General features: G+C 69.8%; 54 protein-coding genes (2 of these 54 running past the window's edge). 32 read left to right on the top strand and 22 right to left on the bottom strand.

The features are described from left to right. On the bottom strand, positions 1-269 hold the 5' end (the start) of the coding sequence (locus ABZ412_RS12580; protein WP_357279745.1) for a TetR/AcrR family transcriptional regulator. It extends 289 nt beyond the left edge of the window; only the first 269 of its 558 coding nucleotides appear in the window; its start codon is at positions 267-269; the stop codon falls past the left edge of the window. 84 nt (positions 270-353) lie between these two features. On the opposite strand from ABZ412_RS12580, the gene ABZ412_RS12575 reads away from it, so the two are divergent. The 3 genes from ABZ412_RS12575 (at position 354) to ABZ412_RS12565 (ending at position 1,717) form a co-directional block, all read left to right on the top strand. After that, on the top strand, positions 354-776 hold the full coding sequence (locus tag ABZ412_RS12575) for a nuclear transport factor 2 family protein (protein WP_357279742.1): 423 nt from the start codon (positions 354-356) through the stop codon (positions 774-776). Positions 777-866: 90 nt separating this feature from the next. Next, the gene (locus ABZ412_RS12570) at positions 867-1,352 is read left to right on the top strand and encodes a MarR family winged helix-turn-helix transcriptional regulator (RefSeq protein ID WP_357279740.1); all 486 of its coding nucleotides are present in this window, start codon (positions 867-869) and stop codon (positions 1,350-1,352) included. Continuing rightward, entirely contained in the window at positions 1,349-1,717 is a 369-nt protein-coding gene (locus ABZ412_RS12565) for a DUF5313 family protein (protein WP_357279737.1), read from the top strand. The genes ABZ412_RS12570 and ABZ412_RS12565 overlap by 4 nt, the downstream gene beginning before the upstream one ends. A gap of 38 nt (positions 1,718-1,755) precedes the next feature. On the opposite strand, the gene ABZ412_RS12560 is transcribed toward ABZ412_RS12565, so the two are convergent. The 4 genes from ABZ412_RS12560 to ABZ412_RS12545 all read right to left on the bottom strand — a co-directional run bounded on the left by ABZ412_RS12560 (position 1,756) and on the right by ABZ412_RS12545 (position 5,202). Further along, on the bottom strand, positions 1,756-2,214 hold the full coding sequence (locus ABZ412_RS12560; protein WP_357279735.1) for a DUF4189 domain-containing protein: 459 nt from the start codon (positions 2,212-2,214) through the stop codon (positions 1,756-1,758). Between the two features lie 73 nt (positions 2,215-2,287). After that, positions 2,288-3,241, bottom strand: a complete 954-nt coding sequence (locus ABZ412_RS12555) for an alpha/beta hydrolase (RefSeq protein ID WP_357279733.1) — start codon at positions 3,239-3,241, stop codon at positions 2,288-2,290. A gap of 46 nt (positions 3,242-3,287) precedes the next feature. Next, positions 3,288-4,040 (bottom strand): glucose 1-dehydrogenase, encoded by a 753-nt coding sequence (locus ABZ412_RS12550; RefSeq protein WP_357279730.1) that lies wholly within the window; start codon positions 4,038-4,040, stop codon positions 3,288-3,290. A gap of 34 nt (positions 4,041-4,074) precedes the next feature. Continuing rightward, the gene (locus tag ABZ412_RS12545; protein ID WP_357279728.1) at positions 4,075-5,202 is read right to left on the bottom strand and encodes an LLM class flavin-dependent oxidoreductase; all 1,128 of its coding nucleotides are present in this window, start codon (positions 5,200-5,202) and stop codon (positions 4,075-4,077) included. 174 nt (positions 5,203-5,376) lie between these two features. Here ABZ412_RS12545 and ABZ412_RS12540 point away from each other — a divergent pair, with 174 nt between their 5' ends. From ABZ412_RS12540 to ABZ412_RS12510, 7 genes are all read left to right on the top strand, one after another. Beyond that, on the top strand, positions 5,377-6,132 hold the full coding sequence (locus ABZ412_RS12540; RefSeq protein ID WP_357279726.1) for a glucose 1-dehydrogenase: 756 nt from the start codon (positions 5,377-5,379) through the stop codon (positions 6,130-6,132). Between the two features lie 12 nt (positions 6,133-6,144). Continuing rightward, positions 6,145-7,824: a 3-oxosteroid 1-dehydrogenase gene (kstD, locus tag ABZ412_RS12535; protein ID WP_357279723.1), complete on the top strand. Its 1,680-nt coding sequence runs from the start codon at positions 6,145-6,147 to the stop codon at positions 7,822-7,824. A gap of 1 nt (position 7,825) precedes the next feature. Next, the gene (locus tag ABZ412_RS12530) at positions 7,826-8,557 is read left to right on the top strand and encodes a glucose 1-dehydrogenase (RefSeq protein ID WP_357279721.1); all 732 of its coding nucleotides are present in this window, start codon (positions 7,826-7,828) and stop codon (positions 8,555-8,557) included. 90 nt (positions 8,558-8,647) lie between these two features. Beyond that, on the top strand, positions 8,648-9,463 hold the full coding sequence (locus ABZ412_RS12525; RefSeq protein WP_357279718.1) for an SDR family NAD(P)-dependent oxidoreductase: 816 nt from the start codon (positions 8,648-8,650) through the stop codon (positions 9,461-9,463). A 258-nt stretch (positions 9,464-9,721) separates the two neighbouring features. Beyond that, positions 9,722-10,627, top strand: coding sequence for an LLM class F420-dependent oxidoreductase (locus ABZ412_RS12520; protein ID WP_357279715.1), 906 nt, complete (start codon positions 9,722-9,724; stop codon positions 10,625-10,627). Beyond that, a complete protein-coding gene (locus ABZ412_RS12515) occupies positions 10,624-10,950 on the top strand; it encodes a hypothetical protein (protein ID WP_357279713.1) in 327 nt (108 codons plus the stop codon). The genes ABZ412_RS12520 and ABZ412_RS12515 overlap by 4 nt, the downstream gene beginning before the upstream one ends. Then, positions 10,947-11,546, top strand: coding sequence for a Dabb family protein (locus ABZ412_RS12510; RefSeq protein ID WP_357279710.1), 600 nt, complete (start codon positions 10,947-10,949; stop codon positions 11,544-11,546). Before ABZ412_RS12515 ends, ABZ412_RS12510 begins: the two co-directional genes overlap by 4 nt. On the opposite strand, the gene ABZ412_RS12505 is transcribed toward ABZ412_RS12510, so the two are convergent. Further along, positions 11,547-13,157, bottom strand: coding sequence for a FadD3 family acyl-CoA ligase (locus tag ABZ412_RS12505; RefSeq protein ID WP_357279708.1), 1,611 nt, complete (start codon positions 13,155-13,157; stop codon positions 11,547-11,549). Between the two features lie 311 nt (positions 13,158-13,468). Here ABZ412_RS12505 and ABZ412_RS12500 point away from each other — a divergent pair, with 311 nt between their 5' ends. Continuing rightward, the gene (locus ABZ412_RS12500) at positions 13,469-15,634 is read left to right on the top strand and encodes a pyruvate, phosphate dikinase (RefSeq protein WP_357279705.1); all 2,166 of its coding nucleotides are present in this window, start codon (positions 13,469-13,471) and stop codon (positions 15,632-15,634) included. Positions 15,635-15,656: 22 nt separating this feature from the next. Continuing rightward, the gene (locus ABZ412_RS12495) at positions 15,657-16,418 is read left to right on the top strand and encodes a tyrosine-protein phosphatase (protein WP_357279702.1); all 762 of its coding nucleotides are present in this window, start codon (positions 15,657-15,659) and stop codon (positions 16,416-16,418) included. Here the strand turns inward: ABZ412_RS12495 and ABZ412_RS12490 are convergent. Then, a complete protein-coding gene (locus ABZ412_RS12490) occupies positions 16,415-17,512 on the bottom strand; it encodes a winged helix DNA-binding domain-containing protein (protein ID WP_357279700.1) in 1,098 nt (365 codons plus the stop codon). The genes ABZ412_RS12495 and ABZ412_RS12490 overlap by 4 nt on opposite strands. 55 nt (positions 17,513-17,567) lie before the next feature. Here ABZ412_RS12490 and ABZ412_RS12485 point away from each other — a divergent pair, with 55 nt between their 5' ends. From ABZ412_RS12485 to ABZ412_RS12470, 4 genes are all read left to right on the top strand, one after another. Then, positions 17,568-18,407: a family 43 glycosylhydrolase gene (locus ABZ412_RS12485; RefSeq protein WP_357279698.1), complete on the top strand. Its 840-nt coding sequence runs from the start codon at positions 17,568-17,570 to the stop codon at positions 18,405-18,407. 111 nt (positions 18,408-18,518) lie between these two features. Then, a complete protein-coding gene (locus tag ABZ412_RS12480) occupies positions 18,519-19,937 on the top strand; it encodes an L-fucose/L-arabinose isomerase family protein (protein ID WP_357279695.1) in 1,419 nt (472 codons plus the stop codon). A 1-nt stretch (position 19,938) separates the two neighbouring features. Then, positions 19,939-21,414 (top strand): FGGY-family carbohydrate kinase, encoded by a 1,476-nt coding sequence (locus ABZ412_RS12475; protein WP_357279693.1) that lies wholly within the window; start codon positions 19,939-19,941, stop codon positions 21,412-21,414. Positions 21,415-21,447: 33 nt separating this feature from the next. Then, a complete protein-coding gene (locus ABZ412_RS12470) occupies positions 21,448-22,107 on the top strand; it encodes a TMEM175 family protein (RefSeq protein WP_357279691.1) in 660 nt (219 codons plus the stop codon). Positions 22,108-22,111: 4 nt separating this feature from the next. Here the strand turns inward: ABZ412_RS12470 and ABZ412_RS12465 are convergent, their stop codons facing one another. Continuing rightward, entirely contained in the window at positions 22,112-23,419 is a 1,308-nt protein-coding gene (locus tag ABZ412_RS12465; RefSeq protein WP_357279688.1) for a bifunctional o-acetylhomoserine/o-acetylserine sulfhydrylase, read from the bottom strand. Positions 23,420-23,446: 27 nt separating this feature from the next. Next, positions 23,447-23,962, bottom strand: a complete 516-nt coding sequence (locus tag ABZ412_RS12460; protein ID WP_357279686.1) for an OsmC family protein — start codon at positions 23,960-23,962, stop codon at positions 23,447-23,449. 168 nt (positions 23,963-24,130) lie between these two features. Here ABZ412_RS12460 and ABZ412_RS12455 point away from each other — a divergent pair, with 168 nt between their 5' ends. Further along, on the top strand, positions 24,131-24,301 hold the full coding sequence (locus tag ABZ412_RS12455) for a CopG family transcriptional regulator (protein ID WP_357279684.1): 171 nt from the start codon (positions 24,131-24,133) through the stop codon (positions 24,299-24,301). On the opposite strand, the gene xylB is transcribed toward ABZ412_RS12455, so the two are convergent. The 5 genes from xylB to ABZ412_RS12430 form a co-directional block, all read right to left on the bottom strand. After that, complete coding sequence (gene xylB, locus ABZ412_RS12450) at positions 24,292-25,680, bottom strand: xylulokinase (RefSeq protein ID WP_357279682.1); 1,389 nt, start codon at positions 25,678-25,680, stop codon at positions 24,292-24,294. The genes ABZ412_RS12455 and xylB overlap by 10 nt on opposite strands. Positions 25,681-25,693: 13 nt before the next feature. Continuing rightward, positions 25,694-26,701: a zinc-dependent alcohol dehydrogenase family protein gene (locus tag ABZ412_RS12445; RefSeq protein WP_357279679.1), complete on the bottom strand. Its 1,008-nt coding sequence runs from the start codon at positions 26,699-26,701 to the stop codon at positions 25,694-25,696. A gap of 102 nt (positions 26,702-26,803) precedes the next feature. After that, positions 26,804-27,808 (bottom strand): glycoside hydrolase family 172 protein, encoded by a 1,005-nt coding sequence (locus ABZ412_RS12440; RefSeq protein ID WP_357279677.1) that lies wholly within the window; start codon positions 27,806-27,808, stop codon positions 26,804-26,806. A 105-nt stretch (positions 27,809-27,913) separates the two neighbouring features. Then, the gene (locus ABZ412_RS12435; RefSeq protein ID WP_357279675.1) at positions 27,914-28,819 is read right to left on the bottom strand and encodes a tyrosine-protein phosphatase; all 906 of its coding nucleotides are present in this window, start codon (positions 28,817-28,819) and stop codon (positions 27,914-27,916) included. 154 nt (positions 28,820-28,973) lie between these two features. After that, positions 28,974-31,364, bottom strand: coding sequence for a PEP-utilizing enzyme (locus ABZ412_RS12430; RefSeq protein ID WP_357279673.1), 2,391 nt, complete (start codon positions 31,362-31,364; stop codon positions 28,974-28,976). Between the two features lie 166 nt (positions 31,365-31,530). Between ABZ412_RS12430 and ABZ412_RS12425 the strand changes: the two genes are divergently transcribed. From ABZ412_RS12425 to ABZ412_RS12400, 6 genes are all read left to right on the top strand, one after another. Continuing rightward, positions 31,531-33,039 carry an FAD-dependent oxidoreductase gene (locus tag ABZ412_RS12425; protein ID WP_357279671.1) on the top strand — a complete coding sequence of 503 codons (1,509 nt, stop codon included), beginning with the start codon at positions 31,531-31,533 and terminating at the stop codon, positions 33,037-33,039. Positions 33,040-33,143: 104 nt separating this feature from the next. Further along, positions 33,144-34,094 carry a LysR substrate-binding domain-containing protein gene (locus ABZ412_RS12420; protein ID WP_357279668.1) on the top strand — a complete coding sequence of 317 codons (951 nt, stop codon included), beginning with the start codon at positions 33,144-33,146 and terminating at the stop codon, positions 34,092-34,094. Positions 34,095-34,393: 299 nt separating this feature from the next. Beyond that, positions 34,394-36,214: an alpha/beta-hydrolase family protein gene (locus ABZ412_RS12415; protein WP_357279666.1), complete on the top strand. Its 1,821-nt coding sequence runs from the start codon at positions 34,394-34,396 to the stop codon at positions 36,212-36,214. Between the two features lie 172 nt (positions 36,215-36,386). Further along, a complete protein-coding gene (gene hsaA / locus ABZ412_RS12410; RefSeq protein ID WP_357279664.1) occupies positions 36,387-37,547 on the top strand; it encodes a 3-hydroxy-9,10-secoandrosta-1,3,5(10)-triene-9,17-dione monooxygenase oxygenase subunit in 1,161 nt (386 codons plus the stop codon). Continuing rightward, complete coding sequence (locus ABZ412_RS12405) at positions 37,547-38,401, top strand: alpha/beta fold hydrolase (protein ID WP_357279661.1); 855 nt, start codon at positions 37,547-37,549, stop codon at positions 38,399-38,401. Before hsaA ends, ABZ412_RS12405 begins: the two co-directional genes overlap by 1 nt. A 102-nt stretch (positions 38,402-38,503) precedes the next feature. Continuing rightward, entirely contained in the window at positions 38,504-39,028 is a 525-nt protein-coding gene (locus tag ABZ412_RS12400) for a DinB family protein (RefSeq protein ID WP_357279658.1), read from the top strand. On the opposite strand, the gene ABZ412_RS12395 is transcribed toward ABZ412_RS12400, so the two are convergent. Together ABZ412_RS12395 and ABZ412_RS12390 are read right to left on the bottom strand one after the other, a co-directional pair. Continuing rightward, positions 39,029-39,658 (bottom strand): hypothetical protein, encoded by a 630-nt coding sequence (locus ABZ412_RS12395; protein ID WP_357279656.1) that lies wholly within the window; start codon positions 39,656-39,658, stop codon positions 39,029-39,031. A gap of 29 nt (positions 39,659-39,687) precedes the next feature. Further along, positions 39,688-41,991, bottom strand: a complete 2,304-nt coding sequence (locus ABZ412_RS12390; protein WP_357279653.1) for a LuxR C-terminal-related transcriptional regulator — start codon at positions 41,989-41,991, stop codon at positions 39,688-39,690. 99 nt (positions 41,992-42,090) lie between these two features. Here ABZ412_RS12390 and ABZ412_RS12385 point away from each other — a divergent pair, with 99 nt between their 5' ends. Further along, positions 42,091-42,522 (top strand): hypothetical protein, encoded by a 432-nt coding sequence (locus ABZ412_RS12385; protein ID WP_357279650.1) that lies wholly within the window; start codon positions 42,091-42,093, stop codon positions 42,520-42,522. Here the strand turns inward: ABZ412_RS12385 and ABZ412_RS12380 are convergent. Both ABZ412_RS12380 and ABZ412_RS12375 read right to left on the bottom strand, forming a co-directional pair. Next, complete coding sequence (locus ABZ412_RS12380) at positions 42,513-43,445, bottom strand: alpha/beta hydrolase fold domain-containing protein (RefSeq protein ID WP_357279647.1); 933 nt, start codon at positions 43,443-43,445, stop codon at positions 42,513-42,515. The two genes, ABZ412_RS12385 and ABZ412_RS12380, sit on opposite strands and share 10 nt — an antisense overlap. Before the next feature lie 75 nt (positions 43,446-43,520). Beyond that, positions 43,521-44,369, bottom strand: a complete 849-nt coding sequence (locus ABZ412_RS12375) for an alpha/beta hydrolase (protein ID WP_357279645.1) — start codon at positions 44,367-44,369, stop codon at positions 43,521-43,523. A 54-nt stretch (positions 44,370-44,423) separates the two neighbouring features. Between ABZ412_RS12375 and ABZ412_RS12370 the strand changes: the two genes are divergently transcribed. The 3 genes from ABZ412_RS12370 to ABZ412_RS12360 are packed head-to-tail and all read left to right on the top strand — an operon-like array spanning position 44,424 to position 47,279. Further along, the gene (locus ABZ412_RS12370; RefSeq protein ID WP_357279642.1) at positions 44,424-45,020 is read left to right on the top strand and encodes a TetR/AcrR family transcriptional regulator; all 597 of its coding nucleotides are present in this window, start codon (positions 44,424-44,426) and stop codon (positions 45,018-45,020) included. Positions 45,021-45,037: 17 nt separating this feature from the next. Then, the gene (locus ABZ412_RS12365; RefSeq protein ID WP_357279640.1) at positions 45,038-46,180 is read left to right on the top strand and encodes an erythromycin esterase family protein; all 1,143 of its coding nucleotides are present in this window, start codon (positions 45,038-45,040) and stop codon (positions 46,178-46,180) included. Positions 46,181-46,220: 40 nt separating this feature from the next. Further along, on the top strand, positions 46,221-47,279 hold the full coding sequence (locus ABZ412_RS12360; protein ID WP_357279637.1) for a hypothetical protein: 1,059 nt from the start codon (positions 46,221-46,223) through the stop codon (positions 47,277-47,279). Positions 47,280-47,288: 9 nt separating this feature from the next. Here the strand turns inward: ABZ412_RS12360 and ABZ412_RS12355 are convergent, their stop codons facing one another. The 4 genes from ABZ412_RS12355 to ABZ412_RS12340 form a co-directional block, all read right to left on the bottom strand. Further along, entirely contained in the window at positions 47,289-48,509 is a 1,221-nt protein-coding gene (locus tag ABZ412_RS12355) for a bifunctional 3,4-dihydroxy-2-butanone-4-phosphate synthase/GTP cyclohydrolase II (protein WP_357279635.1), read from the bottom strand. 203 nt (positions 48,510-48,712) lie between these two features. Beyond that, positions 48,713-50,521: an MFS transporter gene (locus ABZ412_RS12350; RefSeq protein ID WP_357279632.1), complete on the bottom strand. Its 1,809-nt coding sequence runs from the start codon at positions 50,519-50,521 to the stop codon at positions 48,713-48,715. Between the two features lie 102 nt (positions 50,522-50,623). Next, positions 50,624-51,241, bottom strand: a complete 618-nt coding sequence (locus tag ABZ412_RS12345) for a PadR family transcriptional regulator (RefSeq protein WP_357279630.1) — start codon at positions 51,239-51,241, stop codon at positions 50,624-50,626. Positions 51,242-51,278: 37 nt separating this feature from the next. Beyond that, complete coding sequence (locus tag ABZ412_RS12340; RefSeq protein ID WP_357090075.1) at positions 51,279-52,112, bottom strand: IclR family transcriptional regulator; 834 nt, start codon at positions 52,110-52,112, stop codon at positions 51,279-51,281. Between the two features lie 247 nt (positions 52,113-52,359). Here ABZ412_RS12340 and ABZ412_RS12335 point away from each other — a divergent pair, with 247 nt between their 5' ends. The 5 genes from ABZ412_RS12335 to ABZ412_RS12315 form a co-directional block, all read left to right on the top strand. After that, the gene (locus tag ABZ412_RS12335) at positions 52,360-52,854 is read left to right on the top strand and encodes a flavin reductase family protein (protein WP_357279627.1); all 495 of its coding nucleotides are present in this window, start codon (positions 52,360-52,362) and stop codon (positions 52,852-52,854) included. Between the two features lie 109 nt (positions 52,855-52,963). Then, a complete protein-coding gene (locus tag ABZ412_RS12330; RefSeq protein WP_357279624.1) occupies positions 52,964-54,130 on the top strand; it encodes a Rieske 2Fe-2S domain-containing protein in 1,167 nt (388 codons plus the stop codon). Between the two features lie 11 nt (positions 54,131-54,141). After that, entirely contained in the window at positions 54,142-54,387 is a 246-nt protein-coding gene (locus tag ABZ412_RS12325; RefSeq protein ID WP_357279622.1) for a hypothetical protein, read from the top strand. Positions 54,388-54,521: 134 nt separating this feature from the next. Next, positions 54,522-55,604, top strand: a complete 1,083-nt coding sequence (locus ABZ412_RS12320) for a ferredoxin--NADP reductase (protein WP_357279619.1) — start codon at positions 54,522-54,524, stop codon at positions 55,602-55,604. Between the two features lie 27 nt (positions 55,605-55,631). Then, a protein-coding gene (locus ABZ412_RS12315; RefSeq protein WP_357279617.1) for a VOC family protein crosses the window boundary here: on the top strand, positions 55,632-56,049 show its start. The gene runs 461 nt beyond the window's last position; 418 of the gene's 879 nt are visible here — the first part of the coding sequence; the start codon lies at positions 55,632-55,634; the stop codon falls past the right edge of the window.

Genomic DNA, 56,049 nt, shown 5'->3' with positions numbered 1-56,049 from the left:
AACTCGAAGAACACCGCGCCGGGATCCTCGGCCGCGGTCAGTGCGCGCGCGTGCGCGGTGATCTTCTCGACCTGATCGAGGATGGCGGCCTCGAAAAGCGCTTCCTTGGTGGGGAAGTGGCGATACACCGTGCCCGCCCCGACGCCCGCCCGCCGCGCGATCTCGTCGAGCGGCACCGAGATGCCCTCGGCGGCAAAGGCTTCCTGGGCCGCGGCCAGGACCCGCTCGCGATTGCGGCGGGCGTCGGCGCGCAGGGGTCTGTCCGTCACGTCCGACAGCCTACCCAGCTGTTGACAAGCGGGGCGCACGCCCCGATTATTAAGCGGGTCCATCGTTCCGCTTAGGAGGCATTCATGACCACTTCCCTCGAAACCCCTCGTGACCTCGTGATTCGACTCTTCGACACGCTGCCCGCGCGCGATGCGGACCGGTTCGCCGCGCTGCTCGCCCCGGATGTCGTGTTCGAGATGCCGTTCCTGCTGCCGGGTGAGCCGTCCCGGATCGAGGGCCGCGAGCAGATCCGCGAATACCTCGCGCAGCGGTGGTCGGGCATGCCCGGCATTCAGATCCACGGCATCCGCCCGGTCATTCACGAGACCGCCGATCCGACGACGTTCATCACCGAGATCGATGTCGACGTCACCCGCCCCGGGACCGGCCGCGCGTGGGCGCGGACCTCGGTCAATGTGATCCGGGTCGAGAACGGCCAGGTCACGCTGTTCCGCGACTACATGGACACCGGCCGGATCGTTGCCATGCGGGCGTCGCGGGAGTGATGTGACGCCAATTACCCACCGGATCGTCGACGAACAGTTAGTGCATTAACTATTCTTGCCCTAACGAAGACGAGCGAGGAGGGCGGAACGGTGGAGGTCGACGACCCGCTGCGGCTGGACCGGCAGGTGTGTTTCGCGCTGGCGGTGGCGAACCGGTCGGTGCTGGCGGTGTATCGCCCGCTGCTGGAGCCGATGGGCCTGACGCATCCGCAGTATCTGGTGATGCTGGCGCTGTGGGGTGAGGCGCCGATGTCGGTCAAGGACATCGGCGAGGCCATTCAGCTCGACTCGCCCACGCTGTCGCCGCTGCTCAAGCGGCTGGAGGCGGCGGGGCTCATCACCCGGCGGCGCGACAGCCACGACGAACGCAACCTGGTCGTGGATCTGACCGGCGCGGGACGCGAACTGCGCACCGAGGCGGAGAAGATCCCCCCGGCCGTGGTGGCGCGGCTCGGGGTGAGCCTGGCGGATCTCGAGGAACTGCGTGATGTGCTGAACCGGGTGAATGCCGCGGCGCGGCAGTCGGTTTCGGCGGAGACCGAGCGCGCCGGATCGACGAAGGGACACCGGAAATGAAGCGCCCCAACCCTGTTCAGTGGCTGGCCTACTCCTTCGGCAGGGTGCTGCCGGACGACCTGCGCGAGTGGGTGCGCAACGACCTCACCGGTTCGTGGGCGGTGCCCCGGCACATCGTGCGCCAGCTGGTGCCGCTGCTGCCGGTGTTCGCGCTGGCGTTCCTGCTGCCGGGCGAGCTGTGGCTACAGCTTTTGGTGATCCTGCTCGGCCTGCTGCTGGCGCTGTTCTACATCGTGGCCTACATGCCGATGAACCGTGCCCACCGATTGGTGAAGCACGGCTTCCCGGAGGATCTGGAGAGCCCGGCGCGGGCCGCACGGCGTGCCGCCGAGCGCGCGGCCTACGAGGCCCAGTACCCACACTGAGCCTCGCCACGCACGGTGTGCCGCCGCGAAAGCTGTTGTTACCGAACGTTGGCGGTACAGGCGCTGGTGGCGACGCGGGCGGCGCGCGGCTGGGCGCTGCCCAGGTCGGGGAACGGGGGAGCGCTCTGGCCCAGCCCGGCGACCGCGTTCTGTTCGGCTTCGGCGAGGCTGGGTCCGACGGCCCAGCCCCAGGTGCCGTCCGCGCCCTGGGCGACCGCGCCGCAGCCGTCGGCGAAGCGCAGCACGATCTCGCAGTCGTAGCTGGCGCAGACGCGGATGGCGGCGGCGTCGGCGACGACCCGGTTCGCGTCGGTCCCGGTGACCGCGGTGTTCTTCAGCCGGGACAGCGCGAGGGTGCCGTAGTACTGGGGTGCGGCGTCGGCGCTGCCCGCCAGGGCCAGGCCCGACGTGGCTAGCGCCAGGGTTGATGTGGCCAAGGCCAGGGCCGCGCTGAGCGTGGCCGCTCCGGTGACCGGGGTGAGGCGTGCAACCGGCAAGTGAGTTCCTGACGTTTCAAACGGACGAACGCAGGTGATGCTAACCGGTCGGGCCGGGAACGAGCGGTGAAATTCAGACGACGGGCGTGCGCGCCAGTGCCCGGCGCAGAGCGGTGAACGCGGTCGCGTTGGCGCTCTGGGTTTCTCGCAGATGGAAGGCCATCGACATGAACCCGTGCACGGTGCCGTTCCAGCGGAGGATCTCGGTCTCCACCCCGGCCTCGCGCAGCCGCTGCCCGTAGGCCTCGCCCTCGTCGCGCAGCGGATCGAATTCCGCGGTGGCGATGTGCGCGGGCGGCAGCCCGGTGAGGTCGGCGATGGTGGGATTGGCGTAGGGATCGGACTTCTCGGCATCGGAGAACAGGTACTGCTCCCAGTACCACCGGATGTGCGCCGCGGTGGTGAAGTAGCCCTCCGCGTTCTCGGTGTGCGACGGCCGATCACAGGCCGGATCCAGCATCGGGTACATGAGCAGCTGGAACGCGAGGTCGGGTCCGCCATTGTCGCGCGCGGCGATGGCGGCGACGGTGGCCAGATTGCCGCCCGCGCTGTCCCCGGCCACCGCGATCCGGCCGGGGTCCCCGCCCAGGGCCTCGGCGTGCTCCGCGACCCAGCGCAGCACCGTGTAGGCGTCGTCGGCCGCCGCCGGGAAGCGGGCGTCCGGAGCACGGCGGTAGTCCACCGACACCACGATCACCCCGGCCTCGTTGGCCATGGTGCGGCAGAAGCGGTCGTGGGAGTCCAAGCCGCACAGTACGAATCCGCCGCCGTGGTAGAAGACCACGATGGCCGGAGCGGGTTCGGCGTCCAGCGGCCGGTACACCCGCACCGGCACCTCGGGCGCGCCGGGCGGGCCGGGCACCGCGCGATCCTCCACTCCCGCAACGGGAATGGGTTCGACCGGGGCGGGACGGCGGGCGGCCAGGAAGGCCCGTGCTTCGGTGGCGTCGAACACCTCGGTGCCCAACGCCGGGAACGCCGCGGTGGCGGCGTCGACGAAGGTCTGCCATTCGGGGGACAGGGTCATTACGGGCCTTCCTGAATCGCGCTGTGTCACTGCGGGGTTCGCGGAATTACATGCCGCGCGGGATGAACTTGCCCGCGGCCAGACCGCCGTCCACGGACACCTCCGCACCCGTGATGTAGGCCGAGGCGTCGGAGGCGAGGAAGGCGACCAGTTCGGCGACCTCCTCGGGCAGGCCGGTGCGCTCGAGCGGCAGGGTCGGGAAGCTGCCGGGGCCGGTGGTCAGGTAGGGGACCATGGGAGTGGCGATGGGGCCGGGGTACACCGAGTTGACCCGGATCTGGGACAGGCCCAGCTCCAGGGCGGCGACCTTGGACAGGCCGCGCAGACCCCACTTGGAGGAGCCGTAGGCGGAGTGGTTCATCAGGCCCTCGAGCCCGGACTGCGAGGAGATGTTCACGATGGAGCCGCCGCCGTTGGCGGTCATGGCCGGCAGCACCGCCTTGATGCCGCGGAAGGCGCCGACCAGGTTGACCGTCAGGATCCGTTCCAGCTCTTCGGGAGTGGTCTCGGCGATCGGCTTCATGGTGTAGATGGCGGCATTGTTCACCAGCACGTCCAGCTTGCCGAAGGTGTCGACGGCCACCGCGACGGCGGCGTCCCAGCTCTCGGAGTCGGTGACGTCGTGGCGCACGAAACGGGCGTTCTCGCCGAGGGATTCGGCGAGTTCCTTGCCCTCGGTCTCGAGCACATCGGTGATGACCACCTTCGCGCCGCGCTCGACGAACAGCTTGGCCTCGGCCGCGCCCTGGCCGCGCGCGGCTCCGGTGATCAGGGCGACTTTGCCTGTCAGATCAGCCATTTCGGTTTCCTTCTCTGTCTGAGTTGCGACGGTGCTACTTGTTGCGGAAGTGGGGGATGACCTTCTCCCCCCACTGGCGGATGGTTTCCAGGCACGCCTCCTGGGGCACGGTGCCCATCTGGATGAGGCACAGGATCTCGTCGGCCCCGGCGTCGCGCAGCCGCTCGACGTAGGCGATGGCGTCCTCGGCGGTGCCGTAGGCGTGCTCGGTATTGAAGATGGCCGTGGCCCCGGTCTTCACCGGGATCTTGGCTTCGTGCAGGTAGGCGACGTGCTCGTCGGCGACCTCGCGCATCTTGGCGAGTTCGTCCACGCCCGGGTTCACGGCTTCGTCGGGTACCGGGCCCGCGCCGTAGTAGTACTTGATGGACTGGGCGAAGAACCGTTGCCCGCGCGCGCCGATCTGGCGGGCCCGCTCGCGGTCGTCGAGCACGATGGTCGGGCACAGCGCCGCGAAGTGGTCGTTGACGACGGTGGACACGAGGCGTTCGCCGGTGCGGGCCGCGATGGCGTCGTCGTAGATGCGGCGCAGTTCGGCGATCTCCTCGATGCCCGCGAAACCCAGGACCAGCGCGCCGATCCCGTACTCGGCCGCCAGTTTCAGCGTGTCCTTCTTGGTGCAGGCCATGAACAGCGGGGGATGGGGACGTTGCACTGGCCGCGGCAGCAGGTGGTGCGGGCCGATGTCGAGCAGTTCGCCGTGGTATTCGAATTCGCCCTCGGGGTCCTGCCAGGCGGCGGCGATCATCCGCAGCGATTCCTCGACCTCCTGGTAGGTGCGGTCGGGATCGACTCCGCACATGGAGGTTTCGACGGCGGTCGCGCCGCGGCCCGCGCCCAGGTTCAGGCGGCCGCCCGACAGCACGTCGAGCATGGCGGCGCGTTCGGCCGCGCGGACGGGGTGATTGAAGTTGAACGGCATGCAGACCACGCCGTGCCCGATCCGGATCCGCCGCGTCTGCGCGGCCACCCAGGTCAGGAAGATCTCCGGCGCGCTCATGTGCGCGTACCACTTGAGTCCGTGGTGTTCGACGGCCCAGACGGTGTCGAAGCCGACCTCGTCGGCCAGCACGGCCTGCTCGACGCAGTCGCGCAGCACCTGGGCTTCGTGGGCGGCGGTGGGATCGGTCATCTGCGCTTCGAAGATCATCGAGAACTTCATCCGGGGCTCCTTGCGCGCGCTGACTCACCCGTCCGGGCGTTTATGCCTAAACGAAATACAACTGCACCCATAGCCTCAGGTCATGAGGTTGTCTCAGTGGCCGGGACCACACCGTGCCGGTGTTCCGCATCCGGACTTAGCGTCGGTTGAACAGCAGCGGAAGGACGGGATCAGGTGGGACAGCTGGACGGCAAGGTAGCGCTGGTGACCGGCGGCGCCCGGGGCATGGGAGCGGAGCATGTGCGCCGTTTCGTGGCCGAGGGTGCCAAGGTCGTATTCGGCGACGTACTCGACGACGAGGGCAAGGCCCTGGCCGCCGAGCTGGGTGCCGCCGTCCATTACGTGCATCACGATGTCACCAGTGAAAGCGACTGGCAGGCAGCGGTTTCCGCGGCCGTCGCCACGTTCGGCAAGCTGGACGTGCTGGTCAACAATGCCGGGATCCTGCGGTTCAAGCGCATCCTGGAGATGAGCCTGGACGAGTTCAACGTCATCATGAACATCAACGTCACGGGCGCTTTCCTCGGCATCAAGACCGCCGCGCCCGCCCTGATCGAGGCCGGTGGCGGGTCCATCGTGAACGTGTCCTCGGTCGAGGGCTTCGTCGGTGCGGCCGGTCTGTCGGCCTACAGCGCGAGCAAGTTCGCGCTGCGCGGTCTCACCAAGTCCGCCGCCCGGGAACTGGGGCACTCGGGTATCCGGGTGAACTCGATCCATCCCGGCGGCATCGCCACCCCCATGACCGCGTCCGTGGCGGGCGCGTCCGGGGTGGACGGCAACTCCTTCTTCTCCGAATTGCCCATTCCGCGCTGGGGTCAGCCGGTCGAGGTCTCCGAGGTGGCGTTGTTCCTGGCCTCGGACGCCTCGAGCTATTGCACCGGAGGCGAATTCGTCGTCGACGGCGGCATGCTGACCAGCTGCGGCTACTAAGGAACGAGATTCATGGAATTCGAATTCGACGTCGTTGTGGTGGGTTCCGGCGCGGCCGGCATGACCGCCGCGCTGACCGCCGCCTACCGGGGCCTGTCGGTCACCCTGATCGAGAAGAGCAGCCTGTTCGGCGGCTCCACCGCGCGCTCGGGCGGCGGCATCTGGGTGCCGAACAACCCGGTGCTGCAGGCCGCGGGTGTGCCCGACAGCCCGGAGATGGCCCGTACCTACCTGAAAGCCGTTGTCGGCGATCGGGTTCCGGAAGCCAAGCAGCGCGCGTTCCTGGAGCAGGGCCCGGAGATGTTCCGCTACATCGGCGCCCGCTCCAAGCACTGGGCGTTCGCCTACGACCGCGGTTACTCCGACTACCACCCCGAGTTCCCGGGCGGTCTGGCGCAGGGTCGCAGCATCGAGCCCAAGATCATCGACGGCCGTCTGCTCGGCGCGGATCTGGACAAGATCAACCGACCGACCATGTCCGCCCCCAAGGGCATCGCGATCACGGTCAAGGACTTCCACGACCTGAACATGATCGCCCGCACCTGGGCCGGCAAGAAGACCGCCATGAAGGTCGGCGCGCAGACCGCGCTCAATATGATCAAGGGCGCCAAGCCGCTCAGCCTGGGCAAGGCGCTCGCCGCCCGGCTGTGGCTGTCGCTGCGCGACGCGGGCGTGCCGGTGTGGCTGAACACCCCGCTCACCGACCTGGTCATCGAGGGCGGCACGGTGGTCGGCGTGCGCGCCGAGCACGAGGGCCGCACCGTCACCATCAAGGCCCGCCGCGGCGTGGTGCTGGCCGCGGGCGGCTTCGAGCACAACCTCGAGATGCGTGAGCAGTACATCGACGGTCCGCAGAACACCGGCTGGACCGTGGGCGCGACCGAGAACGTCGGTGAGGGCATCGTCGCGGGCCAGAAGGCCGGCGCGGCGGTCGATCTGATGGACGACGCCTGGTGGGGTCCCTCGGTGCGGAACCCCGACGGCCCGCCGTTCTTCATGCTGGCCGAGCGTTCGCAGCCGGGCGCGATCGTGGTCAACGCCAAGGGCGACCGCTTCGTCAACGAGTCCGCGCCGTACGTGAATGTCGTGCACACCATGTACGAGGAGGAGAAGAAGGTGCCGGGCAGCATCCCCGCGCACTTCATCTTCGACCAGAACTTTCGCGACCGGTACCTGTTCCTGGGCAACTTCCCCAAGCGGCCGCTGCCCCAGAAGTACTTCGACGCGGGCATCATCAAGCAGGCCGACACCCTGGCCGAGCTGGCCGACAAGCTGGGCATCCCGGCGAACAAGCTGGCCGCCACCGTGGAGCGCTTCAACGTCTTCGCCCGCAACGGCCGGGACGAGGACTACCAGCGTGGCGACTCGGCCTACGACCGCTACTACGGCGACCCGACCGTCAAGCCCAACCCGACCCTGGCCCCGCTCGAGCGCGGCCCGTTCTACGCGGTCGAGATGGTGCCGGGCGACCTGGGCACCAAGGGCGGCCTGGTCACCGACGAGCACGCCCGCGTCCTGAACGACCAGGGCGACATCATCCCGGGCCTGTACGCGGCGGGCAACAACTCCGCCGCCGTCATGGGCAACGACTACGCCGGCGCGGGCGCCACCATCGGCCCCGCCATGGTGTTCGGCTACATCGCGGCCAACCACCTGGCCGACGCGGAAACCGCAGCAGCGCAGGAGAACTGACATGGGACGCGTTGATTCCAAGGTCGTCATCGTCACCGGCGGCGCGCGCGGCATGGGGGCGGCCTTCGCCCGCAAGCTCGCGGCCGAGGGCGCGCGGGTGGTGATCACCGACGTGCTCGTCGAGGCCGGGGAGGTCGTCGCCGCCGAGATCGGTGACGCCGCCCGGTTCTTCCCGCTCGACGTCACCGACGAGGCGGCCTGGAACGATGTGGTCGCGCGGACCGAGGCGGCCTTCGGACCGGTCTCGGGTCTGGTCAACAACGCCGGCATCGTGCACGTCGACCCCATCGAGAAGCTCTCGGAGGCCGACTACCGCAAGGTGATCGACGTCAACCAGGTCGGCGTGTTCCTGGGCATGAAGGCCGTCATCGGCTCCATGCGCCGCGCCGGGGTGGGTTCCATCGTGAACATCTCCTCGACCGGCGGCCTGATCGGCTACTCGAACATCCTCGGCTACGTGGCCTCCAAGTGGGCCGTGCGTGGCATGAGCAAAACGGCCGCACAGGAATTCGCGGCCGACAATGTCCGCGTCAACTCCGTGCACCCGGGCATCGTGGCCACCGAGATGGTGGCCGCCTCCGAGCGGTCGGCGAGCATCGCGGCCAATCAGCCCATCGCCCGCCCGGCCACCCCGGAGGAACTCGCCAATATGGTGCTGTTCCTCATCTCCGACGACTCCTCCTACAGCACCGGCGCCGAGTTCATCGCCGACGGCGGCTTCACCACCCAGTAAGGCTCCGGTCCCCCGGATTCGTGGGGTTCTCAGGGGATGCCCCTGAGGACCCCGTCGAGAGTATTCGCGAAGCGAGACAAGGAAACACCCATGAAGGACTTCCACGGCAAAGTCGCTGTGATCACCGGTGCGGGCGCGGGCATCGGCCGGGCCCTGGCCCTCGAGCTCGCTCGCAACGGGGCGCAGCTGGCGCTGTCCGGCCGCAATTACGACAATGTCGCCGAGACCGTGGCGCTGTGCGAGAAGGCCGGCGCCAAGGCGCGGGCCTACAAGCTGGACGTGGCCGACCGCGCCGCGGTCTACGCGCACGCCGACGAGGTCGTCGCCGACTTCGGCAAGGTCAACATCGTCATCAACAACGCCGGTGTCTCGCTGACCGCCAATATCGAGGAAGTCTCCTGGGAAGACCTGGAGTGGATCTTCGGCATCAACTACTGGGGCACCCTGCACGGCGTGAAGGCGTTCCTGCCGCACGTGATCGCCTCCGGGGACGGTCATTTCGCCAATGTCTCCAGCATGTTCGGCCTGGTGGCCTGCCCGAGCCAGGGCGGCTACAGCTCGTCGAAGTACGCCATGCACGCGATCAGCGACGCGCTGCGCCAGGAAATGATCATCGCCGGTCACAACGTGGGTGTCTCGAGCGTCCACCCGGGCATGATCAAGACCGAGATCGCGTGGAAGGCACGGGCTGCCGCCAACCGCTCCCGCGACGACCTGGCCGCCAACTTCGACCGCCTGGCCCAGACCAGCCCGGAGGATTGCGCCAAGACCATCGTCAACGGCATCCGGAAGAACAAGCCGCTCATCCTGATCGGCAAGGACGCCAAGGCGATGAACGTCATGCGCCGACTGCTCGGCTCCGGCTACATGAAGCCGCTGACGGCCCAGATGCGCAAGGAAATCTGACCCAGCTCTCGGGAGCTCCCGTGCCCCGCTGCGTTCCGCACCGGGGCACGGATCGAGGGGACGAGGGTTGGTCAGTCCTGCCCGCCAGCCCCGCACCAGTCGGTGCGGGGCTAGCGCTCGTCGTCACCCAAATATGCTCTGACCTGCGGATATATCCGGTCCCGGTGAACGGGACCTCTCCGGATTGTGACGCCCGCAACAGCCACGATCGACGGGTGGCCCGAGGACGGGCCGGACCCGGAAGGACGGAGGCGTCCGATGCGCATCGGCATGCTCATGCCATATCTCGACGGACTGGTGACCTCGGGCGGATTCCTGCGGGAGTTCGCGGCGGCGGCCGAGGAATGCGGGCTGGAATCGATCTGGACCGTGGAACACGTTGTGGTGGCCCAGGATTACGAGCCGCTGTACCCGTACTCGCCCGACGGCCGGATGCCGGGCGGCGGCGGTATCGGGGTGCCGATGACCGATCCGCTGGAGACTCTGGCGTTCGTGGCGGCGGCGTCGAGCACCGTGCAGCTGGGCACCGCCATGGTGGTGGCCCCGCTGCACAGTCCGGTGGTACTGGCCAAGCGGGCGGCCACTCTGGACCGGATCTCGGACGGACGGCTGCTGCTCGGACTCGGAATCGGCTGGCAGAAGGAGGAATACGCGGCGATCGGCGTGCCGTTCGAGGAACGCGGCACCCGGCTCGACGACTGCATCGGCGCCATGCGGGAACTGTGGACGCAGGCTCCGGCCACCTATCACGGCAAGCACGTGTCGTTCGACGATCAGTTCTGCCAGCCGCAGCCCGAGCGGTCGATCCCGATCGTGCTGGGCGGCAACAGCGCCCCGGCCGTGCGCCGGGCGGCGCGGGTCGGCGACGGCTGGTTCCCGTACACGATCTCCTCGCAGGATTTCGCGCGCGGCGCGGACACGATCCGCGAACTGTCCGCGGCGGCAGGACGTTCCGAGGATGCCGTCGAGATGACGATCTGGCCGGGCTCGTTCGACTTCGTGCGCGAGTTCGACGCCGAGTACGTGCGCCCCTACGTCGCCGCCGGTGCGAGCCGGATCGTGCTGACCCCGCCCATGTTCGGCCCGGAATCCCTGCTCAACGGCGTGGAAAACCTTGCGGCGTACGTGGATCGGTACCGCAACGACGTGGAGTCGAAGCTGTGAACCCCGCGACCCCCGTCCGCGTGTTCGACCGCGTCGTCCTGCCCGCCGATCGGGCCGAGGACTGGCTCACCCGATGGCGCGGCGACTATCTGCCCGGCGCCACCGCCCGCGGCCTGCGCGCCCCGCAGGTGCTGCGTGAGCACACCGGCGTGGATTCGGTGGCCGTGCAGATCATCTGGGAGCTGGCGGGCATCTACGACTTCTACGGCATGCGTGCGGCGGCAGCGGCCGATCCGGGTGTGGCGGCCTTCTGGTCCGACACCGACGCCGTCGCCCTGACCAGGGAGCGGCATGTCATGGCGGTGCAGGAGGGGCAGGCATGACCCGCTGGGTGATTCTCACCGCCCCGCCCGCCGAGGACGCCGACGGCCGGCTGGCCGCTTTCGCCTCGGCGGCGTCCGCGAATCCCGGTGTGGCGCACTGCTCGGCCGGGGTCGATCTGCCGGGCAGCGCGGGCGGCCTGGGCGCGCTGTGGGACCTGACCACCGAGTCGACGCCCAGCGCGGTCCTGCCGGGCCTGCCCGGTGACGCCGATCTGGTGCCGCTGGCCCCGGTGCACGCCCGCGTGGTCCGCCTCGACGCGCCCCGCCGGGTCAAGCGCACCCTGCTGCTCACCGTTCGGGAAGGCACGTCCCCGGACACGGTGTCGCGCTTCGAGTCCGACCTGATGGCCATGCCCGCCCACATCCCGGCCATCCGGTCCTGGTCGCTGAGCCGGGTCCCCGGCCATGCCCGCTGGACGCACGTCTGGGAACAGGAGTTCGCCGACCCCGACGGCCTCAATGGCGACTACCTGCTGCACCCGTATCACTGGACGCACGTCGACCGCTGGTTCGATGCCGAGATCCCGGGCTCCATCGTGGACCCGGCGATCGCCCACCTGTACCGCTGGGCCGACGGCCCGGTGCTGGGGAACTGATCAGTCCGGGTCGCGCAGGCGCTGTTTGAGCACCTTGCCGCCGGCATTGCGCGGGAGGTCGTCGGCGAAGACGATCTCCCGCGGCACCTTGTAGCTCGCCAGCCGCGCGCGGGACCACGCGATGAGGGAGGCGGGATCGGTGGCGGCCCCGGCGACGGGGACCACGTAGGCGCGACCCACCTCGCCGAGCCGCTCGTCGGGGATGCCGATCACGGCGACATCGCGGATATCGGGGTGCTGCAGCAGGACTCGTTCGATCTCGGCCGGGTAGGCGTTGAAGCCGCCGACGATGAACATGTCCTTGAGCCGGTCGGTGATGCGCAGGTAGCCGTCGGGGTCGAGGGTGCCGATGTCACCGGTGTGCAGGAAGCCGTCCGGGTCGACGGCGGCGGCGGTGGCCTCCGGATCGTCCAGGTAGCCGTGCATGACATTGGGGCCGCGGACGGTGACCTCGCCGGGTTCACCGGTTTCGAGGGGTTTGCCTTCCCGGTCCACGATGCGGATCTCACTGCCGGGCAGGGGTTTTCCGACGGTGTCGGCGGCCAGTTCGGCGGGGGAGTCGGGTGGGCAGATGGACACCACGCCGATCGATTCGGTGAGGCCGTAGGCGGTGAAGACGGCGGGAACGCGCAGGTCCTCGCGAATGCGGCGGACCAGTTCGGCGGGGATGGTGGAGCCGCCGGTGCCCGCCAGGCGTAGCGAGCCGAGCAGGTAGTCGTCGGGGCCGGCGGCGAGCAGGTCGGTGAAAAGCGTTGGCGGCCCGGCCAGGACGGTGATGCGTTCGCTCTCGATCAGATGGAGGGCGGCGGCCGCGTCGAAGCGCTCCATCGGCACCATGGTGGCGGTGCGTAGCAGACAGGCCAGGATGCCCGCCTTGTAGCCGAAGGTGTGCGAGAACGGGTTCGCCAGCAAATATCGGTCACGCGGGCGCAGGGTGACGACCTCGGACCACTGGGCGAAGACCTCGAGGGTCTGGCGGTGGGTGGCCAGCACGCCGCGGGGGGTGCCGGTGGTGCCGGAGGTGAACAGGATGTCGGAGATGGACTCCGGGTCGACGGCCGCGGTGCGTTCGATCGCGGACCGCGGCTCGATCACCGCGCCTGGGGCCAGGAACCCGGCCCAGGAGCTGATGTCCCAGTCCGCCGCGCTCTCGCCGCGGGCGTCGTCGAGCAGGATGAGGTGCTCCAGATCCGGTAGCTCCAGACCGGATTCGGCGAGCATGGCCGGATAGTCCGCGCCCAGGAACTCCTGCACGGTGCACACGGCTCTGGCGTGGCTGCGGGCCAGCACCTCGGCGGTTTCCGGGCCGCGCAGCCGGGTGCTGATCGGCACCAGGGTGGCGCCCGCGCCGAGCATGCCGAGGGCGGTCACGATCCAGCGGACGCTGTTGGGAGCCCAGAGCCCGACCCGATCTCCCGCCTCCAACCCGGAGGCGATGGCGGCCCGGGTGACCGCCGCGGCCTCCTCGGCCAGCTCGGCGAAAGTGAGCCGTCCGGCCGGTCCGGCAATGGCCACCGCCTCGGGATACCGCCGCGCCCGATCGGCCACCAGCGCCGGAATGGTCGCCACACTTCCGACCGCGGAGATGCCGCCCGAGTGCCGCCGATCCATCCGCCCATCCTGCCCCAGCCCCCTCGCCCGATCGCCTCATTTCGCCGTGCCATCCCGGTGACCGGGCGTGCCGTGTCGGATGGCCCTCCGCGTCGCTCCGGGCGGGTTCGGGTGATCCTCTGCGCGAGTGGCGTGTGAGGCGCTGTGGCGTACCCATTCCGGTCATCGGGATGGGACTTGGGGGTGCGGGGCGTCACACGGCACCCTCGTTGTAGTGGAACCGTCGGGGGGACGGGATATTGCCCGGCAGGCCGCTCGAGCAGCGGCGGAGCGCTGGAGTGCGAATGAATCCAGAATCTCGAAGGAGTGACATGACGGCCGGAACGGAGCTTGCGCAGCGCCAGGACCTCGCGGCGGGCGCGACCACCGTTGTCGAACTCGACGGCGCGTGCGGCTTGTCGCGGGACAAGATCGGCGGCAAGGCGTGGAGCATCGATCACATGCGGGCGCTCGGGCTGCCGGTGCCGCCCGCGTTCGTGATCACCACCGACGGCTGGGCCGACTACACCACCCGCGGCGCCATCGCCGAGGAGATCTGGGCGCAGGTGCTCGAGGGCATCGCCATGATCGAGCGCGGCACCGGCCGCCGCTTCGGGTCGGCGGACCGCCCGCTGCTGGTGTCGGTGCGTTCGGGCGCGGCGATCTCCATGCCCGGCATGATGGACACCGTCCTCAACCTGGGCATGACCGACGCGGTGCAGCAGGCGCTGGCCGCCGAGACCCGCAACCCCGGCTACGCGGACGACACTCGCTCCCGCTTCGTGCACCAGTACCGCGAGACCGTGCTCGGTGACGCGAACGGCGTCGTCCCCGCCGACCCGTGGGATCAGCTGCGCGGCGCCATCGAGGCCGTGTTCCGGTCCTGGGATTCCCCGCGCGCCAAGACCTATCGCGCCCACCGCGGCCTGTCCGACACCATGGGCACCGCGGTCACCGTGCAGGCCATGGTGTTCGGCAACCTCGACGAATCGTCCGGCACCGGCGTGCTTTTCAGCCGCAACCCCAATACCGGCGACACCCCCGTCTACGGCGAGTGGCTGGTCGGCGGGCAGGGCGAGGACGTGGTGTCCGGCCGCCTGACCCCGCGCCCGCTCGACGATCTGGCCGTCTCGCAGCCCGCGGTGCACGAGCGGCTCATCGCCGCCGCCCAGCTGCTCGAGCGCGACGGCCGCGACCTGCAGGACATCGAGTTCACCGTCGAGTCGGGCGCCCTGTGGCTGCTGCAGTCGCGTCCGGCCAAGCGGTCGGCCCGCGCCGCGGTGCGCACCGCCGTCGCCATGGTCGAAGAGGGCCTGATCAGCGCCGACGAGGCCCTGGACCGGGTGACCCCCGATCAGGTGCGCGAGGTGCTGCGCCCCGCCTCCGGTGACACCGGCGGCCAGGAGCCCCTGGCCCGCGGCGAATCCGCCTGCCCCGGACTGGCTTCCGGCGTGGTCGTGACCGATCCCGACGAGGCCGAGGCCCGCGCCGAGGCCGGCGAGGACGTCATCCTGGTCCGTCCCACCACCAGCCCCGACGACCTGCACGGCATGATCGCCGCGCGCGCCATCGTCACCGAACTGGGCGGCACCACCTCGCATGCCGCGCTGGTGAGCCGCGAACTGGGCCGCCCGTGCGTGGTCGGCTGCGGCCCGGGTGTGGTGGCCGCGCTGACCGGCAAGACGGTCACCGTCGACGGCGGCGCCGGTCTGGTGCTGCCCGGCGAGGTCGTCGCCAAGCCGGTCGAGCAGTCCGTGCTCGACGACGTGCGCCAGCTCGCCCAGTGGGCGGGCGTGGACGGCGAGCAGCTGGCCGAGCGCCTGGAAAACCGTTCCGCCTCGAGCGAGAACGCCGAGCAGGAGGAAGTGACCGCCGTGAACACTCCCGTCACCGAACTGGCCGTGCTGCGGCTGGTCGGCATCAAGGGCCGGGTGAACGCCGACAACCTGGCGCTGAGCCTGTTCGCCGACACCGCCGAGATCGCCTCCCGCTGTGCGGATCTGGTGACCGCGGGCTACTGCGCCACCACGCCGGCCGGTTTCCGCATCACCCCGGAGGGCCGCCCGCGCCTGGAGCAGCTGCTCGCCGAGGAGCGCGGCACCGTCGACGCGGCCGCCATGACCGCCGCCTACGACGAGTTCTGCGTCTTCAACGCCGATTTGAAGGTCATCATCACCGACTGGCAGATGAAGGACCCGGCCACGGTCAACGATCACGCCGACGCCGACTACGACGCCTCGGTGCTGGCCCGCCTCGACGGGACCCACCAGACGCTGCGTCCGCTGATCGCCCGCCTGGGTGGCCTGGCCCCGCGCCTGTCCCGCTACCTGGATCGACTGGACCGCGCCGTCGAGCGCATCGGCGAGGGCGACCACACCTACGTGGCGCGTCCGATCATGGACAGCTACCACACCGTGTGGTTCGAGCTGCACGAAGACCTGATCGGTCTGTGCGGCCTGACCCGCGCCGAAGAGGCGGCGGCCGGCCGTGCCCACTGAGCCCGTAGCTACCGACGCGCCCATGACCACCGACGCCGTGACCGGCCGCTGGATCGACTTCGCCCAGATCGACAATGTCCGTGACCTGGGCGGCCTGCCGGTCGCCGGCGGCGGCACCACCCGCTTCGGCATCGTGCTGCGTTCGTCCACCCTGCAGCAGGCCACCTCCGGCGATCTGTCGCAGCTGGTCGACACGCTGGGCCTGCGCACGGTCATCGACCTGCGCCTGCCCGACGAGGTGGAGCGCGAGGGCTACGGCCTGATCGGCGATTCCGCGGTGCACATCGCGAACCTGCCGATTCGCAAGTCGCCCCAGTCCTCCTTGGCCGCACGGGATCTCGTCCCCGACAAGACCCGCGTCGACCTGACCGAGCTCTACGGTCAGCTGCTCGGCGGCAGCGGCGAGCACATCGTCGAGTCGGTGCGCCTCATCATCGACCCGGCCCGCCACTCGGTGCTGTTCCATTGCGCCGCGGGCAAGGACCGCACCGGCGTGCTGGCCGCGGTCCTGCTGGACGCGGTCGGCGTTCCCGCCGAGGCGATCGCCCACGACTACGCCCTCACCAACGAGCGCATCCAGAAGGTCCGCGACCGTCTCGACGCCCTCCCCTCGTATGAGGGCCTGCCGCAGACGAACACCGGCATCCTCGCGGTCTCCCCGGAGGTCATGCTCGGCTTCCTGGCGAACCTGCACGCCGAGTACGGCGGTGCGGCCGCGTGGCTGCTCGCCAACGGCCTCACCGAGTCCGAGCTCGAGCGTCTGCGCGAGGTCCTGGTCGCCTAGGCGGCCCGCTTCTCGAACACCACGTCGCCGCCCTCGCCCGGGGTGATGAACGGCAGCAGCCGTTCCGCCTCGGCGCGCAGGGCGGCTTCGTCGTTCGCGGCCAGCGCGTGCCACGGCGTGATCCGGATGGTCGACCCGGCCACATCCCAACGGCCGTGCACGAATCCGTCGATCAAGTACATCGGCACACCGCCCGACGCGATCTTCGCGATCCGGGTGCGATCCGCGTCGCGGATGATCCGCCGCCGGTCCCGATGCCCGAGGCAGGAATTGTCGAACGCGGGCAGAAACCGTACCGGCGCAGGCGAATCCGCCTCCGCGATCGGAGCGTCCGGCACGTCGAAGAGCTCGCGACCCGCATCATCCCGGAACACCCGGAGCTCGCCCCGCATCCCCTCGACCACCTCCGCGAGCTTCGTCACCCCCGCGAACTCCTGGATATCGCCCACGGTCGCCGGACCATAGGCCGCCAGATAGCGCCGGACCAGAGTCCGCGGCTCCGGCGCCTCCGCCAGCGGCCCGCCCACGACCTGCTCGGCCAGCGACACCGACACCGACCGTCCACGCCACGCGCCCCACGCTCCCGCGCCGGGGTGATGCACCAGGGGCTGGACGACGCCGAGACCGTGGACCAGGTCGCGTGCCCCGCGTCCGGGGAACCGCTCCGACAGCAGCTTCCCCAGATCCCGCCGGGAAACGGCCCTGCCGTCCAGCAATTCCCTTCCGGCCGCGCCGAATTCGGCGATATCGAGACCGTTCATCGCATCGCGCAGGTAGATCGAGCGCAATGTCGGCTCGACAGCCGGCCGCACGGTCGGATACAGCCACCGATAGTCCTGGGCGTCGGTCAGATGCACGGTGCGCCTGATCGAGGTGGCGCGCACCACGGTTCGCTCCTCCAGCAGCGCCGACAGCTCCTCGTGCCGGAATTCGCTGAGCCGCGACCACAACCCCACATACGGCCAGTTCGGCTCCTGCCCCTGCACCGCGAGGAGGTGCCGGATCAGGTCGGCGACGGGCATCGCGGTTCGTTCGTACAACCGCTGACGCAGCAGCAGGGTGCGGTTTAGGGTTCGCAGCGAGAGTTCCGGCATGAATCCAGTGTCGAAGACGACTAGGACAGTTATTGTCCTAGATGGAGGACGGGTCATGGGCGCGGTGCGGGCGGGGGAGTTCCGGCACATCTATGACCCGAGCGAGGCCGGTCAGCGGTGGTACATCAACGATCATTCGCTGATCAGGGATGCGCGGGGGCGGTGGCATCTGTTCGGGATCACGCATCCGGAACCGGCCGATCCCTGCGACGAGACCGAGTTCGCGCACGCCATCGCGGACGATCCGCTCGGGCCGTGGACCAAGCATCCGTCGGTGCTGGAGGTGGACCGGGAGCGGGGAGAGCGGCATCTGTGGGCGCCGTTCGTCATCCACGCCGGGGACCGGTACTGGATGTTCTACGACGGCGGCGGAATCGACCGCACCGCAACGGGTATGGGACTGGCCACCTCCACCGACCTGTTCCGCTGGCGGCGGCATCCGGGGAGCCCGGTGTTCCGGGACGGCTACGACGCGCGGGACCCCATGGTGCTGCGGATCGGCGACGAGTGGGTCATGTACTACTGCGCCACCAGTGCTCCCGCCGGTGGGAATCATGTCGTCGCCTATCGGACCAGCCCGGACCTGGTGCGGTGGAGCGAGCGCCGCATCGCCTACATCGATCCGGCGACCGGGACCGGCGCGGGTAATACGGAGTCGCCGTTCGTGGTGCGGCACGGGGACGCGTGGTACCTGTTGATCGGTCCGCGCCCGGACTACGTCGGCACCGAGATCTTTCGCAGCGACAATCCCTTTCACTTCGACACGTCCGACCGCGTGGGACATATCCGGGCCCACGCCGCCGAGGTGATCACCCATGACGGCGGCCTGTGGGTGACGCATGCCGGGTGGGGACAGGGTGGAGTCGCGCTGGCGCCCTTGATCTTCCCGGGCTGACCCGAAAATCCGATTTCGGGCGTGGCGGGCGGTCTGAACTGGGATTCTGGACGGTGAGTCGAGAGTCCCACCCAGTGCTGACGATCAGAACGTTGCGGGGAGGCAGGCACCATGGCCCGAATCGGCGTGATCAGTCTTTCCGACGGCCGCGATTATGTGCACGGCGGCATCGTCGGATTCATCAAGACGACGGAAGATCGGCTGGTGGCAGAGCTGACCGCGGCCGGACACACCGTGATTCGAGGCCGGGAACCGGTCGCGAGCAATGACCGGGCGGTCGAGGTCGCCCGGCGGGTGGAGGCCGCGGGGGTGGATCTGACCGTGCTGCACTACGCGGTGTGGGCGTTCCCGCACTTCACCATGCTGGCGGCGGGCGCGCTGCGGGGGCCGCTGCTGCTGTTGTCGAACATCGACCCGGTGCAGCCTGGCATGGTGGGGATGCTGGCCGCGGGCGGGGCCCTCGATCAGATCGGGCGCGAGCACGCCCGGCTGTGGGGCGACCCGGCCGATCCGGAGCTGATCGCGGCGATCGGGGTGCGGGCGCGGGCCGCGGCGGCGGTCGCGGGCTTGCGCGGCAGCACCTTCGGGCGGTTCGGCGGGCGGCCCATGGGGATGAACACGGCGGTGGCCAATACCGATCAATGGCAGCGGGTGTTCGGGATCGACGTGGAGGAGATCGACCAGTGGGAGATCGTGCGCCGCGCCGACCAGGCCGACGCCGGCGAGGCGCGGGCGGCGCGAGAATGGCTGGAGCGCAATGCCGCCGGGGTGCACTACGACGGGGTCAAACTGACGCCGGACCTGCTGGAGCGGCAGCTGCGCTCGTACCTGGCGGTGCGGGACCTGATCGCGGAATGGCGGCTGGACTTCTCCGGTATCAAGGGCCAGCCGGAACTGACCCAGTCCTTCGCCACCATGGACATCACCGAGGCCTTCCTCAACGACCCCTATGACTGGAACGGGCCCAAACAGCCGCACGTCTGCGCCACCGAGGCCGATATGGACGGCGCGCTCACCATGCAGCTGCTCAAGCAGATCTCCGGCACCCCGGTGCTCTTCGCCGACGTCCGCCACTATCACGCCGACCGCGACATCTGGGATCTGTGCAATTCCGGCCAGCACGCCACCTGGTACGCGGCCCGCAGTGACGACCCGGCCGAGAACCTGGCCCGGGTGCACCTGTACCCGGAGGTGTTCTTCTTCCCGGCGGGCGGCGCGTCGGTACACCACCTGGCCGCGCCGGGCGAGATGACCTTCGCCCGCCTCACCCGCCGCGACGGCGACTACCGCATGCAACTCATGCTCGGCGCGTTCGAGACCTACGACGACGCCACCAACGAATCATTGATGAAGCAGTCCACCTGGGAGTGGCCGCACGCCTTTGCCCGCCTGGACGCCGACGCCGGGGACTTCCTCTCCCGCTTCGGCGCCAACCACATTCACGCCGTCCCCGGTGATCAGCGCGCCACCGTGCGCGCGGCCTGCGAACTGCTGGGCGTCACCCTCGACGAATTCACCCGGGCGGGCTGACATGCTCCTCGGCATCGATATCGGCACCTCCGGATCCAAGGGCGTCCTCACCGACCGGGACGGCGTGGTCGCCGCGCGCGCCGAACGACCGCACCGGGTGTCGACGCCCCGGCCGGGCTGGGTGGAGCACGACGCGGAGACGGTGTGGTGGGCCGACTTCGTGGGCATCGCCCGCGACCTGGTGGCGGCCGCGGACGGCGAACCCATCGAGGCGCTCGCGGTGAGTGGCATCGGCCCGTGCCTGCTGCCCGCCGATGCGGACGGCCGTCCGCTGCGGCCCGCCATCCTGTACGGGGTCGACACCCGCGCGGGCGTCGAAATCGAGGAGTTGGACGCGGAATTGGGGCCGCTGACCGTGCTGGAGCGGTGCGGGTCGCCGCTCACCAGTCAGGCCGTCGGCCCGAAACTGCGCTGGCTCATCCGGCACGAGCCGCGGGTGTGGTCCGCCACCCGGATGCTGTTGATGGCCGGCTCGTTTCTCGTGTACCGCCTGACCGGCCGCTACGTCCTCGACCACCAGTCCGCCAGCCAGTGCGTCCCCATGTACGACCTGATGGCCCGCGACTGGGCCACCGACTGGGCCGAATCGGTCGCCCCCGGCCTGCGTCTGCCCGAATTGGCCTGGCCCACCGAGATTGTCGGCCGCGTCACCCCCGAGGCGGCGGCCGCGACCGGGCTGCCCGTGGGGCTTCCGGTCACCACCGGCACCATCGACGCCTGGGCCGAGGCGGCCGGGATCGGTGTCCGCGCCCCCGGCGACTGCATGATCATGTACGGCACCACCATGTTCCTCACCCAGGTGCTCGCCGACCCGCGTCCGCAGCCGGGGCTGTGGACCACCTGCGGAACCTGGCCCGGCACCTACACCTCCGCCGCCGGCATGGCGACCTCCGGCGCGGTCACCGACTGGCTGCGGGCCCTCACCGGCAGCGACTTCGCCGAACTGCTCGACGAGGCGGCCCGTGTCCCGCCGGGCTCCCGCGGCCTGCTGGTGCTGCCCTACTTCGCGGGCGAACGCACCCCGCTGTTCGACCCGGACGCCCGCGGCCTGATCGCGGGCCTCACCCTCACCCACCAGCGCGCCGACCTCTACCGCGCCGTCCTGGAGGGCATCGGCTACGGGGTCCGCCACAATCTGGAGGCGATGGCCGCGGCCGGCGCCCCCGCGACTCGCCTGGTCGCGGTCGGCGGCGGCACCAAGGGGGGCCTGTGGACCCGCATCGTCTCCGACATCACCGGTCTGCCGCAACAGCTTCCGGCCGACACCGTCGGCGCGGCCCTCGGCGACGCGCTGCTCGCCGCCGAGGCCCTGGGCCTGGACACCTCGGCCTGGAATCCGATCATCGGCACGATCGAACCGGATCCCGACACCACCGCGCGCTACGGCCCGTACTACCGCCACTACCGATCCCTGTACGAGACAACGAAAGCCACCGCTCACTTCCTCGCCCGGGAGCAACACCGCGCCGCGCCCTGATCTCGGCTAGGGTCCGACACGGAGGTGGGGCGGATGGCCAGATATCACCGCATCGCGGCACAGGACCTGGGTCGGCTGGGCGCGCTCAGCGACGGAATCTTCGCTGTGGCAATGACTTTGCTCGTGCTGGAACTGCACGTCCCCGCGAGCGAGACCTGGCGTCAGCGCGCCCTGTGGACCTCCGGCGCGGCCGCCAACGAGGAGCCGGTCTGGCACGCCCTCACCCACGTCGGCCCCCAATTCCTCATCTGCTTCCTGGGTTTCCTCACCCTGGGCATGTTCTGGATCGGCCAGCAGACCCAGCTCGGCCTGATGGATCGTGCGGACCGCACGCTGACCTGGATCCATCTGATGTTCCTGTTCGGCGTCTGCATGGTGCCCTTCGCGACCGCCCTGCTGGCCGCGTTCCCGCAATCGCGCCTGGCGCTGCTGGTCTACTGGGCCGATCTGCTGTACCTGGGACTCGCGCAGCTCGCCGCCTTGCGCTACGCCCGCCGCGCCGGCCTGCTCACCGCCGCCGCCGCCCCCGAGGACCTGACGGCCATCCGCCGCCGCATCGGAATCGTGCAATTCCTGTACGCGGCGGCGGTGGCTTTGTGCCCGATCAACACCTATCTCAGCATCGGCCTGATCATCGCCCTGCAGGTGAATTCGGCTGTGTCCCCGCGGATCCGGCCGCTCGACCGCTTCTGATCGGCTAGGCGGTCGCGGCGAATCCGGCGCGCAGATCGGCGAGGATGTCGTCGATGCCCTCGATTCCGACGGCCAGGCGGATCAGGCCCGGCGTGACACCCGCCGCCAGCTGCTGCTCCGGGGTCAGCTGCGAATGCGTGGTCGAGGCCGGGTGGATGACCAGCGAGCGCACGTCACCGATATTGGCGACATGGCTGTGCAGGGTGAGGGCGTCCACGAAACGCTTGCCCGCGTCCACGCCGCCCGCCAGCTCGAACCCGATGATCGCGCCGACACCCTTGGGAGCCAGCTGCTTTCCGCGCTCGTACCACGGCGAGGAGGGCAGGCCCGCGTAGGAGACGGCCGTGACTTCGGGACGTCCGGTGAGGAACTCGGCCACCGCGGTCGCATTGGCCACGTGCCGCTCGAGGCGCAGGCTCAGCGTCTCCAGCCCCTGGCTGATGAGGAAGGCGTTGAACGGCGAGATCGCCGAACCCAGATCGCGCAGCAGCTGCACCCGCGCCTTGAGCGCGTAGGCGGGCGCGCCGAGGTCGGCGTAGACGACGCCGTGGTAGCTGGGATCCGGTTCGGTGAAGCCCGCGAATCGTCCACCGCGCCAGTCGAAGGTGCCGCCGTCCACGATCACGCCCGCGACGGCCGCACCGTGCCCGCCCAGATATTTGGTCGCCGAGTGCACGACGATGTCCGCGCCGTGCGCGAACGGCTGGATGAGGTACGGGGTGGCGACGGTGTTGTCGACGATGAGCGGAATCCCCGACCCGTGCGCGACCTCCGCGATCCCGGGGATGTCGAGAAGGTGGTTCTGCGGATTGGACACCGTCTCGCCGAAGAACGCCTTGGTGTTCGGCCGGATCGCCGCCCGCCACTGCTCGAGATCGTCCGGATCCTCGACGAAGCTCACCTCGATGCCCAGCTTCGGCAGGGTGTACCGGAACAGGTTGTAGGTGCCGCCGTACAGCCGCGGGCTCGACACGATGTGATCCCCGGCCCCCGCCAGGTTCAGGATCGCGAAGGTCTCCGCCGCCTGCCCCGAGGCCAGCAGCAGCGCCGCCACGCCACCCTCGAGCGCGGCGATGCGCTGTTCCACCGCGTCCTGGGTGGGGTTCATGATGCGGGTGTAGATATTGCCCGGCTCGGCGAGTCCGAACAGCGCGGCGGCGTGGTCGGTGTCGCGGAACGCGTAGGACGTGGTCTGGTAGATCGGCAGGGCGCGCGCGCCGGTCGCGGCGTCGGGCGCCTGCCCCGCGTGGATCTGCTTGGTCTCGAAACTCCAGGTGGCGGTGGGGTCTTCGGGCAGGGCGGCGTCGGTCATCGGGGGCCTCCGGTGGATGGGTTGTGGTTACTGGGCGATGAGGGTGGTCTCGACCGGGGTGCGGCCGGTGGTGAGGTCCAGGACGGGGCAGTGCTCGTCGACGGCGCGTTGCAGTTCGGCGTAGCGCTCGGCCGATTCCGGGCCGCTGACCCGCACCGTGACGCGCACCGCCTGGAATCCCGGGCGCACCGTGTCGTCGAGTCCGAAGAAGCCGCGCACGTCGAGATCACCCTCGGCTTCGATGGACAGATCGTCGATGGTGACGCCGAGGCGCTGGGCCCAGAATCGGTAGGTCACCACCTGGCAGGAGATCAGCGAGGCCAGATACACCTCCACCGGGTTGGGCGCGGATCCCTCGCCGCCCAGCGCGGGCGGCTCGTCCACCTGAACCGTATACCGGCCCAGCGCGATCGCGCTGCCCACGGTGCCCTCCGGCGTGCCCGCGGCGCGGAAGACCACGGTGGCCTGGGCGGGGTCCGCGGCCACCGCGCGGCCGGTCGCCTCGACGATATCGTTCAAAGGGGTGCTCAGCTCGGTCGTCATACCGCGTGAAGCTACGACTCAGCGACCGGTGCTGACGATGGTTGAACTCGCCGTGAGCGCAATAGCCGGTAGGTATCCCGGGCCTCGGCTACCTGTTCGTCATGTGATGGTTGCCAACTGGACGGTCGTTCGGCAGACACGGTGACACCGGGGTGATATGAATTCGCGGTGGCATGGACTTTGCGGCTCAGCGAGGACGAAGAAGCTGCGCTGGGTGCGCAGGCGGCGATGGAAGGGCGATCCAAACAGGAGATCGCCCGTGACGCCATCCGGAACTACATCACGCGGCACAAGACATGGGATGACTACCTGTCGGACGGACCGGTCGTCTACGGGTAGTACGCGTCTCTGATCTCGGTATAGCGCTGGCGGATGGCGGCGCCGACTCCCGCTGCCAGGGTGTGGAATTCGGTGCCCGGCGGGGTGGGCCAGCGGGGTGGGCGGGGACCGCCGCGCAGCGCCCAGGCGGCTTGGCGGGCCGCGCCCAGGGCGACGTACTCGCTCGGGTTGGGGACCGTGACGGTGCGGCCGAAGATGGTCGCGGCCGCGTGCGCGATGAGGCGGGAGCGGGATGCGCCGCCGATCAACAGGATTCGGTTCGGGACCGTCGGCAGGCGGTCCAGGGCCTCGGCGATATTGCAGAGCATGCCCTCGATGGCGGCGCGGGCCAGGTGGTGCGGCCGCATGGTGTGCGGACGCAGGCCGTGCAGGCTGCCGGTGGCGTGCGGCAGATTCGGGGTGCGCTCGCCCGCGATATAGGGGAGCAGCGTGAGACCGTCCGCGCCCGCGGGGGATTGCGCGGCCAGCACTTCCAGCCCGGACACGTCGGTGCCGAGCAGGACCGCCGTCGCGTCCAGGACCCGGGCGGCATTGAGCGTGCAGACCAGCGGCAGGAACGCGCCGGTGGCGTCGGCGAATCCGTTGACCGCCCCGGAGGGATCGGCGCTGGGCGACGCGGCCCGGGTGAACACGGTCCCGCTGGTGCCCAGCGACACCACCACGTCCCCGTCCGCGATGCCCAATCCGAGCGCCGCGGCCGCGTTGTCGCCGGTGCCCGCGGCCACCAGCCGCCCGCCCGGCGTGTGCCCGGCGATCTCGGCGGGCGCGAGCACCCGGGGCAATGCGGGACTGCGGCCGCGGAAGGCCATGGCCAGCAGGTCGGTCCGGTAGGCGCCGGCGGCCGGGGACCAGTACCCGGTGCCGGAGGCGTCGCCGCGATCGGTGGTGGGCTCGGTCGCCGGATCGCCGCCGCGCAGCCGCCAGGTCAGGTAGTCGTGGGGGAGCAGCACCCGGACCGTCCGGTCGGCCAGTTCGGGTTCGTGGTCGGCGAACCAGCGCAGCTTGGCCACGGTGTGCGCGGCCAGCGGCACACTGCCCACCGCGTCCGCCCACGCCTGCGGCCCGCCCAGCTCGCCCACCAGCTGACTGGCCGCCTCCGCCGAGCGAGTGTCGTTCCACAGCAGCGCGTCCCGTACCGGATGCCCGGCGGCGTCGAGCGCCACCAGCCCGTGCTGCTGCCCGGCCACCGCGATGGCCTCGACATCGCGCATCATGCGGTCACAGGCCGCGCGCAGCGCCTCCCACCACATGGCCGGCGGCACCTCGGTGCCGTCGTGGTGCGGAATCTGGCGCTGCCGCAACACCGTTCCGGTGTCGGCGTCGCACACCACGATCTTGCAGGACTGAGTGGAGGAATCCACTCCGGCAACGACCGCCATTGGCCACCACCCTCTATCGTGCCGCCCGTCCGGGATGCAGCTGGATCTTGCGTCCGGTGCCCGCGCGGAAGGTACGCAGGGCATCGCCGAATTCCTCGAGGGCGAAATCATGGGTGATCACGGTGTCCGCGTCGATCACGCCCTCGCCGAGCAGGTCCACCGCCCGGCCGAAACTGTGCAATACCGCCATGGATCCGACGATGGTGATCTCGTCGTTGTAGATCCGGAACGGCGAGACGCTGGCCCGCGCCGCCGCCGGGGCCACCCCGAACTGCAGATAGGTGCCGCCGCGCCGCACCCGCGCGAGCCCGTCCTCGATCGCGGCCACCGTTCCGCTGCAATCGATCACGATCTCCCAGCCCTCGGGCCGATCCATGTCGTCGGCCGACACGCCGGCCGCGTCCGCGCCCAGGGTGCGGGCGACGGCCAGCCGGTCGGCATTGATGTCCACCATCGACACCGAGGCCGCGCCCGCCGCCGCGGCCAGTTGCTGCATGAGCAGCCCCATGGTGCCCGCTCCGTAGATCAGGTAGTGCGAGCCGAGCCGCCGTGGCAGCCCGTCGAATCCGTGCACCGCGCACGAGAGCGGTTCCACCAGCGCGCCGTGCGCGGGCGACACGTGCCCGGGCAGCCGATAACAGTTGGCGGCGGGCACTTTCACGTACTCGGCCATGGCGCCGTCCACGGTGTCGCCGATGGCGCCCCAGTTCTCGCACAGATTCCCGCGCCCGATCGCGCAATAGTGGCAGCGGCCGCAGAACAACGACGGATCCACCGCCACCCGATCGCCGATCCGCACCCCGGCCGCGTCCGCGCCGAGCGCCACCACTTCCCCGGCGAATTCGTGTCCGGGCACGATGGGATAGGGGGTGGGCGGGAATTCGCCCTCGACGATATGGATATCCGTCCCGCATATCCCGACAGCGTCCACCCGGATCACGACCTCACCGGTGCCGGGTAGCGGATCCGGCACCGATTCGACCGAGAACTGTCCGGGCTTCTCGACGACTAAGGCGCGCATAGCAATACCATGCACCCGCGTGCCACGCGCCCGACGCGTTTTACGCAATAGCAATCGCATTCTTTCTGCTGTCCCACAATCGTTACGGCAGATGCGGGGGGATCAAGGGAGCGATTGATACCAGAAGGCGGTGGATGCCACATGGGCTCGGTCCAGCGGTAGGTAGTGGCCGTCTTCGCGCCAGCCCAGCGCCTGCACGGTGGCGCGCAACCCGGACTCGAAACAGATGGGGTCGGGAATGTGCCAGCGGTACATGCCGAATCGCTGGTGCGGCTCGTAGATTCGATGCGGCGGCAGCACCTGCGGCATGCCCAGATAGGCGGTGGAGTAGGGGCGATATGCGCCGTCCAGGTCGAAATTCCAGGCCCCGCCGAAATAGTCCTCGGTCCCAGTGCCGCAGAGGGTGGGGAATTCGGTGTCGTCGTCGAGATAGAACTTGAGCTCGCCCTCGCCCCACCAGCCGGTCGCGCGCGGCTGCAGAGCCAGATACGTTCCGGCATACCGGCCGGGGCCGCCGTCGATCTCGATGATCGGATGTTCCGCGGGCGTGCCCAGCGGATCGGAGCAGCGCCACCGGGTGTGCAGATACCCGGCGGCGCCCGGTAAGTCCTCTTCCAGATAGGTGATCTGGTAATACACGGGCGTGGCCTGTTCGGACCCGTTGTGCAGGGTGATCAGCGCGCGGGAGTGGAACGGCATGGGCCAGTAGCTGTTCAGACCGCCCGCGGGCGCGACCACGATCATGGCGGAGTCGACGAGTGCCAGCTGATCCCAGCCGTTGCAGAAGAAGTCGCCCAGCGGCACCGCGACGGCCGGTTCCGGTGCGTCGTCCCAGTACATCTGGAGCGTGAAATCGCGCAGCAGCGCGCGATCGGTGGTGAGCCACAGGTGCCGGATCACGCCGGGCCCGGAAAGGTCGGCGAGCGTGGCGGTTTCGCCGGGCCGCAGGTCGATGGACGGCGAGACCTTCCAGCCCCGCCCCAGCCCCGCCGCCGCGAACGCGCCGGTCCCGGAGATGGCTCGCCCGCCCCCACCGGGCTCACCGGTCGGGTTCTCCGCGCTCACCGAGCGGGTGCGCCGCCCGTCCAGCTGCCAGATCTCGTGCACCATGCGTATTTTCGCATGTAGATCGACTGTGGGAAGCGGACATGGGGCGGACATGCGAATGCCGACGCCGTCCCACACCCGGCGTCGGCATTGCGGAGGATACTGCTAGGCCAGCTTCGACTTCAGGGTCGCGACGGTCGCGGCGTCGATGCCCAGGCCCTGCGACAGGAAGTTGTCGAAGGAACCGAAGTTGGCCTGGACCGCGTCGAAGGCGGAGTCGAGGAAGGCGCGGTCGACGCCGAGGACCGGCTCGAACAGCGACGGGTCCGTGACCAGGCCGGCGTGGACCAGGCCGTCGAGGGTGGCCTTGTTGGCGGCGGCCAGGTTGTCGTTGGAGTCCAGGTAGTCGTTGTAGACCTGGCCCTTGTTCGCGCCGAGGGCGGTCAGCAGGATGGCCGACATCCAGCCGGTGCGGTCCTTACCGGCGGTGCAGTGGAACAGCACCGGGCCGTTGGCGTTGGCGATCTCCTTCAGCGCGGCCGAGAACTGACCACGCGAGGTGGCGTCGGTGACCAGCCACTTGTAGTAGTCGATCATGTACTGACGGCCCTTGCCGTCGCCGAGCAGCTGCTGCTGGACCTCGGGGCCGCCCTGCACGGCCTTGGCGAAGAACAGGTAGAAGTCGTTGTTCGGGTCGTAGACCGGCAGCGACTTGGCCGGGATGGAGGCCGGTAGCTTGTCCGGGTTCTGCGAGCGCTCGATCGGGCTGCGGAAGTCGATGATCTCGGCGATGCCCGCCGACACCAGCTGCTGCTGCTCGCCGGCGCTCAGCTTGTTCAGGGCGTCGGAGCGGTAGACCGAGCCCACCTTCGTCTTCGCGCCGCCGCCGAGCGGGATGCCGCTCAGGTCACGGGCGTTCGGCGCGGTCGCCAGGTTCAGTGAGACGCCCTTGGGGGTCTGCAGCACCGGCACCGGCGCGGCCACCGCGGGGGTGACGGCGACCGGGGTGATGGCGATGAGCGCTGCGGCTACGCCGGTCAGGGTGCCGCGTACGGCGCGCGAGATCGTCACTGGGGGTATTCCTTTCGATCACGGACCGGGTCGTGGGGTATGCCCCGGTCCGGGCATAGATGCGCAAGAAGGAGACTGGTTGGTTTGTTTAGTGGACCGACCGGCCTCGGACGCGAGCGCGGCGCGCCCGAGGCGGTTCGGTTGCGGGCCGCGCCTATTCGGCGTCGGCCAGCAACGTGATGGTCCCGGCCGCGCCGTCCACCCGGACGCGCTGGCCGTCCTGCAGGCCGGTGCTGGCGGTCTTGGCGTCCACCACACAGGGGACGCCGAACTCACGGGCCACGATGGCGGCGTGCGAGGCCGCGCCGCCGATATCGGTGACCACCGCGCCCGCGTAGGCGAACATGGCGGTGTGGCCGGTGTCGGTCACCGAGGCGACCAGGATGTCGCCCGGCTCGATGTCGTCGTCGAGGGTCAGCACGCGCTTGACGGTGCCCTCCACCACGCCCGGGCTCACGCCGAGACCGGTGATGGTCTCGCCCACCGCGATCGCGCCGGAGATCTCCTCCGGCTCCCACGGGCCGTTGACCACGTCGGGCATGCGGAGGGCCTGGAAGCGGGTGCGCTCGTCCCGGCGGCGCGCCACCCGCTCCTTCAGATCGGCCGGGGCCCACAGGATCTCGTCCAGGTTCAGGAACACCGAGTCCTCGATCTCGGTGAGCTTGCCCGCCTTCACCAGGCGCGCGGCGCGCTCCTGGGTGGCCAGGCGCAGGCAGTTGGTGACCCGCACGACGGCGTCGCGGGCGCGCTCGCGGTAGACGGTCGCGCCGACGGCCATCTTGGCGGTGCGGCTGGTCGGCTCGGGCACCGGCTCCCGGTGCGGCGCGGGCATTTCCGCGGCCCGCCCGGCGGCGGTGACCAGCAGTTCGGGACGGTCGCCGAAGGTGCTGTTGATGAGCTCGCACTCGCCCGGACCGCGGTGGCCGATCTTGGCCAGCTCCTGGTCCAGGGCATTGGAGAACTCCGGCGACTTCTCGCGGGCCGCGCCCACGTCACCGGTCTTGGCCAGCGCCTGCAGTCCGGCGTCCTTGCGGCACAGGGCCGCCAGCCGCTCCACGGCCAGCATGGTCTTGGCCGACTCCAGGCGGTTCAGGTCGATCTTGACCTCGCCCTTGTGGGCGGCGGTGGCCGCGCCGGTCATCATGACGCCGATGGAGGCCGCCTGCCATGCCTGGTTGAGGCGGTCGCGCCAGAGCAGGGCGCGGGCGTGCAGCTGCTCGTCGGTGAGCTCGGAGATCTGGTCGCGGTTCAGCGCTTCGGCGTGCGAGGCGGCATTGATCAGTTCGGCGGTCTTGCTGTACTGCAGGGCGGTCGAGGCGACCCGGCCCATGGCCTTGAAGGTGCCCGCGCGGGCAGCCATACCGGTCGGCATGGCGGGACGACCCTTGGGGTGCAGCTCGAGGTCGCCGATGGTGCCGTAGACGTCGCGGCGCACGCTCTCCTCGTCCCAGCCGGGCATGTTCTCGGCGGAGAAGACGCCGATGGAGGCGTTGATGTACATGTGGTGGCCGAGCACGCTGGTCACGCGGGACACCCAGTGCTCGAGCGCGATCCCCTCGATGGCGATCATGTGGCCCATCGCCTCGTTGCCCAGGCGGATGGCCCCGGCCTGCAGGTCGATGGTGAGCGGGGTGAGCGGGCCGGGCAGCGCCTCGGAGGTGTTGGTGGCGGTGTAGACCGGGATGCGGTCGTCGACCAGATCGTCGAACTCGCCCTGCAGTCCCTCGGGGGCGGCGGAAGTCAGCTGGTAGCCGTCGGAGGTCGGGGCGTTCTGCGGCACCACGTGGGTCGGCAGCGGGATGGCGCCGCGGCGGCTGCGGAAGCCGGAGCCGCCGCTCTTGCGGCCGTGCAGGCCGCGCGCGGTGTCGGCGATGACCTCGGTGGCGTTCCAGCCGCAGCGGAAGCCACACTCCTCGCGGGCCGCGCTCGCGTCGACCTTGGTCTGGGTCGCCGACGACTTCGGCAGCCACGCACCGTATTTCACGCCCGCCTCGGACAGGATGCGCTTGACCTCGGTGCTGGACACCTCGCCGGGCGCGGCCAGCTCGACCACGCCGCCGCGCTGCGACAGCGCCGCCAGCACCAGGAAGCGCTCCAGGTCGTCGTAGTGCAGCACCTGCACGCTGCCCTTGCCGCCGCTGGTCAGGCTCTCCAGGGTGCGCCAGCCGCCGTGATCGACACGGCGGCCCGCCACCAGCGCGGTGCGCACGATGAGCGCGTCGGCGCCGGAGCCGGCCACGATCTTCTCGACGCTCGAATCAGCGCCCGCCGCAACGGGAACCACGAGGCGCGCGCCGGATTCCTGGGCCGCCTTCGCGATCGCCGCGATCGCCGGGCCCGCCAGGTGCACGATCGCGTCGGCCCCGGCCGCGGCCCGCGCGCACACCTGCGCGTCGGACAGGTCGCCGACGGTCACCTCGACCCGCGGGTCCACGTAGCGGTGCCGCTGCCGGTCCAGACCGGATACCTCGTGGCCGGCGGCCAGCAGCATGCGCGCGACGGCGCGGCCGCTCGGCTCGGTGACTCCGGTGACCAGAATCCGCATTGACTCTCCTCCTCGTGCAGGCGTCCCCAACCACAGTGACGCCGTTCACACACCATCCCTATTGCACGAGGGTGTGACGGGTCGCAGTCCCGTTGAACGGGATCGGTGAATCGGTCAGCAAGATGGACCGCTAAGGAATGGCGGTCGGAGCGGGCACCGTCGAGGCATGACAGTGCGGAATTCGGTCACGCCGCGGGCGGCCGGCGAGGTGGGCCCCTACGACATCGAGACCGATGTGCTGATCGTCGGCTACGGCGCGGCCGGCGCCGCGGCGGCCTTCGAGGCCGCGCACGCGGGCGCGCAGGTGCTGATCGTGGACCGGGCGGGCGGTCCGGGCGGCGCGTCGGCCAATTCCGGCGGCGAGATCTACCTCGGCGGCGGCACCCCGATCCAGGTGGCCTGCGGCTTCGACGACACCCCCGAGGCCATGGCCGCGTTCCTGAAGGCCGCGCTCGGCGCGGGCGCGGACACCGCCAAGATCGACGAGTACTGCGCGGGCAGCGTCGAGCACTTCCACTGGCTGGTCGACCGCGGCGTGCCGTTCAAGCCGACCATGTGGAACGCCCCCACCTGGGTGCCGCCCACCGATGACGGCCTGATGTGGCTGGGTGAGAACAGCTGGCCCTTCACCGAACTGGCTCACCCCGCCCCGCGGGGGCACCGGCCCACCGCCAACGACTTCGGCGGCAAGCTGCTCATGGAATGCCTGGCCGCCGCGGCCGAGGCCGCCGGGGCCACCACTCGATTCGACACCTATGTCAGCACGCTGATCGTCGACGAGGACGGCGTCGTGGTGGGCGCGGTCGCGCGTCGCTACGGCGACGAGATCACCATTCGCGCCCGGCGCGGAATCGTGCTCACCACCGGAGGTTTCGTCGACAACGACGCCATGCTCGCCGCCCACGCGCCGCAGCTGATCGGCCACACCAAGGTCAGCGCGGGCACCGACGACGGCTCCGGCATCCGGATGGCCCAGGCGCTGGGCGCGGCCGTGCGACACATGTCGGCCGGGCAGGTCGGCATGTCGCTGATCCCGGGGCTGGCCGTGCGCGGCATGGTGGTCAACGCGCTGGGTCGCCGCTTCGTCAACGAGGACACCTATCCGGGCCGGATCGGCCAGCACGCGCTCTACCGCCAGAACATGGGCGGCAGCTGGGCGGGCGACGACACCGCGGTGTGGGTCATCGTCGACGAGGAGGGCTTCGAGGACGTCCCCGAACCCCAGCGCTGGGGCGTGCGGCCCACCCACGTCGCCGAGACGCCCGAGGAGCTCGAGGAACTCACGGGTCTGCCCGCGGGGTCGCTGACCACCGCCATCGGCCGCTACAACGAATTCGCCCGGCAGGGCACGGATCTCGATCACCACAAGGACGCGCGCTGGCTGCGGGAACTCACCCCGCCGCTGGCCGCCATCGACGTGAAGGCCGGGGTCCGCCCGCCGTCGGAGGCCGGTGACCGGCGCGGCACCGGCGCCTCGGTGTTCACCCTGGGAGGACTGCACACCGATCTCGACGGGCACGTGCTCGACCACGACGGCAAGCCGATCGCGGGTCTCTACGCCGCGGGCCGGGCCGCCAATGGCCTGCACGGTTTCGGCTACATCTCCGGAACCTCCCTCGGCGACGGCACCTTCTTCGGCCGGCGCGCCGGCACCGCCGCGGCCCGCCGCGCCTGACCCGTCCGCCGCCCGGCGCTTCGGCCCGACGGAAATGGTCGGTGGTCCAGTTGATTGCCGAGAGCCGGGATCGGGCACGCGGATTGGTTCTAGACTCGCTCGCTATGGATGTGCACTCGCGGCAGTTGCGGTATTTCGTCGCGGTGGCGGAGGACCTGAGTTTCACGCGGGCCGCGCAGCGGCTGCACGTGGCGCAGCAGGGGTTGAGTGCGCAGATCAAGCAGTTGGAGCAGGCCCTGGACCTGGTGCTCTTCATCCGGACCACGCGCAGTGTGGAGCTCACCGCGGCGGGCGAGGCGCTGCTCGAGGGGGTCCGCAGCGCGCTGACCACCTTGGGCCTGGCCGTCGAACAGGCGCGGGTGGCGCAGCGGCGCGAGTCCGACCGGCTGGTGCTCGGGTTCCTCGAGGGCGCGGCGCTGACGCTCACCGAGCCGATCCTGGCGGCTTTCCGGGAACGGCATCCGGACGTGACCGTCGATATGCGGCAGTTCACCTACGAGGAGCCCGCCGCCGGACTGGCCGACGGCAGCGTGGACGTGGCCTTCGCGCGACTTCCGTTCCGCGCGGACGGAATTCGCGTCGAACCGCTGTTCTCCGAGCCGCTGGTGGCGCTGGTGCCCGCCGGGCATCCGCTGACCGAACTGCCCGAGGTGCGGGTGCGGGACCTGCTGGACCAGCCGCTGCTCGGCGCGGACAACGACGATCCGGTGTGGAATGCGTTCTGGGAGTTGCACGATCACCGCGGCGGGCATCCCGCGCCGGTGGTGTCGCGGTCGAAATCGCTGCTGGAGGAGCTGCACAAGGTGTCGGCGGGCGTCGGCGTGGTGCTGACCGTCGCGTCGGCGCGCTGGATGCCGTTTCCGCGGGTCCGGTTGCTGCCGATCGTCGATGCCCCGCGCAACGAGGTAACCGTCGCCTGGCCCGCGGAACACGAATCCCCGCTGGTGCGTTCGTTCGTCGAGATCGCACGGGAGGTCCGGGCCGCGCGTCCGGAACTGGTCGAGCTGCTCGAACGGCCCGATTTCGAGGATCGCACCCTGCCCGCTCACCTCTGATTGACAAGTGCTGCTTGTCAATCACCAAGGAATAGCTGTTTCACTTTGCTAACGGAACGCCTTACTGTCGCCAGACGTGGGCGGACAGCGCGGGGGGATGCGTCGTCCACCGCGAACCTCCCTGCGGTTCGTGGCCGCCTCGTTGTTCCCGATGAGGCGCACCCTCATTACCCGATGAGGGAATCTCGGATACCCGGCGCCGCCGGACACCGGCTTGAGCCCCCGGCGTCCGGCGGCGCCGGTTCCGTCCGCGCGTGTCGCTGCCGTCCGGGCGAGTCCGGGCGACCAGACTCGGAGACATGACGGCCCACGGTCAGGACCTCGACAAGCCCGCTGACGACAAGCCCGCTGACGAGAAGCCCGCTGACGACGCGCAGCCGGACACCCGATCGTTCCCGTCCCGCGTGTGGGCGCTCATCGCCCGCGTGGAGCGCGCGATCAACCCGAACTATCCCGGGCTGATCGTGGCGTGGATCTTCTTCCTGTGGGCGGTGTCGCCCTCCCTGCTGCCCCGGACCTGGCTGTTCGAGGGCCTGGTCTGCGGGATCAGCGCGGCCATCGGCTACGGCGTGGGCTGTGTGCTGGCGTGGGCGTTCGCGAAGTGGGTGCAGCCGCGGCTGCCCGACTCCGCCGAGGGCCTGGCCAAACTGTGGAATCCGAGCGAAACCACCCGGGCCGTCGGCAAAGTCGTGATCCTGGTCGGCACCATCGTCGGCGCCGCGCTGGTGCTGGCCCGGTCGGCCCGCTGGCAGCGCGACCTCGAAACGCTGATGGGGATGGAACCGACCACCACGTCGAGCTACCTGCGCGCCGAACTGGTGGCCGCGGCCACCCTCGCCCTGGTGATCGCCGCGTACCGCGTTGTCCGGTGGCTGATCCGGCTGATCGTGCGGTTGCTCAATATCGACTGGCACATTCCGCGCGGCCTCGCCTACCCCGGCGCGGTCGTCGTGGTGGGTGTGCTGGCGGTGCTGCTGTTCCAGGGCGTACTGGCGAAAGCCTTCTTCGCCACGGCCAATTCGGCGTTCAGCCTGCGCAACGGCAAGACCTCGGAGAGCGCCGTCCAGCCGCAGTTGCCCGAAAGGTCCGGCAGCCCACAGTCTCTGGCCGGATGGGACACCCTCGGTTCGGAGGGCCGCTGGTTCGTGGCCACCGCGCCGACCGCCGGGCGGATCGCCCAGGTCACGGGAAAGCCCGCGCGCGAACCGATTCGGGTGTACGCGGGCCTGGACTCGGCGCCGGAGCCCGAGGACATCGCCGCCCTGGTGGTGCGCGAACTCGACCGCACCCACGCCTTCGACCGCAAGGTGCTGGTCGTGGTGACCACCACCGGCACCGGCTGGGTGGACTCCACCACCGCCTCCTCGATCGAGTACATGTACGGCGGCGACAGCGCCATCGCCGCCACCCAGTACTCGTACCTGCCCAGCGTGCTGTCGTTCCTGTCCGACCGCGAGAAGGCCACCGAGTCCGGGCGGCTGGTCATCCACGCCGTCCACGAGCGGTGGGCCCAGCTGCCCCCGGAGCGCCGGCCGAAACTGCTGGTCTACGGCGAGAGCCTGGGCTCGCAGGGCTCCGAGGGCGCGTTCTCCGGACTCGACGACATCCGCAGCCTGGTGGACGGCGTGCTGTGGGTGGGCCCGCCCAACTCGAATCGCATCTGGAGCCAGATCGAGCAGCGCCGCGACGTGGGGACGCCGGAGATCCTGCCGATCTACGCCGACGGCCTCATCGTCCGCTTCGCCGCCACCGCACCGGATCTCGCCCGCCCCGACCGCCAGTGGATCGCCCCGCGCGTGGTCTACCTGCAACACGCCTCCGACCCCATCGTGTGGTGGTCGCCGGATCTGCTGTTCACCCAACCGGATTGGCTGAAGGAACCACGCGGCAAGGATGTCTCCAAATCCATCCGCTGGTGGCCCATCGTCACCTTCTGGCAGATCAGCGCCGACCTCGCCAACGCCCAGGGCGTGCCCTCGGGCCACGGCCACCGCTACGGCGACCTGGTCCTCGACGGCTGGGTCGCCGTCGCCCAGCCGACCGATTGGAACCCCGGCCTCGACGCCGCCATCCGCAAGGCCCTCGACGAGGACATCACCTGGGAGTACGCCCACAAATAGATCCGGTGGGGCTCCTGCCCCGAGTGTCCGCCGGGCCCCTGCTCACGGCGGGGCCCGGCACTACTCTTGTCTCCGGAACCGATGTTCCGATGATCGGGACTATTTCGGTTCGAAACAGTGTGTTGGTCATAACTTCGATGGCAGGAAACTCTGCACGAGGAGGAACGCCCGCATGACTAACAAGGTGCTCGATCGGGTCCGCGATCTGCTGCCCGCGATCCGGGAACGCGCGGTTCAGGCCGAAGAGCAGCGGCGGGTGCCCGACGCCAGCATCGCCGAGCTCACCGAGGCCGGTGTGTTCCGCATGCTGCAGCCGGCCCGCTTCGGCGGCATGGAGGAGTCCCCGGTCGCCTTCTACGAGGTGATCCGCGCGATCGGTACCGTGTGCCCGTCCACCGCGTGGGTGTCCTCGGTGCTGGGCGCGCACCCGTGGCAGCTGGCCCTGTTCGAGGACCAGGCGCAGCAGGACGTGTGGGCCGAGAACCCCGACACCCTGGTGTCCTCCTCCTACGCGCCGACCGGCAAGCTGACCGTCGTCGACGGCGGCTACGAGCTGTCGGGCCGCTGGCAGTTCTCCTCCGGCTGCGACCACGGCCAGTGGGTGTTTCTGGGCGCACTGGTGCCGACCGCGACCGGCATGGACTACTACACGGTCCTGGTGCCGCGCACCGACTACCGCATCGAGGACACCTGGAACGTGTCGGGCCTGGCGGGCACCGGCTCCAACGACATCGTCATCGAGCAGGCCTTCGTCCCGGCCTATCGCGCCTACTCGGCCGCGGATCAGGCCAACCTGATCGGCCCCGGCCAGGCGGTGAACACCAACCCGCTGTACAAGATCTCGTTCGGCGCGCTGTTCTCCAACACCATCACCGCCCCGATCATCGGTGCGGCGCAGGGCGCCTACGACGCGCACATCGAGCGTCAGCGCGAGCGCGTGCGGCTGTCCTACGGCGGCCAGAAGGTCTCCGAGGATCCCTTCGCCCACGTCCGGATCGCCCGCGCCGCTTCGGAAATCGACGCCGCGGTGCTCCAGATGGAGCGCAACATGTCCGAGCAGCTGCGCTACGCGCAGGCCGGTGAGGAGATCCCGTTCGAGCTGCGGCTGGCCACCCGCCGCGACCAGGTGCGCGGCACCGAGCGCGCGCTCGAAGCGATCGACCTGCTGTTCAAGAACTCCGGCGGCCACGCCATCCGCCAGCCCAACATCATCGAGCGCAACTGGCGCGACGCCCACGCGGGCAGCGTGCACGTGATCAACGACGTGGAGCGCGCGCTGGCCATGTACGGCAAGGGCGCCATGGGCCTCGAGGTCGCGGATCGGATGCTCTGATGACCCTCACCGCGGAGAGCACCACCAAGTGGGTGACCGTCGACGGTCACAAGCTCCGCTATCACGAGGCCGGCGAGGGCCCGGCGCTGGTGCTGCTGCACGGCTCCGGCGCGGGTGTGTCCGGCTGGGCCAACTTCGGTGAGAACCTGCCGGTGCTGGCCCAGCACTTCCGCTGCCTGATCCTGGATCAGCCGGGCTTCGGCGAGAGCGGTCGCCCGGAGGTGTACGAGCGCAACTACCTGCGCATCGCCGCCGACGCGGTGATCGGCCTGCTCGACGAGCTGGGCCTGGAGAAGGCGCACGTGCTCGGCAATTCCATGGGCGGCACGGTCGCGACCCTGCTCGCGCTCGAGCATCCGGGCCGCGTGGACCGCGTGGTGCTGATGGCCCCCGGCGGGGTTGGGGTGAACATCCTCGGACCCGAACCGTCCGAGGGCATCAACCGGCTCATGGAGTTCAATATGAACCCCAGCGACGAGAAGGCCATGGGCTTCCTGCGGGCCATGGTCTCGAACCCGGCCACCCTCACCGAGGAACTCGTCGCCAAGCGCCTGAGGGCCGCCGCCGACCCGAAGGGCCAGGCCGCCCTGCGCGACGCCTACGCCACCTTCTACAACCCGAAGCTGGCCGAGCCGGTTCCGCTGTGGGCGCGGCTCAAGGGGATCAAGCAGGAAGTGCTGATCCTGTGGGGCCGTGACGACCGGGTCACCCCGGTGGAGGGCTCGCTCTTCGCGGCCCGGCAGATCCCCAACGCGGACCTGCGCACCTTCGCCCGCTGCGGCCACTGGGTCATGGTGGAGCGCAAGGACGCGTTCGAGCGTTCGGTGATCGACTTCCTGAACAACGGCTTGTAGCAAGCGGTTTCCCGTGATTCGGGGGGTGGGCGGTACCTCATGGGTGCCGCCCACCCCCCGAATTCGTTTTCCCGGATCAGGGCCCGGCGCTAGAGTCCGACCATGACGTGGACTGCTCCCGAGGTCACCCGTTCGCAGCAGCTGCTCGCCGGCGACGAGCGCGCCATGCTGCACTCCCTGCTCACCCGCGGCCGCGAGATCCTGCTGTGGAAATGCCAGGGCCTCACCGGCGCTCAGCTCGCGACCCGCAGCGTGGAGCCGTCCAGCATGTCCCTGCTGGGCCTGATCCGGCACATGACCGAGGTGGAACGCGGCTGGTTCCGCATGCGCGCGGCGGGCGAGGACCTGGCCTACATCTACTCCGACGAGATCAATCGCGACGGCGACTTCGACGACACCGACCCCGAGCGGGCCGAAGCCGACTACGCCCGGTTCGTCGAGGAACTGGCCCTGTGCGACAAGGCCGTTGCCGACCTGGCCCTCGACCACGCCGCCCCGCACCCCCGCACCGGCAAGGACCTGTCCCTGCGCTGGATCTACCTGCACATGATCGAGGAGTACGGCCGTCACGCCGGGCACGCCGACCTGTTGCGCGAACGCATCGACGGGGCCACCGGCTACCAGTGATCACTCCGCGGCGCGGCGGCGGCCCTCGCGGAAGAACTCGGTGAGCGCGTCCAGGTCGCCGAGTTCGGCGATGGTGCGGGACGCGCCGAAGGACTGGTTCCAGAATTCGCCGGTGCGCGGCCGCCACGGGCCCACATAGGCGTAGGGCTCGCCGATCAGGGCGTCGCCGGGCGAGACCCCGTAATTGACTTCGTCGATGTCGATCCCGAGATCGAAATGCTCGGGCCACAGCACCGGCGTGCGGTCGGGGGCCAGGGCGCGCAGGGCGGCATCGCCGAGTCCGTAAGCGCTGGTGAGGATCCGGGACTGCCGGGCGTCGACGAACAGGGGCGCGTTCGGGTCCAACGTCGTGCGGCTCGCGTACACGCCCTCCGGCATCCCCGGTTCGACACCCGCCGCGGCGGCCAGCTCCGCGATGGTCGCGCCGTCCAGCTTCCCGATCGGCAGGTCGTCGAGCAGGAGGACATCGGCGCGCACCGCGAGTCGTGGCTCCTGCACCGTGGCGAATCCGCCGGGCACCGGGGTCAGCCGAATCGTCTTGCTGCGCGTGTATTCCGGTCCGGCCAGCAGTTGTTCGGCCACCGCGTGCAGGCTTTCGCGGGTCCGGCGGTAGTCGTCGATGGTCATCATGCGAGCAAGTCCTCCGGGATGGTCGGGACCTACAGGTCGTGTTCGTGGGCCCAGGCCGCCAGCTGGGTGCGGGAGGTCAGGCCGAGCTTGGTGAGAATGTGTTCGACATGGGTCTCGGCGGTGCGCACCGAGATGACCAGATCGGCGGCGATCTTCTTATTGCTGTGCCCGGCCGCCACCAGCCGGGCCACGTCCTTCTGACGGCGGGTCAGCACATTGGTCTCCGACAGCGTCGCCGTCACGGAGCGGGCGGGGCGCTTGAGCGCGGGCGGCGCGGCGGCCGGTGCCGGCTCCGGCGCGGCGGTGTGGCCGAGCGCGTAGTCGATGGCCTCGCTCAGCGGCAGGCTCGCGCCCGCGCCGAACGCGGTGCGGAAGGCTTCCTCGCCCAGGGCCTCGCGGACCTTGAGCCGCTCCTTCTCGCCGACCGCGACCGTGATGGTGTGCGCCAGCCGGATGGTGCTGCGCTGCAAGGACTCCGCCGCGCCCAGCAGCCGCGCGGCCCGCTCGTGGTCGCCGCCCGCCGAGACCGTCCAGGCCAGGCCCTCGAAGGCCGACGACAGCCAGATGCAGCGTTCGAACAGGGCCAGCTGCTCGATGGCGCGGCCGTGGAATTCGGCGGCCGCCTCCAGTTCGCCGCGCCGCCAGTGGTCGATGCCGACCGTCCACAGCGCCAGCCCGCCCAGCAGATGCGAACCGGAGTCGGTGGTGAGTTCCAGGAAACGCTCGGCCAGTTCGGTGCGGCCGGGCGCCTCCAGGACCATCGCCGCCATGAAAGAGAAGGCGTGCGAGTCCATCTCGATCGCGTTCTGCCCGGTTTCGGCGGCCAGCTCGATGGCGCTGCGGCCCAGTTCCAGGGAACGTTCGCGGTCGCTGGCGAAGGCCAGCAGCGACCGGTCCAGCGCCACCTCGGCGAGGATGTCGTCATCGTCGAGGGTGGCGGCCAGTTCCATGCACTCGGCCACCAGCCGCGCCGCCGACTCCTGATCGCCCAGCAGGGCGGCCAGCGAGGCGGCCGAGGACAGCGCCTTGGCGCGTTCGGCGGTGCGCTCGGGGTTACGGGTGAGCGAGTCGGTGAGCCAGCGATAGCCCTCGGACAGGAACCGGTTGTGCTCCCAGAACGGGCGCAGCACCGTCACCGTGGCCATGGTGCGCAAGGGGTCGTCCTCGAGGCCCGACCGCAGTGCCGCACGCAAATTCGCGTGCTCGCGGCTCAGTTCGCGGAACCACGCCACGTCGGCGGAGGTCCAGTACGCGGTCTGCCCCTGCATGGCCAGCCGCCGGTAGTGCTCGCGGTGCCGGGCCCGAACCTCCTGCGCCGTACCGCGTTCGGCGAGCCGGTCGGCGGCGAACTGGCGGATCGGCTCCAGCATCGAGTACCGGGCCACGTCGCCGTCGAAGCGCAGCATCACCACCGACTTGTCGACCAGCCCGGTGAGCGCCTCGATGAGCGCGCCCGGCGCGAGCTCGCACACCGCCTCCGCGGCGTCGATGTCGAAGCCGCCCGCGAACACCGAAAGCTGTTCCCACAGTGCCTGTTCGGCGGTGGTGCACAGGTCGTAGCTCCAGCGGATCGCACCCTCGATGGTCTGCTGCCGTTGCGGCGCGGTGCGCGGCCCGGCGCTGAGCAGCCCGATGGTGTCGTCGAGGCGGTCGCGGATCTGCTCGGGGGTGAACATGCGCAGTCGCAGCGCGGCGAGTTCCAGCGCCAGCGGCATGCCCTCGAGGCGGCGGCAGATCTCGGCGAGCACCGCCCGATTGGCGGGGGTGGCCTCGAAACCCGGGTTGGCGGCGGTGGCCCGCTCGATGAACAGCTGCAGCGCGTCGCCGTCCTCGCCCAGGGTGTCGGGCACGGTCAGCGGCGGCACCGGCATCACCTGTTCGCCGGGGATGCCGAGCACCTCGCGGCTGGTGGCCAGCACCCGCACATCGGGGGTGGTGGCGATGATCCGGCCGACCAGCGCGGCGCACGCCTCGATCAGATGCTCACAGTTGTCCAGAATCAGCAGCAGCCGCTTGTCGGCCAGGAATTCGGTGAGCCGGGGCAGCGGCGCGGTGGACTCGTCGCGCAGGTTCAGGGCCTCGGCGACGCTCAGCGTGACCAGGGCAGGATCGTGCACGTCGGCCAGCTCCACCAGCCACACGCCGTCCGGGAACGCCCGCGCCACCAGGTGCCCGATCTGCCGCGACAGGCGGGTCTTGCCCATGCCGCCGGGGCCCAGCAGGGTCAGCACCCGGGTGGTCGGCAGCAGACGCTTCGCGGTAGCCAGTTCTTCGCGACGGCCGACGAATGAAGTGACCTCTTCAGGGAGGTTTCCATTGACACGCCGCGCCATGGGGTCCAACCTATGTGATTTGCCGCATTCAGTGCCAGCAGGCACGCATAAACCCAGCTCGCGGGTGCCCTCGGTGTGCGCGGCGATACACTCGGCCGGGTGCCGAGCAGAAGCCGCCGCGCCCGCCTCGCCGACGTCCACGACCTGGCCGGGGCCATGCCGCACGTCACCGTCGAGTACGGGCCCGCGGGCAACCCGGTCTATCAGGTGGGCCGCAAGTCCTTCGTCTACTTCCGCACCCCGCGCCCCGACGCCGCCGACCCGGACACGGGGGAGCGCTACGACGACGTCATCATCATCTGGGTGCCGTCCGAGGACGACAAACTGGCCCTGACCCAGGATCCCGGCTCACCGTTCTTCACCACGCCGCACTTCCGGGGACACCTGTCGGTTCTGGTGCGCGGCAGCCGAATTCCCGAACTGACCCTGGGCGAACTCGCCGAAGTCGTGCAGGACGCCTGGCTTTCGCGGGCCTCGGCCACTCGCGCCCGTCGGTGGCTGGCCGAGAACGGGCCCGCCGCTCAGGGGTGAGCCGACGGCTCCGCGCTGTCCGGCCGGGTCAGCGCCGCGCGCAGGCTCGCGATCAGGACGGCCTGTGCCGCACGGCCTTCCGGGGTCGGCGTCAGCGGATAGACGTGCACCAGATCCGCGGCCTCGTGATAGTCGACCGCCACGCCCGCGGCCCGGGCCTTGCCGACCAGCAGCCGCACATCCGGTGCGAGGATGTCGCGGGTGCCGCAGAACACGGTCAGCGGCCCGAGCCCGGTGAAGTCCGCGAACAGCGGGCTGACCTGCGGGTCGGTGATGGGCAGCGGTCCGCTCCAGTGCTCGCCGAGTACCAGGCCGCCGGGGCGGCCCAGCCACGGGTCGCTCGGCTGCACCTCGGCGATCTCCGGATTGCTCATCGACAGGTCCAGGGCGGGGGAGATCAGCACCGTGCGCGGCAGCGTCACCTCGTGCTCGTCGCGCAGCAGCAGGGCGGTCGACAGCGAGATCTGCCCGCCCGCCGAATCACCGGCCAGGCACACCTCGCCGTATCGGGCCCGGTTGGCCAGCACCAGCTCCGCGAAGGCCGGGATCACCCGATCGGCGGTGCCGAACGGGATCAGCGGGTAGATGGGAAGCGTGACAGTGGTTTCCGCGCGGGCCGCGATCTCCGCGGCCAGCCGCCAGTGCTGCGGCGCGATCTCGTTCACCCAGCCCCCGCCGTGCGCGTAGACGACATTGCCGCGGGCGCGACCGGACCGCGGCGTCAGCGTGTAGACCGGCCGGACCGAATCGTGGAGCACCGAGACCTCGACATCCGAGCGCAGCCGGCGCGGCGGGCCGTAGGGCAGCGGCCGCAGGGTGCGCTCCCGGATGCGTTCCCGCGCGCCTTCCGCGGTGATGAACGGGCGATTGGCGCGCGTGGCCCGCAGATACCAGGGCACTATCCGGCTGAGCAGGCTGGGCATTCGAGCCTCCGGGGTTTCTGGGGTGCCCACACCGCGTCGTGTGGCCGCTCCCGCCGACGATACCGAAACCCCGGCCTATCCGTTCTCGGCGACGGCGCCGGTCAGGAAGGCGGACATGGCCTCGGCCACGGCGTCGGGGCGATCCAGCATCGACAGGACGTAGGCGTCGTCGAGTTCGACCAGGCGGGCCTTGGGGATCAGCTCGGCCAGGCGGCGGCCGTGCTCGCGCGGCATCACCTTGCCCGCCGACGACCACAGGATCAGGGCGTCGCCGGGGAAGTCGCGCAGCGCTTCGGTATTCGCGATGTACTCGGCCTTCGACCGCGGGGAGCGCGCGTAGCCGAGCAGGTCCCGTCGAATCCGCTTGTCCCGCAGGCCCGGTTCGGTCCAGCCGCGGACCAGGTCGTCGTCGATCGGGCGACGCGCCATCCAGCCGAACATGACCGGGGTGGCGCGCAGCCACGACACCCGTAACTGCCTGAGCGCCAGCGTGACTCCGCCGGGCAGCGCGCACGCCACGATGGCGGTCTTGCCGGGCAGTCCGGGCGGGAAGTTGTCGAACGCCTCGCAGGGCAGCACGATCAATCGCCCGACCCGCTCGTCGAGGCCGTACGCGGTGAGGAACAGCCCGCCGCCCCAATCGCTGTGCACCAGGGTGACATCGCGCAGATCCAGCGCGGTGAGGAATTCCGCGAGCAGCCGATTCAGCCCCCGCATGCTCAGGTCGGCGTCCGCGCGCAGCGGTTCGGGGTGTGCGCCCAGCGGCAGATCCGGCAGCACGTACCGGAAGCCCGCGGGCAGCTTGCCGATCACCTCGTTCCACACCGTGTGATTCATCAGCAGACCGTGCAGCAGCACCACCGCCGGTCCCTCGCCCCGCTCGGCGTACTGCACCGGTCCTGCGCTCAGTTCGACTGTCGGCATCGCCTTCTCCCCTCTAGAGCACACGCTCTAGTGCGTTTGCTCTAGTCTGGACGGGTGAGCGAGAAGCTGTCAACCACCACCCGGGATCGCCTGGTCACCGCCGTCGCCGAGCTCATGCGTGTCCAGGGCTACAGCGCGATCACCGTCAAACAGATCACCGCGGCCTCGGGCGCCCCGATGGGCTCGCTCTACCACCACTTCCCGGCCGGGAAGGCGGGCATCGCGGCGGAGGCGCTGCGCACCTCGGGTGCGGCCTACATCCAGTTGCTGCCGCTGCTCATGGACATGCACGAGGATCTGCGCGAGGCCGTGCCCGCCGCGTTCACCGCCGCCGCCGAGACCATCGAGCAGAGCGGATGGATGAACATGTGCCCGGTCGGAACCGTGGCCGGGGAGGTGGCCGACAGCGAACCCGGGATCCGCGAGGTGGCCGCGGACGTCATGCGGTCCTGGATCGACGAGGGGACAAGCTATTTCGTGCGGCGCGGCCTCGGGGAAGCCGATGCCCGGGAGCTGATGGTGGCCGTATTGTGCGCCCTGGAAGGCGCGTTCGTGCTCAGCCGCACCCTGCGATCCACCGAGCCGTTGCTGGCGGCGGGGCAGGCGATGGGAGCGCGCGTGAACCAGCTGCTTGACATCAACATTGGTTGAGGTTGGAGGGTGGGGTCATGTCGACCGAAACCACCCTCGCCGTCACGCCCTTCGATGACACGACCGCCGAGACCCTCGCGCGCTCGCTGTCGCACGCGGTCGTCGTCGGCATCGGCGAGTCCACCCGTTTCGCCCACCAGACCTTCGCCGTGCGCGACGCGATCTTCCGGAACCTGGTCGAGCGCCACGGCTTCCGCACCCTGGCCGTGCAGGACAGCGCCGACGTCGGCGCGACCCTGGACGCGTACGTCCGCACCGGCGCGGGTACCGCCGTCTCCGCCCTCGACCTGTCCTGGCGGCCTTGGCGCACAGCGGAAATGGCGGAGGCCCTGACCTGGATCCGAGAGTTCAACCAGGCCCGCCCCGGCGATCAGGTCGGCATCATCGGCGTCAAGCCGGTGCAGGCCAAGCCTGAGGACTACGACACCGTCCTGGACGCGGTCCGGCGCCACGTACCCGACCGCGCCGCCGAGCTGGCCGCGCACCTGGACCCCATCCGCACCGCGCACACCGTCGACGAACACGTTCAGCGCGCCCGCGGCGTCCACCCCGGCCGCCGCTTCCTCGACCACGCCCGCGACGCGTCGGCGCTGGTGGCGTCGATCCCCGAAATCGGCGAGACCGTCCGCGCCCGAATGGCTTTGATCGAGGAATTCCATCGGAACAGCGTCGCGGGCCGGGGCAGTTTCGCAGGCGACGGCGAGCGGTGGGCGGCCACGATCATCGATCACCTCGGGCGCACCGGATCGCGCACCGTGTACTGGGACGGCATCGCCCACGTCTCCGCCGGGGCCGCCGCGATGGGGCTCGCCGCGGGGCAGGAGGCGACGGCGAGCGTCGGCAGCGTGCTGCGCGCCCACTTCGGCCGCGACTACGCCGCGGTGGCGATCGGATTCCACCACGGCGATGTGGGGGTGGCCCAGATCCCCGCTCCGGCACCGGATTTCCTGGACGCGCGGCTGGGCGCTGCGGGTCCGGCACGGCTGTGGCGGGACCTGCGCGCCGAACCGCTCCCCGGTCCGGCCAAGTTGCGCGTGATCAGCGGCGTCTACGACCCGGTCCGGGATGCCGACGAGCACTTGGCGATTCGTGATCTGCCGGAGGCCTTCGACGTGCTGATCCACCTGCGCGAGGTGACCGCGGTGCGCTGGCTGCCGTGAGCCTGCCCGAACCCGCCCCGGCGTCGCATACGCTGCGCCGGTGAGCGAAGACCTTGGGGAAGACTTCCGGCACCCGACGGAAGAGCAACGGCGGCAACGCGATGCGGAGGCGAACGAGTGGTGGGCGCGCAATTACGGTCGCCGAGTGGAGCTGGGTGGCTTCGGTGAAGCGCTCTCGGCGCTGCTGGCCACCGAGCTCAACGACTGGTCGTGGGCCGAGATCGACGAGGTCTATACGAAATTGGCCTGGGAGTCGACCCGCGACGACGCGGCCGGGCTGGTCTTCGCGGCCGTGGACGGCGCGGAACTCGTCGCCGTCGAGACCCGGCGCGTGGCCACCGCGCCGGGGTTCGGGTACGGGGAGTTCACACAGCTCGTGCTGTCGTATCCCTGCGGGTCCGCCGTCGTCGACCACGTGTTCACCACCGCGCTGGCCGACTGCATCGGCGTCCTGGGCGAACCGGACCTGGTCGGCGGCCCGGGCGCACAGGCGATGTGGTGGCGCGGTGGGGAGATCGTGACGTTGGGCCGGTCGATCCGGCCGATCGAGGTGAGCCTGCGGATCGAACCGCGCGGCCCGCGCGAGACCGAGCGGGAGTTCGACTGGGAATACCATGAGGACCACTGGCCGGGGGAATGCTGGCTGGCGTGGCCGGACGAGTCGCGCGCCTGGGACATCGGGGCGCTGGGCGACAAGGAGCCCGACGCGGCCACCCTCGAGGAGCTCGAGGACCACATCGACCGCCTGTTCCTGTCGCTGACCGTGGACCTGCCGGTCCTGCATCCCCTTGTCCCGCACGTGATCTGGGTGATCACCCCGGCCGATCGCCCGCACTGGATCGCGCAGGGCTTCTTCGCCGCCAACGCCCAGTCCCGGCTCGAGGTGCGCGAGGACGACCACGCGCGCGGGCAGATGTACAACCACGGCGTCGGCGCGGCCCGGCAGATGGCGGCCGAGACCAAGGCCGCGATCCGCCGCTCGGGCGTGAAGTACCCGTCGGACTTGCGTTTTCAGGCCTGGGTGTCCCCGGCGAAACCGGCCTTGCAGGCGTTCCGGCTCGGGCTGCGCTGGGACGAGCACCGCCCGGACGACGACTGAACCCGGTCGCTAGCCGACCGCGGGAATGTCGGTCAGCAGGTGGCTCATCCGATCCCGCTTGGTGGTCAGGTAGTGCACATTGTGCTCGGTCGGCTGGGTCTGCAGCGGGATCCGGGCGTGCACCGCGATGCCGTGGGCCTGCAGCCCGGACTGCTTGGCCGGGTTGTTGCTCAGCAGCCGAACCGAATTCACCCCCAGATCGCGCAGGATGTGGGCGGCCGCCCGGTAGTCGCGGGCGTCGATGGGCAGGCCGAGCCGGACATTGGCGTCCACGGTGTCGGCCCCGCCGTCCTGTAATTCGTAGGCGCGCAGCTTGTTGAGCAGCCCGATGCCCCGGCCTTCCTGACCACGCAGGTAGACCACGACCCCGCGGCCCGCGGCGGCCACCGCTTCCAGGGCGGCGTCGAGCTGTTCGCCGCAGTCGCAGCGCAGCGACCCGAAGGCGTCGCCGGTCAGGCATTCGGAATGCACTCGGGCCAGGGCGTTCTCGCCCGACGGGTCGCCCAGGACCAGGGCCAGGTGTTCGTCGCCGGTGTGGGCGTCGGCGTAGCCGAAGACCCGGAAATCGCCGAAGCGGGTGGGCAGCCGTGTCTCGACCTCGCGGGAGATGCCGTGCTCCAACCGTTTCCGGTACTCGATCAGGTCGGCGATGGAGACCAGCGGGATGTCCCATTCCTTGGCCAGGATCAGCAGATCGGGGAGCCGGGCCATGCCGCCGTCGTCATCGACCACCTCGGCGATGACACCGGCGGGGCGCAGCCCGGCCAGGCGCATCAGGTCCACGGCGGCCTCGGTGTGGCCCGGACGGCCCAGCACGCCACGGTCGTTGGCGCGCAACGGGAACACGTGGCCCGGGCGGGAGAGCTGTTCGGCGGTGGTGCGCGGGTCGGCCAGCAGGCGCATGGTGTGCGCGCGGTCCGCCGCGGAGATGCCCGTGCTCACACCGGTGACGGCGTCCACGGAGACGGTGTACGCGGTGCCCTTGGGGTCCTCGTTGACCGCGGTCATGGGCGGCAGCCCGAGCCGGTCGCAGTCCTCGCCGGTCATGGGCACGCAGAGGACGCCGCTGGTGTGCCGCACCAGGAACGCGATGTTCGCCGCGGTCGCGTGTTCGGCGGCCAGGATCAGATCGCCCTCGTTCTCGCGGTTCTCGTCGTCCACGACCAGCACCATGCCGCCGCGGGCCACCGCCGCCACCGCGCTCTCGATGGAGTCCAGTGCACCGGTCATCGTCGACCAACCTCTCCGGCCGCACGAACGATGGCTTGCAGAACTGTGGGCTTGCGGCCTATTACCAATAGAAATATGACTGGCGGAGAACATCGAGGTCAGGTCTCGCTGAGCGGTCACGGAAAGGGCCCGGAAGCGTATCGCTCCCGGGCCCTTCCCCTTCAATCAGTGCCTCGCGGTCAGTGCCACAGAGTGCCCTGCGGTCAGTGCGCGGCACCACCCGTCGCCGGGGTCCGGCCGTGCTTCATGATGAGCGCTCCGACGAGCGCCACCGCCGCGGAGACAGCCACGAAGTAGAAGCCCAGCTCGTAACCCTTGTCGGCGTACAGCATCGGGATCTCCTTGGTGACCGGCGGCGCGCCCGTCACCGACACCACGGCCTTGACCGGGTTCGCGGTCAGCAGCGCGGTGGCCACCGCGAGACCGATCGCCGCGCCCATGGCCTGCATGACGCCGAGCATGCCCGCGCTGATGCCCTGCTGTTGCGCCGGAACACCTTCCACGATCAGGTTCGGCGTGGACGCGTAGTAGAAGGCGAACGCGACACCGTAGACCGCGCTGATCAGCGCCTGGGTCTGCCAGCCGTGCGACAGCGCCGCGTAGGCCAGACCGCTGCCCACGAAGATGGTCAGCGCCGTCACCAGCGGCCAGCGGGCGCCCGAGCGCCGGATCCACAGACCGCCGAGGAATCCGAAGATCATGGCGATCAAGGACTGTGCGAGCGTCACGTGGGTGGCGAACTTCATCAGCGTGAAGTTGTCGCCGTAGCTGTAGCCCGGTTCCAGATCCACCTTCACCATGTCCGGCGGCAGGTGCTGGTACACCGCCTCCGGCGGCACCTGGGCGTTCACCATCTCCGGGGTCACCTGGGCGTTGACCTTGTCGGTCAGCTGCTGCTTCAGCTCCGCCGGCAGCTCCATGCCCGGGGGCATGGCGGCCTTGGCCTGCGCCTCGGCGGCAGCCAGGCCCTGGGCGCGCGCCTGGGTCAGCGCCTGCGCCTGCGCCTGGGCCAGCGCACCCTGCTTCACCTGTTCCCAGGTGGCGTCCTTGACCTGCGAGACGACCTCCGACGACGGCGGCGACTGGGTCATGTAACCGGTTGCGTAGGACTGGTATCCGATCATGAACGAGGCCAGCAGACCGATGAACAGCACCACGCTGACGCGCGGGTTGAACAGCAGCTTCATGTCCATGATGGGGTTCTTGGCCCGCATCTCCACGATCGGGAACAGCGCCAGCAGCGCCAGGCCGCCGATCAGCCACACCAGCGTGGACGGCTTGCTCCAGCCCCAGTCCTGGCCCTTGTCCAGGTACAGCAGGGTGAGGGTGGCGCCCGCGCCGAGCAGCACCGCGCCGATGATGTCCAGGCGCTGCGGGGTGCGCAGCTTGGACTCCGGGACGAAGGCGATCAGCAGCGGCGTCATCACCAGGGTGAAGATGAACAGGAACCAGAACAGTCCACGCCAGCTGGTGTGATCGGTGATGTAGCCGCCGATCAGCGGACCCGCGAGCGCCGAGACGCCCAGACCCGTGGAGGCGATGCCGAGGCCGATGGGCACCATGCGGCGCGGCATCAGGTCGCGGATCAGGCCGTAGGACACCACGGTCGTCGCGATGGCGGTGGCCTGCAGCGCGCGGCCCACGAGGAAGATCGCCCAGGTGCTGGTGAGCGCGCACATGGCCGTGCCGATGAGGAACAGCCCGCCGCAGATCAGGAACATCCGCTTCTTGCCGTAGATGTCGCTGAGCTTGCCGATGAGCGGGGACACCGCGGCACCGAAGATGCCGAACACGATGATGGCCCAGTTGATGTTCGCGCCCTGGTCGGGGAAGGTCGGCGCGATCTGGCGCAGGGCGGAGGCGACCATGACGTACTGCATCGGGGAGATCTCGGTGAACAGCACGATGATCGCGAGGACCGACCAGATCCTCAGGTTTGACGCGCCATCGAGACGACCCGAGTCGTCAGGCGCAGTTCCGGGCGGCACCGCGGTGTCGACGGAGGTGGACATAGTGCGTCCTCCAGGGTGGGTAGTAACACGATCATGTGAACCGTGTCACGGCCGAGGAGTGCTGCCCATCACAAAGTCCGGTCAGTGGGAATCACCGGAATTCTATTTCTTCGCGGTCTTCCTGCGGCTACGCTGTCTCGCCAGTTTGTCCAAATCTGACAGCAAGTCCTCTGCGAATTCCTTCTCCGCCTCGTAATGCTTGACGCACCACCGCAAGACCGCGCTGGGGTAGGCCCAATCCGGATTCACGTCCGCGCCCTCGGCGTCGGCCTGCGCCCGGCGGCGCATGGTCTCGGTGTATTCGATGTGCTGCTGCAGGATCTCGCGCATCCGGTCCGGCTCGGCCAGATGACCGAGCCAAGCCCGCAGCATCACACTGTGTTTGAGCACCGGGGCCTCGACGGGGGAGTGGTTGACCCACTCCGAGGCGGCCTCGCGCCCGGCCTCGGTGATGGCGTACATGCGCTTGCCGCGCATGCCGTCCTCGGAGACCACGGTCCGCGACACCGCGTACCCGTGTTTCTCCAATCGCTTGAGCTCGGCGTAGATCTGGGAGAACGAGGGGCTCCAGTAGAAGAACTGCAGACTCCAGTCGGCCCACTTCTTGAGGTCGTATCCGGAGAGTTCCTCGGCATGCGAGAGCATTCCGAGCACCGCCCACGCGGTCGTGGGCAGGTCCGGAATCGCCCGCGCCTCCGCGGACGGCACGCCATCGATCATCATCGAACTGTATCGCCCCGGCATGTGCCCGCTCCGATCAACGCCAGTGCGCGCGACGCGGGAACAGGGTGCGGCCGGCCTCGTGGGCGACCTCGAGCACGACGCGGGCCAGCCGGTCGTAGCTCATGCCCTCGGCGCGACCCGACAGCGACAGCGCGGCGGGCGCGGTGCCCCGTCCCCGCAGCGGCGCGGCGACGCAGGCGATGCCGGCGATGGCCTCCTCGCGGTCGATGGCCACACCCTGGCGCAGGCGGATCTGCTGCAGCTCGCGGGTCAGCGCCTCGGGCTCGCAGATGGTGCGCGGGGTCAGGCGCGGCAGTCGGGTGCGCAGCGCGGCCTCGGCGATGTTGGGCTCCAGACAGGCCAGCATGGCCTTGCCGAGAGCGGTTGCGTGCGCGGGCATCCGGCCGCCCAGGCGGGTGGGCAGGCTCGCGGCGAAGCGGCCGCCGGCCTTGTCCAGGTAGACCACGTCGCGGCCGTCGAGCACGGCCAGGTGGCCGACCATGCCGGTGCGCTGGCTCAGCTCGTGCAGCAGCGGGGAGACGGCGTCGCGGATCTCGTTGTGGTCGGCGGTCAGGCCGCCCAGCTCGAGGGCGCGCATGCCCAGCCGGTAGCCGCCCGAGGTGTGGGCCAGCCAGCGCAGCTTGATCATCTGGTCGAGGATCCGGTGCACGGTGGACCGCGGCAGCCCGGTGCGCTCGACCAGACCGAGCAGCGTGAGGGTCGGGGTGGAGGCGTCGAAGGCGTCCAGGATCAGCGTCATGCGCTCGATCATCGAGACGGGGACCTCGGCACTCGCGCGAGATTCCTTGGCGCGCATGGGGTTGTGGGGGTGTCGAGTATCCGCGGGCGGCAGCATGGCGATGGTCATATGTACCTCCGTTGGTTCATATCCGGGCTGGGTGTATCGGATGGGGCTATTCCGATTAGGCATGTACCTAGCTCGGACCTTGTGCTACCCATCACAGTGCCGCACGCCACAACCTGCGGAATCGGGAGAACTACGTAAAACCTACGGATCCGTGTCCCGATCACCGAACCACCGTGTTGACGCCTCCTGCTCACGACCTGCTGTCATGACTGCTAGCTATATTTCGGATCGAAATAAGGAGGAGCCGGTGCTCGATCAGACCCCGGCCATCGACGCGACGGCCTTCAAGACCGTCCTCGGGCGTTTCTGCTCGGGGGTCACCGTGATCACCGCCCTCGACGAGGACGAGCCGCTCGGCTTCGCCTGCCAGTCGTTCGCATCGCTGTCCATCGACCCGCCGCTGGTGAGCTTCTTCCCGGCGCGCAGCTCGAGCACGTGGCCGCGCATCCGCGAGATCGGGCGGTTCTGTGTCAACATTCTGGCCGACGACCAGGCCGAGCTCTGCCGGCAGCTGGGCCGCCCCGGCCCGGACAAGTTCGCGGGCGTCGAGTGGGCCCCCTCGGAGAACGGTTCGCCATTGCTCGCGGGCGCCATGGCGTCGATCGACTGCGAGCTCTACGACGAGGCCGACGGCGGCGACCACACCATCGTCATCGGACGCGTGACCTGCTTGAATGAACATTCCGAAGCCAAGCCGCTGCTGTTCTACCGCGCCGCGTTCGGTCGTCTCGAGCATCCGTAATCGGGCCCGTCTCGACTATCAGTAGTCACCGCCCGGCCAGTGAGACTGCGCTGTCGTCACCGTCACACCGGCCGCAACCATCGAAGCAAGGCAAGGGAGAGGAATTCACATGACCACCACGGACAGTGAGGTGCGAGTCATCGATGCCGGGAAGCCCCCGACTCGATTCGCGCGCGGCTGGCACTGCCTGGGCCTGGCCGACTCCTTCCGCGACGGAAAGCCGCACACCGTCAAGGCTTTCGGCACCGAGATCGTGGTGTTCGCGACCGAGAACGGCGACCTGAACGTGCTCAACGCCTACTGCCCCCACATGGGCGGCAACCTGGCCGACGGCACCGTCAAGGGCGACTCCATCGCGTGCCCGTTCCACGACTGGCGCTGGAACGGTAAGGGCAAGTGCACCGGCATCCCCTACGCGCGCCGGGTGCCCCCGTTGGCCCGCACCAAGGCGTGGCCGACCATGGTCGAGAACAAGCAGCTGTTCGTCTGGCACGACCCGGAGAACAAGCAGCCGCCCGCCGAGCTGGCCATCCCGCGCATCGACGCCGCCTTCGACGACCAGTGGACCGACTGGACCTGGAACTCCATGATCGTCGACGCCAACTGCCGCGAGGTGGTGGACAACGTCGTCGACATGGCGCACTTCTTCTACGTGCACTACGGCTTCCCGACCTTCTTCAAGAACGTCTTCGAGGGCCACACCGCCAGCCAGTACATGACCTCCGTGTCGCGCGAGGACATGATGGGCGAGACCGCCAAGGCGCTGGGCGGCAAGAACGTGCTGCAGTCGGAGGCCTCCTACTACGGGCCGTCCTACATGATCGACTACCTCGAGAGCGAGAGCCCGAACGGTCTCGTGGTCGAGGGCTACCTGATCAACTGCCACTACCCGATCAACGAGAACCAGTTCGTGCTGCAGTACGGCGCCATCGCCAAGAAGCCCGAGGGCGTCCCGGCCGAGCAGGCCGCGGAGATCGCCGCCAAGTTCGTCGGCGGCCTGGGCAAGGGCTTCGAGCAGGACGCGGCCATCTGGAAGCGCAAGTCGCGGATCAACAACCCGCTGCTGTGCGAGGAGGACGGCCCGGTCTATCAGCTGCGTCGCTGGTACGAGCAGTTCTACGTGGACGCGGCCGAGGTCGCGGACGAGATGACCGACCGCTTCGAGTTCGAGGTGGACACCACCCGCGCGGTCACCGCGTGGGAGGCCGAGGTCGCCGACAACCTGGCCAAGCGCGACGCTGCCGTGGCGGGCCACGTATCCAACACCGGCGCCTGAGAGGCATTGCCATGGACGAGGTTTCGTGCCGGTCCTGCGGGACCTGCGTGCTGGTGGAGAAGTTCAGTGACCAGCACACCAGCGTGCAGTGGAACAAGGACGCGCAGGCCGCGTGCACGGAACTCGAGAAGACCGGGTTGCGTTCGCACACCTGCCGTGAGCTGCGGGCCAGCATCGACGAGGCCGTCGCCTCGGGTGCGCTGACGGTCAGCACGCGGGACACGGACGTACAAACCCGCGGGCGAACTCTGACCTGAGTGAGTGCCGGCCCGCCGCGGGCCGGCCTCCTCCGAGTGGGCCTTCCGACATCGTCGGCGGTCGGCCCCGGTTATCTGATACCCGCCTGGGCGGGTTCGAAACGAACAGCACAGGAATGGAACTGGTGGAACGGATGACGGTCACAGACTTCGAGGTAGACGAGGCCGTGGCGACCGCTCAGGTGAGCGGGATCACATCGGCGACGATCGTGCGCGTGGTGCGCGAGACCGCCGACGCGGTGTCGCTCGAGCTCGTTCCCGACGCCGCGCACGCCGAACGGTTCTCCTACCGTCCGGGCCAGTTCCTCACCCTGCGCATCCCCAGCGACCTGACCGGCTCGGTCAGCCGTTGCTACTCGCTGTCGAGCGCCCCGCACGAGGGCGGCCCGCTGAAGGTCACCGTCAAGCGGACCGTCGAGGGCTACGGCTCGAACTGGCTGTGCGACAACGCCGCCGAGGGCCTGGCCCTGGACGTGCTGCCGCCCGCCGGCATCTTCACCCCCGGCTCGCTCGACACCGACCTGCTGCTGTTCGCCGGCGGCAGCGGCATCACCCCGGTGCTGTCCATCCTGAAGTCCGTGCTGGCGCAGGGCAGTGGCCACTGCACGCTGATCTACGCCAACCAGCACGAGAACTCGGTGATCTTCGCCGAGGAACTCGCGGAACTGGCTGCCGCGCACCCGGATCGGCTGCTGGTGCTGCACTGGCTGCAGTCCGTGCAGGGCCTGCCCAGCGTGGCCACCCTGGCCGCGCTGGCCCGGCCGTGGGCGGGCCGGGAGGTCTTCGTCTGTGGTCCCGGCCCGTTCATGGACGCGGTCGCCGCCGCCATGACCGAGCTGGGCGCGGACCGCAAGCGCGTGCACGCCGAGAAGTTCGTGTCGCTGTCCGGCAATCCGTTCGAGGTCGACACCGCCGCGAGCGAGGTCGTGATCGACGACGGCGACGCCGCGACCGTGCAGGTCGAACTCGACGGCGAGAACCACGAAATGCCCTGGCCGCGTCAGCAGACGCTGCTCGACACCATGCTCGCCAAGGGACTGGACGCCCCGTACTCGTGCAAGGAAGGCGCGTGCAGCGCCTGCGTGTGCCGCGTCCTGACCGGCGAGGTCACCATGCGCCGCAACGAGATTCTGGAGGAGGAGGACATCGCCGACGGCTATGTGCTCGCCTGCCAGGCCGTTCCGGTCACCGACGACGTCACCGTCACCTATTCCTGATATCCCGAACCCCCGAGGAGTATCACCATGGCTGCCTTCGCCTCGCTCGGCTACGTGCGCGCCCACATCGCCGATGTGGACGCCTGGCGCGCGTTCGCCTTCGACACCATCGGTTTCGCGGAGGGCACCGGCCCCAATCCGGACTCCATCTACCTGCGCGTCGATGAGCACACCTACCGCCTGGAACTGGTGCCCGGCGACCGGGACGCGGTCATCGCCGTCGGCTGGCAGGTCGCCGACCGCCGCTCGCTGAACCTGGTGCGAGAGATCCTGGAGCAGGCCGAGATCGAGGTCACCGAGCTGTCGGTCGCCGAGGCCGTGAACCGCCATGTCGAGGAGGCCATCTCCTTCGTCGACCCGTCCGGCTTCACCATCGAGGTCTTCCACGGCCCGCTGCTGGACCACAGCCCGGTGGTCGGCAAGTTCGGCAACCGCTTCGTCACCG

Origin of the sequence: Nocardia sp. NPDC005746 (genome assembly GCF_040630785.1) — a bacterium.
Lineage (GTDB): Bacteria > Actinomycetota > Actinomycetes > Mycobacteriales > Mycobacteriaceae > Nocardia.
The sequence above is the reverse complement of the archived record's forward strand: the minus strand, read 5'-3'. Positions and strand labels throughout refer to the sequence as shown.

Excerpts from the sequence above, each read along its gene's own strand:
- ABZ412_RS12430 (WP_357279673.1), bottom strand. The coding sequence starts at position 31,364 with ATGCGGATTCTGGTCACCGGAGTCACCGAGCCGAGCGGCCGCGCCGTC.
- ABZ412_RS12420 (WP_357279668.1), top strand. The coding sequence starts at position 33,144 with ATGGATGTGCACTCGCGGCAGTTGCGGTATTTCGTCGCGGTGGCGGAG.
- ABZ412_RS12495 (WP_357279702.1), top strand. The coding sequence starts at position 15,657 with ATGACCACCGACGCCGTGACCGGCCGCTGGATCGACTTCGCCCAGATC.
- ABZ412_RS12375 (WP_357279645.1), bottom strand. The coding sequence starts at position 44,369 with ATGCCGACAGTCGAACTGAGCGCAGGACCGGTGCAGTACGCCGAGCGG.
- ABZ412_RS12520 (WP_357279715.1), top strand. The coding sequence starts at position 9,722 with ATGCGCATCGGCATGCTCATGCCATATCTCGACGGACTGGTGACCTCG.
- ABZ412_RS12555 (WP_357279733.1), bottom strand. The coding sequence starts at position 3,241 with ATGACCCTGTCCCCCGAATGGCAGACCTTCGTCGACGCCGCCACCGCG.
- ABZ412_RS12445 (WP_357279679.1), bottom strand. The coding sequence starts at position 26,701 with ATGCGCGCCTTAGTCGTCGAGAAGCCCGGACAGTTCTCGGTCGAATCG.
- ABZ412_RS12475 (WP_357279693.1), top strand. The coding sequence starts at position 19,939 with ATGCTCCTCGGCATCGATATCGGCACCTCCGGATCCAAGGGCGTCCTC.
- ABZ412_RS12470 (WP_357279691.1), top strand. The coding sequence starts at position 21,448 with ATGGCCAGATATCACCGCATCGCGGCACAGGACCTGGGTCGGCTGGGC.
- ABZ412_RS12330 (WP_357279624.1), top strand. The coding sequence starts at position 52,964 with ATGACCACCACGGACAGTGAGGTGCGAGTCATCGATGCCGGGAAGCCC.
- ABZ412_RS12565 (WP_357279737.1), top strand. The coding sequence starts at position 1,349 with ATGAAGCGCCCCAACCCTGTTCAGTGGCTGGCCTACTCCTTCGGCAGG.
- hsaA (WP_357279664.1), top strand. The coding sequence starts at position 36,387 with ATGACTAACAAGGTGCTCGATCGGGTCCGCGATCTGCTGCCCGCGATC.
- ABZ412_RS12490 (WP_357279700.1), bottom strand. The coding sequence starts at position 17,512 with ATGCCGGAACTCTCGCTGCGAACCCTAAACCGCACCCTGCTGCTGCGT.
- ABZ412_RS12320 (WP_357279619.1), top strand. The coding sequence starts at position 54,522 with ATGACGGTCACAGACTTCGAGGTAGACGAGGCCGTGGCGACCGCTCAG.
- ABZ412_RS12460 (WP_357279686.1), bottom strand. The coding sequence starts at position 23,962 with ATGACGACCGAGCTGAGCACCCCTTTGAACGATATCGTCGAGGCGACC.
- ABZ412_RS12340 (WP_357090075.1), bottom strand. The coding sequence starts at position 52,112 with ATGACCATCGCCATGCTGCCGCCCGCGGATACTCGACACCCCCACAAC.
- ABZ412_RS12350 (WP_357279632.1), bottom strand. The coding sequence starts at position 50,521 with ATGTCCACCTCCGTCGACACCGCGGTGCCGCCCGGAACTGCGCCTGAC.
- ABZ412_RS12510 (WP_357279710.1), top strand. The coding sequence starts at position 10,947 with ATGACCCGCTGGGTGATTCTCACCGCCCCGCCCGCCGAGGACGCCGAC.
- ABZ412_RS12550 (WP_357279730.1), bottom strand. The coding sequence starts at position 4,040 with ATGGCTGATCTGACAGGCAAAGTCGCCCTGATCACCGGAGCCGCGCGC.
- ABZ412_RS12325 (WP_357279622.1), top strand. The coding sequence starts at position 54,142 with ATGGACGAGGTTTCGTGCCGGTCCTGCGGGACCTGCGTGCTGGTGGAG.
- ABZ412_RS12345 (WP_357279630.1), bottom strand. The coding sequence starts at position 51,241 with ATGATCGATGGCGTGCCGTCCGCGGAGGCGCGGGCGATTCCGGACCTG.
- ABZ412_RS12465 (WP_357279688.1), bottom strand. The coding sequence starts at position 23,419 with ATGACCGACGCCGCCCTGCCCGAAGACCCCACCGCCACCTGGAGTTTC.
- ABZ412_RS12395 (WP_357279656.1), bottom strand. The coding sequence starts at position 39,658 with ATGATGACCATCGACGACTACCGCCGGACCCGCGAAAGCCTGCACGCG.
- ABZ412_RS12400 (WP_357279658.1), top strand. The coding sequence starts at position 38,504 with ATGACGTGGACTGCTCCCGAGGTCACCCGTTCGCAGCAGCTGCTCGCC.
- ABZ412_RS12545 (WP_357279728.1), bottom strand. The coding sequence starts at position 5,202 with ATGAAGTTCTCGATGATCTTCGAAGCGCAGATGACCGATCCCACCGCC.
- ABZ412_RS12365 (WP_357279640.1), top strand. The coding sequence starts at position 45,038 with ATGTCGACCGAAACCACCCTCGCCGTCACGCCCTTCGATGACACGACC.
- ABZ412_RS12525 (WP_357279718.1), top strand. The coding sequence starts at position 8,648 with ATGAAGGACTTCCACGGCAAAGTCGCTGTGATCACCGGTGCGGGCGCG.
- ABZ412_RS12575 (WP_357279742.1), top strand. The coding sequence starts at position 354 with ATGACCACTTCCCTCGAAACCCCTCGTGACCTCGTGATTCGACTCTTC.
- ABZ412_RS12530 (WP_357279721.1), top strand. The coding sequence starts at position 7,826 with ATGGGACGCGTTGATTCCAAGGTCGTCATCGTCACCGGCGGCGCGCGC.
- ABZ412_RS12480 (WP_357279695.1), top strand. The coding sequence starts at position 18,519 with ATGGCCCGAATCGGCGTGATCAGTCTTTCCGACGGCCGCGATTATGTG.
- ABZ412_RS12355 (WP_357279635.1), bottom strand. The coding sequence starts at position 48,509 with ATGACCGGTGCACTGGACTCCATCGAGAGCGCGGTGGCGGCGGTGGCC.
- ABZ412_RS12380 (WP_357279647.1), bottom strand. The coding sequence starts at position 43,445 with ATGCCCAGCCTGCTCAGCCGGATAGTGCCCTGGTATCTGCGGGCCACG.
- xylB (WP_357279682.1), bottom strand. The coding sequence starts at position 25,680 with ATGGCGGTCGTTGCCGGAGTGGATTCCTCCACTCAGTCCTGCAAGATC.
- ABZ412_RS12425 (WP_357279671.1), top strand. The coding sequence starts at position 31,531 with ATGACAGTGCGGAATTCGGTCACGCCGCGGGCGGCCGGCGAGGTGGGC.
- ABZ412_RS12405 (WP_357279661.1), top strand. The coding sequence starts at position 37,547 with ATGACCCTCACCGCGGAGAGCACCACCAAGTGGGTGACCGTCGACGGT.
- ABZ412_RS12500 (WP_357279705.1), top strand. The coding sequence starts at position 13,469 with ATGACGGCCGGAACGGAGCTTGCGCAGCGCCAGGACCTCGCGGCGGGC.
- ABZ412_RS12505 (WP_357279708.1), bottom strand. The coding sequence starts at position 13,157 with ATGGATCGGCGGCACTCGGGCGGCATCTCCGCGGTCGGAAGTGTGGCG.
- ABZ412_RS12485 (WP_357279698.1), top strand. The coding sequence starts at position 17,568 with ATGGGCGCGGTGCGGGCGGGGGAGTTCCGGCACATCTATGACCCGAGC.
- ABZ412_RS12415 (WP_357279666.1), top strand. The coding sequence starts at position 34,394 with ATGACGGCCCACGGTCAGGACCTCGACAAGCCCGCTGACGACAAGCCC.
- ABZ412_RS12390 (WP_357279653.1), bottom strand. The coding sequence starts at position 41,991 with ATGGCGCGGCGTGTCAATGGAAACCTCCCTGAAGAGGTCACTTCATTC.
- kstD (WP_357279723.1), top strand. The coding sequence starts at position 6,145 with ATGGAATTCGAATTCGACGTCGTTGTGGTGGGTTCCGGCGCGGCCGGC.